Genomic DNA, 57,671 nt, shown 5'->3' on the forward strand with positions numbered 1-57,671 from the left:
TACTGTAAATCTTCCTGGGAATTTTGCTCCATTATTTACTACTGATAAATAATTGCACACTCTTCCCTTTACAAAACAATCTTCACAATTTCCACTTTCAGCACAAGGAGTCTTATGGTTTATTCTTTTTGCATTCATAATAGCTACTCTCTTTATTCTATCCAATGCTTCATCCATATCTTTAACCATTTTATTGGCACCTATTACTACAATAACTTTCTTTGGTCCAAATATCATACCTGCAGCTCTGTTTCCTGAACAATCCATATTTACAAGTTCTCCTGCTTCTGTAACCGCATTTGTACTTGTAATTAAATAATCAGCTACCATTGACTGTCTCATTATTTCTACTATTTCTGAAAATGGTAAATCTTGATACCTATCATAAAAATTATAATTCCCATTTCTTATAGTATTAACCAAATCCATTTCATTTAAAGTTACTGACCCACCTAATGCTATACTTGAACCTTCTTCAACTAATTCTAAAACCTTTTCTTTAGCTTCATTTATGTTATCAACATATACAGCATTATATTTTCTTTCATTTAATATCTCTACAAGTTTTTTAGCATCACATTCAAGCTTCCATTTTTTAACCTTGTCCATAAAAATACCTCTTTTCTTTTACTCAATTATTACTATATATAATCTTAGCACATTTTTATCAATTTAGTAAACCGGTTTTTAAAATTTGATAATTATTCAATTATATTATGGTATAATTTAAATAATTTTGTCTAATGATAATATATATAATTACAATAGGTGAGTTTATGAAAAAATTTTATAAATTTTTAAGTTTAGCATTACTAGTTACTATATTAATTCCATCAAATAATCCCAAAGCTTATATAGATAGCAATTCTATTGAACCTAAATATATTATTTATATTGATGTTAATTCATTTACTCTATCATTGATAAATAATAAAACAAAATTAACAGAAAAAATATATCCTGTTGCAATAGGTAAACCTAATACGCCTTCACCAATAGGTACATGGCAAATAACTAGTAAAGCTCTAATGAAAGATGCATTTGGTGGATATTGGTTAGGATTAAATGTTCCTTGGGATACCTTTGGAATTCATGGAACTAATAGACCCGACTCAATTGGAACTATGGCTTCTGGTGGATGTATTAGAATGTATAATCATAATGTAAAAGAATTGTTTAACTTAGTTGATTACGGTACTTCAGTTGTTATTAGCGGTGGACCTAATTGGAGATTTTCTAATTATAATAGAATTATAAAACCTAATAACAGAGGTACTGATGTGTACCTAGTACAAATGAAACTTAAAGCTCTAGGTTATTTTCCTTATCCTATTACAGGAATTTATGAAAGCACTTTAGAAAAAGCTGTTCTTTCATATAAAGAAGAACATGGTTTCCCAGTAACAAACGAAATAGATTCTAAATTTTTAGATTCTATAGGCTTATGGAAATTTGAATAATAAAAGAGTGCTTTAACGCACTCTTTTATTATTAAGAATTTTCAAATCTTTTCGTTATAAATTTTGCTACTCCATCGTCATTATTGCTACCTATCACTCCTGTTGCCAGCTCTTTTAGTGTTTCTGTAGCATTTTCAGTTGCATAACATTCATCAGAAATTTTAAACATAGGAATATCATTAACATTATCACCAAAAGTTATTAATTTATTTTGATTTACATATCGTGATAAATATTTTATAGCATTTGCTTTAGAAGCTATTGAACTATAAGCATCTAAATAATATCCGTCTCCATAAAGATCTTTATAATAATCTACAGTTATTCCATCAACTTCTTTAATTTTTTCATATATAGGCTTAACTATTTCTAATTTATCAAATATTATAAAGTTAATAATATCTGCTCCATTAATAGTTTTATAATAATCCTCAACTTTAACGAAAGTTTTTAAGGATTTATGGCACCTTTCTTCATAAAAGTTTTTTTCCATTGTACATGTAAAATCTTTATGATATACCCATAAATAATTATCTTTTATTGCATAAACAAAGCAATTTTTCTTATGTTCTTTAAAAATATCTAATACTTCTATAACTGCTGATTCTTTAATTTTTTTAATATCTATATATTTATTTTTATTTATATCATATATTAATACTCCATTCATCATTGCAACTGGTAGTTTAATATTTATTCCTTTTAAAATATCTACTGCAGTTGCTGGTGTTCTTGCTGTAGCTACAGTAAATTGAATCCCTTCATCTATTAATTTATTTAATTGATTTTTAGAAAAATCACTCACTTCTTTATCACTATTTAAAAGTGTACCATCTAAATCTGAAACATATAATTCCATACCTCTTCCTCTTCTCCTATAGTTTTAGTTTATTATATATTTAAATGCTTTTTATTGCTACTATTATTTAATTAAAGATATATTTATCATTAATTGTACTATTTTTTCGAAGTATATCCTTATATAATATAAATAAATTAACAAAATAAAATCTTTATAAAGGAGGATTTCAAATGACTTCTGCTAAATATTATATAGAAAAATTAGGATTAACTCCTCATGTTGAAGGAGGATATTTTAAAGAATCATTTTTATCTAACCAAACTATAAATAAAACTGAAAAGGAAACAAGAAACCTATGGAGTAGCATATATTTTCTTTTAGAAACTGGTGAAGTATCCAATTTCCACAGATTAACTTCAGATGAAATGTGGTACTATCATGCTGGTTCTGCACTAACTATATATATGATTTCACCTGAAGGAGAATTAATAACTAAAGAGCTTGGATTAAATATAGATAAAGGAGAAACTCCTCAAGTTTTAGTTCCTAAAAATTATATTTTTGGTTCTGCTATGAATAGTGAAGGTTTTTCATTAGTTGGCTGTATGGTGTCTCCTGGATTTGAATTTAGCGATTTTGAATTATTTAAGAGACAAGATTTAATTGAAAAATATCCAGAACATAAAGATATAATACTTAAGCTTACCAGATATTAATATTAAACTAAAAAAACTGCTAACAAAAAGTTAGCAGTTCATATTATCATATTTGTATATTCTTTAAAAATTCACTAATTTGTGGTATTTTTTCTTCAACTTTAGCTAAATCATCTTTTGCTTCTGCATATATTGCTTGATAAAATTCTCCAGAATTACTGTTATATAATTGGTGATGACAACAAGGATGATAAGGTTGTACATTATTTGTTTTCCATACTTCACAGCCTTGATAAGGATTAGCTGTTCCAATATATAAATCGTTACATTTATCTACATATAAGATTCTTCCACCATAATTATACCTATTGCAAAGTCCCTTTCTTATTGCTAAATCAAAATTAATTCCATCAGAAGACACATACAAATTAAATCCAAATGGATAATTCTTTTCATTTAGAAGTCTTACTACTAATTTGAATATCTTTATCAATGCTCTAACAGTATCTTCACCTATACGTGCTTCTAATAATGTCCTATTAGCTAAAATTAATTCTAATATAAGCTCAACATTAGTGGCACTATCAAAAGTACTTACTAATAAATTTCCCTTGTACTCTTTTATTTGCCAAGCATATACATTAAATGGGTTATTAAATCCTGATCCTAAACCTGATAGACTTTTTCCTCTATGGCCAATAGGATTTGTTTCAATCAATGCTGGTCCACCTACAACTAATCTCCAATTATCTCTTTTATCTATTCTTATAATGTCACATCCTAAAGGTATAACCCATGATAATGGTAATAGTTTTGATGCACTTACATATAAATATTCATCAAATACACCTATACTTAATGTGAAAGTATTAGCTCCATCTCCAAATCCTTTATCTACTATACAAACCCATTCATCTGCTTTTGGATCTCTGTTTTTTGATCTCCAAACCTGAACTCCATCTTCACTTGACGTAGCAACATAAATTCTATCATTAAAAACTTCCATATTAGTTATTGCACCTTTTGGATTATTAGCACCACTACCTATAACTGATTTCCAAGAATAAAATTCTGGCTCTCTACTAGCATATAATAATGGAGTTTCACCTGAATTAAATTCATCTATTGTTGCCACATAAACCTTTCCTCTATGAATAACCATAGCTCTTGATGAAGTTCCTAATAAATTTGTAGTATTTACATATTCCCAATCTACACCATTAGTAGTTTTTAATATTTTTATTTCACTTCCAAAAGCTGCTGCATATAAACAAGGGTTTCCACCAAAAGGTCTATTAGCTATCATAAATCTAAAGCCTTCAATTCCTGAATTAGCCTCAGCTTTAAATACTCTTTTCCATGGTAAAGAACCATCTTTTTTATATCTCCATATCTCTCCTAAATTATCTTCTGCAATTGGTTTTATTGATATAGGAAAGTTAATTGCTGTAGGATCTACTCCAACTCTTGTAGCCATTGCTTTAATTATGGATACTAACACATTTCTTCCAGTTCCTACATAAATATATTCACCTAGTTCCCCCATAGACCAAGCATAATTATTTTGTCTTGCATTAAGAAGATCTTTAAAGTCAAACCCATTTGTAGGTGTTAATTTTTTATAATCTCCCATAAAATCTACTCCTTTTTCTTTCGTTAAATTAAAATATATCTATATTACTTAATATATGTTTAGTAAGTAATATAGGTTAATAAAAAAACTAGATAATGTTTAATTATCTAGTTTTTTTACTTATATTTCTTTATTATTATTATACTTTTTTACTGCTTTTTCCTTATTAATAAGTTTTTTATTAAATTACTCTTCTCTTGTTCTTGCTTAATATTAATTATACCTTTCATCATAATAGCCAACCCCCAATGTTTTTATAATTATACTATTTTACTTTAGATTATTCTAAGCCTAATTTCATCTAAAATTTGGCTATTTTACTTAATATTACTCAACAAGATAAATAAAATTACTATTTTATATTTAATCTTAAAATCTCATTATTTATCTTATACATCTATGTTAAACTTAGTGTATAAAATAAGGAGGAAATTATATGGAATCTTATTTAGAAAAACTAACTCAAATTCTACGTGAAAGCAACAATATAGTGTTTTTTGGAGGAGCAGGTGTTTCGACAGCTTCTGGTATACCAGACTTTAGAAGCTCTAATGGATTGTTTAATGAGAAACTAAATTTAACCTTCACTCCCGAACAATTAGTTTCTCATTCCTTTTATATACGATATCCAAAAGAATTTTTTAATTTCTATAAGGCTAAACTTATCTATCCTAATGCTAAACCTAATGGAGCTCATATTGCCTTAGCTAAATTAGAAGAAATGGGAAAACTAAAAGCTGTTATAACTCAAAATATAGATGGATTGCATCAAGCTGCTGGTAGTAAAAAAGTTTTTGAATTACATGGATCTGTCCATAGAAATTATTGCGTTAAATGTAACTCATCTTATGATGTAGACTTTATTTTAGAATCAAAAGATGTACCTACTTGTACCAAATGTGGTGGAACCATTAAACCTGATGTGGTTCTTTATGAAGAGGGCTTAGATGATGATACTATTAGAATGTCAATTGATGCTATATCTAAAGCTGATACATTAATTATCGGTGGTACTTCTCTTGTTGTATATCCTGCTGCTGGACTTATTGATTACTTTAGAGGCAAGAATCTTGTTCTTATAAATAAAAGTACAACATCTGCTGATAATAAAGCTAACTTAGTAATTAATGATTCTATAGATAAAGTGCTATCTTCTGCTTTAAAACATCTTAATATATAAAGTAATATAATAAAAGAGTAGGATTTTTCTCCTACTCTTTATATCATATATTTTAAAATTATCTACTATTAGTCTTTTAAAATTGATACTAATCTTAATAAATCTAATAATAAATTCAAGAAACTTATAAATATTGAATATGCAAGGCTTACCACTTCTATTTCGGATAAAACTCCATATCTACATCTAACTTGAACAGATTTCATTATTATTATTGAGTATATTGAATATATACCTATTCCAATAGCTGAAAGTATAATATCAAATGTTCCAAATGAAAAGAAGAATATATTTATAAATTCTAATATTAATAGAACTGTTATTCCTCCAAAAACTATAGGCCCTAATTTAAATAAATTTTCTTCTGTAGACCCTGCTGCTATTATATATGCCATACCAAAAATAAGTATTACACCTAAAACAACAGACATAAATGTAGCTGACCCTAAGGTATTGAAATAATATATATATGTTGATCCGGTTAATATACCTAGAATAAAGGCATACACATACATACTCTTTTTACTTCTAATAAATCCACCCTTCTTTGAAAATAGAGAAAATAATACCACTATAAAAAATGCTATGTTCATAAAATTTCTTATAGATGCTGGTATAAATCTAACTCCTATAAATGATCCTATGCCTAGAAATATCAATGCCATGAAAAATGTACTTAATACAGCTAGGTAATTTTTCTTTGTTATACTTTGATAACTCATAATACGCCTCCTAATAATTTAAATCCTTTATTTATTAGTATACTGTCCATTTTTTCAAATTTATTTAACAATTAGGAAACTTTCTATTAAGTTTTTATATTAAACAATATCATATATATCTGAAAACTCTATAGATATTCTCTCTGCAATTGGCTTAGATACGTTAGAAATCATATCTTTTTCTTCATACTTAGGTGTATCAATAGTTACATTAGGTAGCTTTATTACAAATTCGCTTCCTTTTTCATTATTATCTTCTAAATATACTTTTCCATCATGAAGCTCTACTAAAGATTTAACAAGCGCTAACCCTATTCCACTTCCTTCTGTTCCTCTATTTAAAGATTTATCATTTTGTACAAATCTTTCAAAAATAAATCCCCTTATTTCATACGGAATACCAACTCCATCATCTTTAATGCTTATTTTTACCCATTCTTCATCTGCTGAAATATATACCAATATATTCCCATTATTTTCAGTAAATTTAACAGCATTAGATATTACATTTAATACTACTCTTTCTATCTTATCTGGATCACATTTTATATCTAATTCTTCAAATTCAGTATCAAACATTATATTTATCTTTTTAGATTCTACATAAGGAACTACTGATAGTGTAATGTCTTCTACCAAGTTTACTATATTATAATTATTAAAATTCATTTTCATAAACCCTGAATCTATTTTAGTCATATCTATTAAATTATTTACAAGTCGTAACATTCTAAAACAATTTTGTCTCATTGTAGTTTCATATTTCTCATAATAATTACCTAAAGCTTTATTCCCATTAGATTTTTGTTTATTTAAAAGTTGTAAACAAGAATATATAATATTGATTGGTGTTCTAACTTCATGAGATAGATTTGCAAAAAACTCATTTCGTATTCTTTCGTATTCTTTCGTATTCTTTCATCTCTTTATATTTTATCTTTAAGCTCTCAAGTTCATTTCTATAAGTTAAATCTCTTGCTACAATAATATATCCTGCTGATTCAACGTTATTACTTTCAACTTGACTTATTATAGATTCTACATATATTTCTTTATTATTTTTACATATTAACTTATGTTCTTTATAAGGACTCTCCTTTAAATTTTTTGATATTATATCAATTGAATTTTTCTTTTCTAGTATTAATGAATATTTACTATTTAAAAGCTCTTCTTTTTTATAACCTAATAATTCAATAACAGCATTATTTACATAAGTAATATTTTCATCCATATCTATCATTAATATTAGATCTTTTATATTTTCAGTTATACTTTTAAGCTTACTTTCATTAATTTTCAATTGTTCATTCATTTTATAATCTTTAGTTATATCCCTATAAGTTGCAACAAAAACCTCATCAGCTGTGTTAACTTTAATTTTTTGTACATCTAGTTTCAAAGCATTATTATTTTCACATAGTACAACGCCTTTATAAAAACTATCTTTAGTAACTCTATCATATATTACATTAGATTGTTCTTCTGAAATTTTATTTAAGCTTAAATTTTCTAAACAGCTTAATTTTTTTACATTTTTCGTTGAAAATTTACTACTAGAATATCGTACACGAGCATTAGCATATACTGGTTTCTTTTCTCCATTAAATATAACAACATTATTATGTTGATTGTATTCAGTAAGGTCATAAAAAACTTTAAGTTCTTGTTTTAATAATTCATTTTCTCTTACTTTTCTTATAATTTCTATAAACACTCCTACTAAAAGGATGAAAAACCCTAAGAAAGTTAGTAGTTTACATACTGAACTTATATAACAGTTATGACCATTCCAATGGCCTAAACTATAAATTCTCTTTATTGTAAAAATACTTATACTTGATATTATTATGGTATATATAAATTCTACCTCTTCAATACTTCTTAGTGCTAAAATAGATAAAATAAAAAAATGATATATTATCATAATTACAGACATAAATATAACAAAATTAGAATTTTCCCTTATTGAATTTAAATTAATATAATTTACTTCTGCACTTAACAAACCTATAGTAACTATAGATGTAAGAATAATTGATATCATTTTATTTCTACATAATTTTTCTGTTATCTTGTTACTTTTTAGTATAGTAAATAATATCAAAATACTTCTAAATAAATATGTTGATATTAATACTGGAACTATTCCTAAAAGACTCTCTTTACTTTCACTTAAAAATAAACTTACATAAATATACTCTACTCCAAAACTAATATATATTAACGTAATTATAAAAAATATAGGTTTCTTATGCATATATTAATATAACCAACAACTTAATATAGATATTATGGCTAATGTATCGTTTATAGCCTCTATATTATTTAGAAATGCTATTTTAGGGCCTTCGATACCTTTCGTAAAGAAAAATTTAATGATTAAAGCGATGGTAACTAAGGCTATACTTGCTATTATAGTTATAATTATATGTTTTAGTTCTTTATTTTCTTTTTTTTCCGCTAAACTAAACGTCATTATATCCCTCCACTTCTCCTATGAAATTGTCATTACTCTATTGTCAAAATATCCTCTATTTTACTAACATATAATAAATTACATATTTAATTATACCATTTTTATCAGTTAAAGTAGATTATTGCTATATATTTTTCTGAATATTTTTTTGTTTTTATATTTTTTTCGTGAAATTAAATTTTAATTTAACTTCATAAAAAAAGAGTTATACATCTCTTCCAAAATGTATAACTCTTTATAAAATATTTATTTAAATTTCTTTCACAAGATTTTCAAGGTCTGATATTATTATTTTTACAATATCTAATTTTCCCTGTGCATAATCTTTTTCATCTAATAAACCCATATATTTTTCCATTGCAAATTCTGTCTCTTTATACTCGTCTAATAATCTCATTAATTCATCTTTCATATTTTACACCCCATTAACATATTTTTAGAATTAGTTATTATTCTACTGTTACTGATTTCGCAAGATTTCTTGGCTTATCAACATCACAACCCTTTTGTTTTGCCATGTAATAAGATATTAATTGTAATGGTACTACTGATAATACTGGTGATAATAATGAGTTTGTTTTTGGTATATAGATTACATCTTCTGATACTTGTTCAGCTTCTTTATCTCCTATATTAGCTATTGATAAAACTCTAGCCCCTCTTGTAATAACTTCTCTTATATTACTTATCATTTTTTCTTTTAATTTATCTTCTGCTAATAAAGCAATTACAGGAGTTCCTTTTTCTATTAATGCTATAGGACCATGTTTTAATTCTCCACCAGCATAAGCTTCTGAATGAATATATGATATTTCTTTTAACTTTAATGATCCTTCTAATGCAACTGCATAATCTACTCCTCTTCCTAAGAAAAATAAATCTTTATCCATATAGTTCTTTGAAGCGAACTTTTGTAATTCATCTTTTTGTTTTAATATTTCTTCTACCTTATCTGGTAAGCTTAATAACTCATCTTTTAACTCTTTAGCCATTTCTTCTGATAAAACACCCTTTGTTTCTCCAAAATACATTGCTATTATATACATTGCTATAAGTTGAGTTTCATAAGCTTTTGTAGATGCAACAGCTATTTCAGGACCTGCCCATGTATATAAAACATGATGAGCTTCTCTTGAAACTGAGCTTCCTACTACATTAGTTACAGCTAAAACTTTTGCACCTATTCTCTTAGCATCTCTTAAAACTGCTAATGTATCTGCTGTTTCACCTGATTGACTTATTACTATTAATAGTGACTTTTCTGTTATTAATGGATCTCTATATCTAAATTCTGAAGCTATATCAACCTCAACTGGAATTTTAGCTAATCTTTCAATTGCTACTTTTCCTAATAATCCAGCATGATAAGCAGTTCCACAAGCAACTATAAATACTCTATCAAATGCTTCTAACTCTTCTTTTGTTATTTCTATATTTTCTAATGATACTTTATGATCATGAGATATTCTTGATGAAAGAGTATCTTTTATAGCTTTTGGCTGTTCATGAATTTCTTTAAGCATGAAATCTTCATATCCACCCTTTTCAGCTGCATCAACATCCCAAGTTACATGATAAACTTCTTTTTCAATCTTTTCTCCATCTTCTGTTTTAAGTTCAACACCATCATTAGTTAAAATTACAAATTCTTTATCTTCTAAAAGATAAACATCTCTTGTGTATCCAAGAACTGCTGGAATATCTGAAGCTATGAAGTATTCGCCTTCTCCTATTCCTACTATTAATGGACTATCTTTTCTAACTGCTATAAGCTTATCTGGTTCATTCTTGCAAATAACACCAATTGCATAGCTTCCTTCCATTTTAGCTGTTGCTTTTGTAACAGCTTCAAATAAATCACCATTATAGTAGTAATCAACTAAGTTAGGTATAACTTCTGTATCAGTTTCTGATTGGAATTCATATCCCTTTGATGTTAACCATTCTCTTAATTTAATATAGTTTTCAATTATTCCATTGTGAACTACACTTATTGTCGCATCTCCATTACTATGAGGATGTGAATTTACATCTGATGGTTCTCCATGAGTCGCCCATCTAGTGTGTCCTATTCCTATATGTCCATCTATTGGTTGTTCATTAAGGTTTTCTTCTAAATTTTTAAGACGTCCCTTAAATTTTCTAACCTTTATTTCTTTATTTTCTAAAACCGCAACTCCTGCTGAGTCATATCCTCTATATTCTAGTTTTGATAATCCCTCTACTAATATAGGAGATGCTTCTCTATTTCCTACAAATCCAACTATTCCGCACATAAAAAATCTTCCTTCCTTTTTCCTAAATGTTTTTAATTTATTTTATTACAACAAAGATTAAACCTTTATAATCTTCTGTTGAAGGTTTTTACACCAAGTTAATATTGTGCTATAAATCACTTCATAGTTTTATTAACCGTTAACGGTAGTGCGATACCGTGGGGCACCCGCCGAAGTCTCGATACTCCCCAACCTCGTCAACTTAAGTGAGCTTCCAAATCTATGATTTGGCTAAGCGAACTTACTTAGCCTTCGCTAAGTTTCATCTTAAAATTCCAAATCTATGATTTGGTTAAGCGAACTTACTTAGCTTTAGCTAAGTTTCATTTTAAAATTCAAATCCTTAAGTCCTGGCGCTTTTATTAATTTTATCTATTAATTTTAATACTATATTTTATGCATTTATAATTAAAAGATACACTTATTTTAACACTTTTTTATTCAAAATCAAGTATTTTTCGTTAAATTTCTTTATTTACAATAATTAAATTTAATTTACTTTGTTTTTCTCCTGTTTTCTATTATTAACAACTATACATGTAGATGTCTATACCAATATACCTATGTTTATAGCAAGTTATCCTTTACATAAAAAAAATGCTATCTCTTTAAATTTTAAAAAGATAGCATTTATATTATCTAGCGTAGAAACTACTACATTCAGTTTGTTCTGAAGTACAAGCTGAAACTCCACTTACAGATACTGATTCTGCGTCACATTGACAATTACTATTATGAATACAATTTGTAGCATTACATGCTATTGATAAATTTGTATTTGGACTTTGGATACTATTTGTAAATGATCCATCTGATTCTTGGAAACTTTCACAACAAGTTCCTCCAGAATGTGTTGCATTTTCTCCACCAACATCTATTTGATTTCTACAACAATAATTTTCACTATTATGTGTGCAATTATTAGCACAACAATTTAATTTTGGCATTACTAATTCCTCCTTAATATTATTACATTTATATTATTAAGAGAAGTATTTAAAATTATTCTATTATATAATCTAATTCCCTTCCATTGCTGTTATTAATTCACTCTCATCTGTTATCTTCCACTTCTTATCTTCATTTTCTAAATATATATTTACTTCTGTTTCTTTAATACCAGTAGAAGAATCATTAATCTTATTTATAGTTTCTTTATATAAAACTTCATCTGCTTCATCTCCAGTAGTTTCTATTTTATTCTCCCTAAGTATTTTAGGAGTATTTGTTAATATATATTTTTCTACCTGTTGTAAATCTATAGAGTTAACTTTTACTTTTATTGTAGCCAAATTATCATTTTCTATTGCATCTAATATTTCAATTTTAGATTTTTTAAATAATGTTTCGTACATACCTTTTAACTTTTCATCATTATTTGTCAGTTTATTATATTTAGGATATTTTAAATAAGTATCTGCCATTTTAAAATCTCCTCCATAAAGTGCATCTGTAAATGCTAAGGTCACTTCTTGTGGATTTTTACTTACATCTTGTCCACATCCTACTAAAATTAAAATACATATAGAAATATTAATTAATATCATAAATTTTTTTAATCTCATACTAGCTGATCCCTCCAGACTTATATTTACAATTTTATCCAATTATTATGTAAATTTCAAGTCTTTTCCTTTACCAACTATTTTTTTATTAGCTCTAATTTTTCATTTCTTTTTAGTTTCTTTATTTCATATTCTCTTTTCATAGCACTAATTTTATCTTCATATACTTCATAATATACTAGTTCTACCGGTAATCTACACCTTGTATATTTCGCCCCTTTTCCTGATGAATGAGCTTTTAGCCTCTTTTCTAAATTATTTGTCCATCCAGTATATAAAGTTCCATCTACACATTTTAATATATATACATAGTTCATAGTTATCTCCTAAACTTTAACCTTATAATTACATATATTATATATCTTACTTACTAAAAAATAAAAGAAGACCTAGATTAAATTCCTCTAGGTCTTTTGAAACTTACTTTTTAAGAATTTCTTCAATTTTAGTCTTTATTGATTCGATTCTTTCTTTGTTTATATCTTTTTGTTCTTTAATAGCAGTATCATATTCAGTATATAATTCTTCTAAATGAGTTATTGCTTCGTTTAAATAATTATCTTTTACTACATCTTTAACTTTATTTTTTTCTTCATTAAATTCTTTTGTGAATTCATCCCATTCTTTGCTATTAAAATTATTTTTTTGCTCTTTTAACTCATCCTTTAAATCTTCATATAAATCTTTTATATCATCTTTACTCTTTTCTATTATATTACTATCACTTTGTGGAGTATTTTGTTGTGGTGATCCTTGATCACTTGATTGCGCTTGGTTTTCATTTACTGGTGGTTGCTCTACTTTCTTATTAGTACATCCTACTATACTACTTGTCATTACAATTATTAAGGTTACTAAAGCAAATCTTTTCATTTATTTACCTCCTAATAATGATTGTTAGTGTAAAGTTTTTTACACTACTTTTCTTTTTAAATCTTTATATATCAAGGTTTCGCCAGTTTTTTTGTATAAAAAAATAACGACCCCCTAATTTCATGTTAAAATTGAATCTCTAACCAAACAAAATCACACATGAAAGGATGTCGTTATTATGGATTCAATTATAACTTATTTAATTACTTATAATCAATATTTAATTGCCATTATCGGTCAATTACTTTTATTCATCTCAAAACATATTCCACTTAACCAGATGATATTTGATGATTCTAATAGTCCAGAATACCAAAAATTCAAAGTAGATAAGCTACCCACAATTATTAGATTTGAAAAGGTAGACTATATATTACTTTTAGCTTATTACAAACATAAATATAACAAGACCGTAAAACCCGTCCAAAGACGGAACGGGAAGTCTATCCCTAAAAAAACTAAATGTCCTAAGTGTGGTGCACCACATGAATATATATACGATAACAATGGCAGTAAAGGACAGTTTCAATGTAAAGTTTGTGGTCTTACATTTAAAGAAACTAATCACACAACTAAACCAATAGTATTTATATGTCCTTATTGCGGTGCTACGCTTACGGAACAAAAGCAACGCAAGCACTTTAAAATACATAAATGCAATAATTCTAAATGCTTATACTATCAAAGAAATCTTAAGAATCTTCCAAAGAATATTGATCCTTGTGATAAATACAAGTATAAGCTTCATTACATATATCGTGAATTTAATATTAACTTCTTTAAAATGGATCTATATCCAATATCAAAACATGCTACCGGATTTAGTTTTAAGAAGTTTAGCCCGCATATAATGGAACTATGCTTGACTTATCACGTTAATTGTAAAATGTCTACAAGACAAACAGCTCATGTTTTAAAAGAAGTTCATGGAATAAAAATTTCACATAGAACTGTTGCTAATTATGCTCTAACAGCAGCTGCTGTTATTAAGCCGTTTGTTGATACCTTTGATTACAAACCCTCTAAAATACTTTCTGCCGATGAAACTTATATAAAAGTAAAAGGCATTAAGCATTATGTCTGGATTGTAATGGATGCTTGTAAAAGGTCTATTCTAGGTTATCAAGTATCTGATACAAGAGATACTGGCCCTTGTATACTAGCAATGCGTATGGCTTTTGATAAGTTTAAAGACTTCCCTGGAAAATCTTTAAACTTCGTTGCCGATGGTTACAGTTCATATCCGTTAGCGAAGCAACAATTTGAATTAGAAAAAAATAAAGAATTTAATCTAACTCAAGTTATCGGACTTACTAACGATGATCCAGTATCTGAAGAATTTCGTTGGGTTAAGCAAGTTGTAGAGCGTTTAAACCGTACCTTTAAATCTTCCTACAGGGGTACCTGTGGTTATGGAAGTGATGAAGGTGCTCTTTATGGCTTCTCCCTTTGGGTTGCTTATTACAACTTCTTACGCCCGCATCCTTACAATTACTGGCGTCCTTTAAACGAATTAAAGCAACTAGATGGTATTGACAATATGTCTGCAAAGTGGCAAATTCTTATCAGTCTCGGTCAACAAACCATATTACATATGCAAGAATCACAAACTTCTTGATAAATCATAAAATCAAATATTGATTAAGTTTTTGCCTCCGTTACCGAAGGTCTTTTTAGCATATTCAATTTTAAAATTTTCTTAGATATTATAAAGATATTTTTAACTATTATTCCAAATTAGCCATAAGCTATTTTTTCATACGAAACTTTACACTATCTAATGATTTAATATATTATAAAGTTATTTTACGATATGTTTTATTTTTTATACTAAACTTTTTAAAAAGGGGCTGTCGCATAGCGGGTAAAAAAATCCGCTAGCGATAGCTCCTTTTCTATATTTTTATAAAATTTATTACACATTTTATAATATAAATAAACTCTATTTAAAAATAGACGCACTTTAATAAAGCTAATAAAAAAGACTTAAAAAATTTAACTATAAAGCTTCTTTTAGCTCAAATAAATGCTTACCAGTTCGGTTAGATTGTATTTTGTTATGTAATTTATTAACATTATGAGCCATAGCAATTAGGATGCTTTCTGCTAAAACATTCTTTTGACCACGACACATAAATCTTCTGAAATTCATATCATGTTTTACTTGTGCAAAAGAGCCTTCTGCTTGAATACTTCTATTCATTCTAAGTAAGATGCCTTCATCAGTAATAATTCTTTCTAAATCTTCTTTTCTTTGACGATTAAACTTTTTTGAAGTTTCAAGTTTCTTAGTTCTTTCCCCCAATGGAATTTTAGAATTATTTCCTTTAATACATTTACTCTTAAAGCTACAATTACTACAGTCCTCACATGAATAAATTGTTTTTTCACTTTCATATCCTGTTTTAGATTTCTTGAACTTTATATCATTGACTTTTAGAGTCTTACCATTCTGGCAAATAAATAAATCATTCTCAGCGTCATAATCCATATTTTCTATTCTGCCAATATCATTCTTATACTTTCTTGTCTTTGATATTTCATAATTAGAAGGTTTAATAAATGCTATTTGATTATTATCCTCAATAAATGAGTAATTCTCTTCACTTTCATAGCCAGCATCAGCAACTATTTTTGAATATTTAAAATTTAGATGCCATTCCATACTTTTTAAAAAGGGTATTAATGTAGTAGTATCTGTTGGCTGTGGTCCCACAGTAAGCCACGAAATATATTCTGCATCAACACCGTGTTGTACATTATAAGCAGGTTTAAGTTGACCATTTTTCATAGCATCTTCTTTCATTCTCATAAAAGTAGCGTCATTATCTGTTTTTGAATAACTATTTCTTTCTCCGCAGGTGTATACTTTTTGGTTATATTCTTTGAATTTTGAAAGATACTCTTCAAGCTTCTCTATAGATTTTTGAAGTGGTGATTTTCTTTTACCACATCCGTGGACGAATTCAATAGTTTCAATTTTCTTTAATTCATAAAGCCTTTTCTTTAGCTTTTTTACGTGCCTCATTTGAACTTTATTTTTATAAATCAATTTAATACCATAAAGTTCTTCGCATTCTTTTACAAGGTCGGCTATTTTTGTTAATAATTTAGCCATGTTTTTTGTCACAGCTTTTTTCCAAACGAATGTATATTTATTTGCATAAGCTTCTATTTTAGTACCATCAATAAATATTGATCTGCCTGATATTTCTCCAATCTCATAAAGAAAATTAGACATTTCAGCCAATATCTTTTCAGCACATGGAGCAAAATGTAAACTTCTAAATCTTGCAAATGTTGAGTGATCCGGAGCAGATGCCCCTTCGAGTAAAAACATAAAATTTATATCTCTAAGACATGCTGTTTCTATATCTCGTGAAGAATAGAAACCATTCATATATCCATAAAGCACAATCTTTAACATGTTCGTTGGCGATACTTGATTTTCTCTTATTTTAGAATAAGTAGAATATAGGTCAGTTAAATCCATCTCCTCTACAAACTGACTTAGTAATCTCACCGAATCATTTTCTGAAATTATGCAATCTATATCAAAAGGAAGTTTTAATTGATAAAACTTTCGATTTACAGTATAATTTTGTTGTAAAATATTTTTTAGTTGCATAAAAAACATTTTACCATAAATCCTAAACTATTGAGTTTGGGATTTATTTTTTTTGCATCAAAAAGGAGCTGTGCACTATTATTTAGTGCGACAGCCCCTTTTAATTATCTAATTGCTGTTATTACATCTGTTTTTGCAGCTTTATTGGCTGGAATTATTCCAGCTATAAATCCTATAAATAAACTAAATGTTAATATACCTACAACTAATCCTAAACTTGGTATAGCTATTGCCGGAATAGTTTGTCCCATCATTGATTGTGTTACTGATTTTCCTACATAATTAATTATTAAATCAACTATTACACCCAATATAATAGATATAACTCCACCTGTTAATGATATAGCACAAGCTTCTCCAACGAAAATCTTTCTAACATCATTTAGACTTCCACCAATAACTTTTATTACTCCTATCTCTTTGTTTCTTTCATATATAGCCATATCCATTGTATTTGTTATTCCTAATGCTGCAACTAATAAAGATATTCCAGCTAAAGTTCCAAGAACTAAACTTACTCCTAAAAGCATAGTTCTGCTTTGTTTTTCAAAATCTACAAATGACCTAGTTGAGTAACCCATAGACTTTAATGTTTCTTCATATTCTGCTAATTTACTTTTATCATCAATTTTAACGCCTATTTCTTCATATGTGTTTAATTGTTTGTCAATTTCTTCTTTTGGAAGCTGTTCATTTGATTTTATAATACTATCTACAAATTTTACTGGAGCTTGAACTAAATAGTTATATTCCATCTTACCATTACTTAATACTCCAACAATCTTTGCAGTGAATTTTTTTGAATTTAAGGGATTTCCCTTTTCATCATATCCTGCTTCCACTCCTAATTTCATATTTTTACCTATTAGTTTATTAAATTCATCATCACTTTTAACTTTTTCTTCCCAAGTATAGCCTAAAAGTTCTTTAGCGCTTTCATAGCCTAAAACTATCTCTTTACTTCCGTTTCTAGGATATCTACCAAATAATAAATCCTCTTCTTTATTTGATATAAAATCCGTTGCTAATACTCTTGCATGACCTTCTTTTTTATTCATTTTAGTAGTTACATAAGTATATTTTTTAGGCATTACTTCTAATATAAAATTTTGCTCTTTAAGTTCATTTATACATTTGCTATCTAGTTTAGTTTTTTTATTAGAATCTTCTTTTTCATCACCTTTTTCTCCCCAATAGGGCATCAAAGTTATAACCGATGTATCCATTAAGCTTTCCATCTCATCTGTTAGATACTTTTGGAATCCATTTGTTATGGAACTTATTATAAATACTGCAAGACATCCTATAACTACACCACTCATGGTAAATATAGTTCTGGTACGTCTTTTCCACATGTTTCTCCATATGATTTGAACTAAATCACTAAATTTCATAATTATATCCCAACTCTAAATAACTTCTTTAAAAAGCTCATTATTTTTCCGCTTTTTTTAACTTTATCACTACTTATATCAGTCTCTTCCATAACTATAGGTTTCACCATGCAGTTTCCTTTAGCTGAATATTTATTCCCATTAGCATCTTCATAAGTTACATCTATCTCACCTTGGGTGTCTACATCTACTGGATTGATAGAAATTTCAAATACTCCATCACTTTCAGCATCTATTGTTCCTGCTGAATATTCGTATGTATCATTACCTATCTTTGCTTTAACTTTAACATTTTTAACTTTTACTTTACTATCATTAACTAATGTTCCTGTTAACGTATTTCCTCCTTGATTCTGAAAGGCTTCAACTCCATTTACTGAAATATCTGGTACTGATCTTAACGTAATCCCAGAAATCTTTGAGATTTCTTCCTGCTCTGCTCCAAATTGACTATAAGTAACACTTGTTACGAAATTATACACACCAGTTTTTAATGCTGGATCACTGACTAATTTAATAGTTACTTCTTTTATATCATTATAAGCTATACTTCCTGCATATATTTCATTTGTTGTTCCAACTGCTGTAAACCCATCAAGCCCTGGTTTACCTTCTACCCCAACTAATTTTAATGATAATCCATCAATTCTTCCACCACTTATATTTTCTATTCTATATGTTAGTGAAAATTCTTCTCCTGGTGATATCACTGCTTTACTAGGTGTCACTTGAGTTATTATAACTTTTTTAGGTTGAACATTATTAGTAGGTACTACTGGTGTTTGTATCCCACCTGATCCTCCTGAACTATTTCCAGATCCCGTTTCTTCCCCACCTGATGTATTACTCTCTATTTTTCCTGCTGCAAAAACCTTTTCTACCGTTAATCCACCAGTCATTGTTAGTAAAGTAGTTAATGCTACTACTATTGCTATTTTTTTATTCATTATATTTATCCCCCTCTTTGCATAATAATCCATCTTCCATTTTAATAATTTTATCTGCATAGTTATAAACCACATGAGAGTGTGTTACAACTACAAATGTCATATTATATTTTCTGTTAAGTTCTTTTAATAAATCTAATATTTCAATGCTTGTCTTACTATCTAAATTACCAGTTGGCTCGTCAGCTAGAATTATTTTAGGATTATTAATTAATGCTCTAGCTATAGAAACTCTTTGTTGTTGTCCTCCTGATAACTCACTAGGCTTATGATTAATTCTATCTCCTAAACCAACTCTTTCTAACATTTCCTTTGCTCTTTTAATTCTCTCCTTTTTAGGAACTCCTGAAAAAATAAGTGGCATCTCAACGTTTTCAAGCGCTGATAATTGAGGCATTAAATTATAAGATTGAAATATAAACCCCATGTTATTTCTTCTAAATAAAGCTAATTGATTTTCACCTAATTTATCTACTTGAACGTCCCCAATGAATATGTCTCCTTTATCTGCAGACATTAATCCACCTAATATATTTAAAAATGTAGATTTTCCTGATCCTGACTCACCTACAACTGCAACAAATTCACCTTCATTTATACTTAAAGTTATTCCTTTAAGTATATCAGTTTTTATTGAACCTACTTTAAATGATTTGCTAATATCATTACATTCAACAATTTTACTCACCTGCTCACCCCCTTATTATAAATTAATTTTAACATATCTTATTAAATAGTAGTTACATCCCTTTGCATTTGTAACTATTCTGTAATGTTATAAAAATTTTTATCTCAAAATTATATCTTATTTTTATTAAAGTTTTAATTAAAAATTCCTTATTTTTTTCTTAATTTATTTTTCAAAATAATAACCCATAAGAATTAATCTCATGGGTTATTTATATGTTATATAATTAATCTAAAAATTCTTCTGCTTCTTTTCTAGCTATCTCTTCATTTACTTCATCATATTCTGAATGTTTAAAGAAATAATTTGCCATTTGGAATCTCTTTGCTCTTGAAATATTAAACTCTAAAGCTAATTCATCTAAGAAGTCTACTTCGTCTATTTCATATTCTGCATCTGATAAAGCAACTCTTGTTAATTCAAAAAAAACTATGTTTTTAACTCTTTCTCCAGCATCTTTAATAAGTTTTATTGTTTCTTCCCTCTTAATTTGACTTAAATTTAATTTTTCTAAATTCATCTCTTTTAGGGATCTTTCAATTAACTCTCTTTCTTTTTCTTCCACTTTATCATCTACTAAAGCAAATTCTATAAGTAGGTTTATGTACGCAATTGCTAATTCTTTATTTAACTCATTTAAAAACATTGTTTTAACCTCCTAAATGTTCCATTTAAATATTAAAGTAATTATAGCATATATCTTTATTCTTTAACTAGTTTAATAAAACTATCACTATCTTTCTCAATATTTAATGTATCGTAATATTGGGAAAATCCATCTGATACCCATGCAGCATTTTCTTCTATATTAAAAATATCTTCATTTATTAGATTTCCTCTATCACTTAATCCTCTACTATTTATAATTCTCATATTTCTCTCCTTATTATATTTACTACTAAAAAAGACGTGTTAATCACGCCTTTTAAGTAAATTTTTATATTAAATATATTCTTTAAGTTTGTTTTTTGTATCTAAATCAGCAAAGCATGAATCTATGCTATTATAATATATCTTTTTATAATCTTCATTATTTATTTTGAATTCATTTGACACTATATTAATTTCATTAATCATATTTGTATTTGATACTGTTCTATTATCCGTATTTAACGTTACTTTTATCCCATCTCTATGAAAATTATATATAGGATGTTCATTAAAGCTTCTAACAGCTTTTGTTTGTACATTACTAGTTGGACACATTTCAAGTACAATTTCTTTTTCTTTAACTATCTTATATGCATCTTCGCAATCTTTTATAAAAACTCCATGTCCTATTCTTTCTGCTCCTAAAAGTTCAACTGCATCTAAAACATTTTTGCCAATTCCTGTTTCTCCAGCATGAATAGTCACTCTATATCCATATTCTCTAGCTTTAGCAATAGGCTCTACAAATTTTTCGCAAAATCCTGCTTCCTCTGATGCACATAAATCAACAGCAACAACTCCCTTTCCAAGGAATCTTCTACCTGCTTCTATTACTTCATATACTCTATCTGGTGCCATAGTTCTCATGCAAGATAATATTACACGTCCTTGTATATCATATTTATTTTGTGCATCGTTTATCCCATCAATTACACTCTCTATTATTTCTTCTAAACTCAATCCTTTGTTAATATGTAATAGTGGTGCAAATCTAACTTCAATATATTTTACATTTTCTTTTGCTGCATCTTCAAGAAGCTCAAATGAAATTCTTCTTAAATTTTCTTTTGATTGCATTACTAAGTTAGGAAGTGAAAATCTTTTTAAATATTCATCTAGCGATTCACATTCTAATGGAGCTACAAGTTCTTTTTTTATAGTATCAATATCAAAAGATGGTATCTCTATCCCCTCTTTTTTTGCTATATCAACTATTGTTTCTGGTCTAAGGCTTCCATCTAAATGACAGTGTAATTCTATTTTAGGTAATTTTAATAAATCCATGTTAACCTCCCGCATTTATCTATATTTCGACATTTAAAAATAAAAAAATTCCTGATTACAAAGAAAACACAAAAGTATCTTCTTCGTAATCAGGAATTATCGGTCCCTGGTAGAAACCCCCAAACCATATCATTGGAGTTATACAAAGTCTCTATCAATTAAATTCATTTTTAACGTTTCGAATTTTCGCTATTTTTTTAATAGTATAATAAATTTTATATTCTGTGTCAAGATTATCATTTATATTTAAGAGTATATTTTAATTAGTATTGAAATATATTGTTAAATAAAAAACTGTACTACTTCTTAATGAATAGTACAGTTTTTATCAATTAAATTTTGCTTAAGATTAGATTAGCTAATCCATGTGCCATCTTATCTATTTCTTCTTGATTTTCCCCTTCTAACATAACTCTAACTAAAGGTTCTGTACCTGAAGGTCTTATTAAAACTCTTCCAACTCCGTGTAAATCTTCTTCTATTTTCTTAATAGCTTCGATTATTTCTTTATCTTCTAAGTATATATTTTTCTTATCATTTGGCACTTTAGCGTTAACTAAAACTTGTGGTAATTCTTTCATTATTCCAGCTAATTCGCTTAGAGTTTTTCCACTTTTCTTTTTAATAGCTGCAACTTGAAGTGCAGTAACAAGTCCGTCTCCAGTTGAATTATAATTTAAGAATATAATATGTCCTGATTGTTCTCCACCTAAAACATAGCCGTCTTTTATCATTTCTTCTAGAACATATCTATCTCCAACTTTTGTTTTTATAAGGTTTATTCCTTCTTTATTGCAGGCAATATCTAAACCTAAATTACTCATAACTGTAACAACTAAAGTATCATCTTTTAATTGTCCTAAATCTTTTAAATATTTAGCACATAAAGTTAATATGAAATCTCCATTTATTAGATTTCCCTTTTCATCTACAGCTAAACATCTATCGGCATCTCCATCAAAGGCAAATCCTAAATCACAATTCTTTCTTACTACATAATCCATTAATTCTTCTGGATGTGTTGATCCACATTTTTCATTTATATTTGTTCCATCTGGATTATCATTAATTACATAAACTTCAGCACCTAATTCTCTAAATGATTTAACTGCGGCTTTATAGCAAGCTCCATTAGCACAATCTAAAGCAATCTTTAATCCCTTTAAATCTACAGCTACTGTTGACATTGCATAATCCATATATTCATCAAGGGCACCTACTTCAATTGTTGACTTTCCTAAATCATGCCCTACTGGACTTGGAACACCTTCAAATCCAGTTTCGATTACTCTTTGGATTTCGTCTTCTAATTCATCTTGTAATTTATATCCTTTATTATCGAAAAATTTAATTCCATTATATTCAACAGGGTTATGTGATGCAGAAATCATTATGCCCGCATCAGCTCCATATTTTCTTGTTAAATGTGCTACTGCAGGTGTTGGAACTACTCCTAAAATAACAGCTTCTGCTCCTACTGATAATATACCAGCTACTAAAGCTGCCTCTAACATATCTCCAGATATTCTCGTATCTTTACCAACTAATATTTTTGGTTTGTGAGTACCTTCAGTTAAAACATATGCTCCAGCTCTTCCTAAACTATATGCTAGATCTGCTGTTAATTCTGAATTTGCGATTCCTCTTACTCCATCTGTCCCAAACATTCTACCCATAATTTTTTACCTCACTTTTTCTATGGTTTATTAATTATACTATCTAACATTCCTAGTATACATTTTTTTATTAGAATTGACAACTAATAACAAATTAAGTAACAACGTTTAACTATAATTTGTTTTCTTTTAAGTTAAGTAATATCCCATTATACTAATGTATTTTATTTATCTAATCTATCTAATATTAAGTTATATCCACCAGTTCCATAGTTTAAACATTTATTTACTCGGCTTATTGTTGCAGTACTTGCACCAGTATCCTCTGCTATTTCTGTATAAACCATTTTTTTTCTTAACATATTAGCAACTTGAATTCTTTGAGCTAATGCCTTTAATTCATTTATTGTAGCTACATCTTCAAAAAAATTATAGCATTCTTCTATATTTTCAAGCTTTAATACAGCTTCAAAAAATAAATCTAATTCATCATTTTTCAATTTACTTGCTAATTCACTCATGCAAATCACCTCTTATCTTCCTTTGCAAGATTAATTATAACTATATCTTTATTAATTTACAACTGTATTGAATTAAAGCAAACTTAATATTTTATATGTCTTCATCATGATCTTTTGACACCTTTATTATTCCACTTAATCCTCTTTTATTTAAATCATCATATATGCCTTTTGTTGGAGCCAACCATACTTCTCCAGTTCCTCTATATACATTTAATAGCCCTTCTCCATTTAAAGCTGTTCCTATTAAAGATGTTCCTGATTTTTCTACTGTAAATTCAATATTAGCAGTTCTAAGTAAAGCAAAATTTCCATCTACCTTTAATGTATCTTTATACATTTTACATCTTAAAATTTCTTGCTCTGGAATTGGTATTTCTAATAATACTATTCCACTACCACTTAATTTGGTTTGATATGCTCCCTCATCTCCAAATACCATTGCTGAAATATTTTTTTGCATAGTGGCTTTAACGTCTACAGTTTCCTCACAAGCATAAAATAATCCACCATCTACTATTATTTCCTCATCTTCTAGTTCTATGAGTGCATAATGTCCAAAACTCGGTTCAAGAAAAATTTCTCCTTTTCCTTGAAATATAGGTTTAAATGTAGATTCTCCTGTAACCTTACTTGAGAAAAACTTTTTACCAAAACCTCTAACTCCATTTACCTTATTTATTATTTCTATATCACCTTTCATGTAGCTAAGAGCACCAGCTTCAAGCTTTACAGCACTTTCATCTAGTATAATCCTTACTTGTTTTAGCTTTACACCAGATTTTTTCATAAAATCTAGTTGTATAGATGTACTTAAATTATTTGCCCCTTCTAAATCATCATATTCTAAAACTTGAAATATTGTGTCATTTCTCATTTCTGATATCATTGTTAGTTTATTATTTATGTTTAATGAAGTTCTCATGATCCCCCTCCTTATATTGATAATTTTACCATAGAAGCTTGTTTTTAAACAAAATTAAAGGCATTATATCAAAAGATATAATGCCTAAGTCAATATAACTATGTTTAATAATATAAAATTGACTTTAATTCTATTTTGCCTTTTTAAAATTAAATTTATACATATATTTTATTTATATTCTTTAGCCTCTTCTTTTCCATCTAATACTCTTATTGCTCCTTGAGTTAATGCTAATAATTCATCTTCACCTGGATATGGTACTATCTTGGATATCCACTCTACTCTACTCTTTATATCTGCTATAACTTTTTGTGAGTATGCAATTCCACCAGTAACTAAAATAGCATCAACTTTTCCATATAATACTGTTGACATTTCCCCAATAGCTTTACAAACTTGATATATAAATGCATCATAAATTAGTTTAGCTTCTTTATTTCCTTCTTCTATTGCTTTTAGAACGTCTCTAACGTCATTAGTTCCTAAATAAGCTACGAATCCACCTTTTCCTACCATTCTATTAGCAATTTCTTTTTCTGTATATTTTCCACTATAACACAATTTTATTAAGTCCCCAACTGGTACAGAACCAGCTCTTTCTGGTGAAAATGGGCCATCTCCATCTAAAGCATTATTTACATCTATTACTTTTCCATTTTTATGAGCTCCTACTGAAACTCCTCCTCCTAGATGTACTACTATTAGATTTAAATTTTCGTACCCTTTTCCAGACTCCTCTCCATATCTTTTTGCAACAGCTTTTTGATTTAAAGCATGGAATTTACTTCTTCTTGGAATATCTGGTACTCCTGAAATACGTGCAATATCACTTAATTCATCTACAACTACAGGGTCTACTATAAATGCTGGAACTCCTAATTCTTTTCCGATTTCATTTGAAAGTATTCCACCTAAATTTGAAGCGTGTTGTCCTTGAACTCCATTTTTAAGATCTTCAAGCATAACTTCATTAACTTTATAAGTTCCACCTTCCATTGGTTTTAGCATTCCACCTCTACCAACTACTGCATCTAATGTTTTTATATCAAAATTCTTTTCTTTTAATACATTTAAAATTACTTCTTTTCTAAATTGAAATTGATCGTATATTGTTGGATATTTTGCAATTTCTTCAGCTGAGTGTCTTAAAGTTTCCTCTAAAATTTCTTTCTCACCTTCGTACACTCCAATTTTAGTTGATGTAGATCCTGGATTTATTATTAATAATTTATAAGACATATCCCCATTCCCCCTAATATATTATTATTTATTTTGTTCTGCAACTAATGCAGCAAGAGCAATTGAATTAACTTTAGTTTCAAAACTATCTGCTCTAGAAGTTAATATTACTGGAGCTGAAGTTCCAACTAAAAGTCCTCCATTTTTTGATCTTGATGTATATGTTAAAGTTTTATACATAACATTTGCTGTTTCTATATTAGGAAGTAATATTATATCTGCCTTTCCTGCTACAGGACTAGTTATTCCTTTATGATGGGCAGCTTCTTCTGATATAGCATTATCTAATGCTAATGGGCCATCTACTAAACAACCTTTTATTTGACCTCTATCATTCATCTTTGATAATAATGATGCATCTATTGTTGCTGGCATATCTGGATTAACTACCTCTACAGCACATACTGGTGCAACCTTTGGAAGCTCTATCCCACAAGCATGGGCAACATTTACTGAATTATTTAATATTTGAATTTTAGCTTTTAAATCTGGATAAGTATTAAATGCAGCATCAGTTAAAAATACTAATCTATCTATTCCTTCTATTTCAAATACTGAAACATGAGACATTAATTTTCCTGTTCTTAACCCAACTTCTTTATTTAAGACACTTCTTAAGAAAGTGGCTGTATCAATTAAACCCTTCATTACCATATCTGCTGTTCCACTTGACACAAGTTTAACTGCTAATAAAGTAGCTTTTTTAGGATCAGCTTCATGAATAATTTCAAATTTTGAAATATCCATTCCTATCTTTTTTGAAATTTCTATTATTTCATACTTGTCCCCTACTAATATAGCATCTGCTATTTCTCTTTCTTGAGCAGCTTTCACAGCTTCTAAAACTGGTTCATCTTGAGCTACAGCAACTGCAACTTTCTTCTTTTTACAGTCCTTTAGCTTCAATAATAAGTCATCAAAATTCTTACTCATTTTTTGCACCTCTACATTTTAACTTTGTTTTGACCATTGCGTAATTACGTATAAATTTAAAATATATTCGTTAAATTTATAACAAATTAAATTTTCTGAATTGATTAATTTTTCCCTTTAATTCCATTGTAACAAAAAAATTCTGAAAACTTAATTTTTCAGAATTTTCTTACTTTTATTTCGTATTACCTTTTTCGATACTTTTATATAACTAATTATGTTATACTTTAAATTTATTTATTATTCTCTCTGCTACTTTTAAACCATCTACTGCTGCTGAAATTATGCCTCCGGCAAAACCAGCCCCTTCACCGGTTGGATATAACCCTTCCATAGAGATACTTTCTAAAGTTTCTGTTCTAGTTATTCTAACTGGTGCTGAAGTTCTTGTCTCTATTCCTGTTAAAACAGCATCCTTATTTCCATATCCTTTTATCTTTTTATCAAAATTATTTATTCCTTCTTTTAATGCTTCTATAACATATGGCGGAAGACACTTTCTTAAATCTCTAAATTCGTATCCAGCTGTATAACTTGGAATAACCTTTCCTAATTCAGTGCTAACTCTATCTTCCATAAAGTCTCCTACTAATTGAACAGGTGCTTTGTATTTCCCACCACCTAATTTATAAGCTAAGCTTTCATAATGTCTTTGGAATTCCATTCCTCTAAGTGGTGAATCCCCTTCAAAATCTTCTGGTCCAACAGTTACAACTAATGCTGAATTTGCATTATCTAAATCTCTTGCATGATAACTCATACCATTAGATACTAATCTATCTTTTTCTGATGCTGCTGCAACTACAACTCCACCTGGACACATACAGAAGGAATATACTGCTCTTTTTAATTTTTCACTTTGATACGTTAATCTATATTCTGCTGCTTTTAATCTTGGATGCTCATGCGCTTCCCCATATTGACTTTTATTAATTAATTCTTGAGGATGCTCTATTCTAACTCCAATAGCAAAAGCTTTTGGTTCCATAAACACCCCTTGTTTATTTAACATTTCATATGTATCTCTTGAACTATGTCCTATTGCAAGTACTAAAGCTTCACAAGGTATTTCTTTTCCATTAACTATAATGCTTTTAACCTTATTGTTTTCAGATTTTATATCCTCTAATTTAGAAGAGAATAAAACTTCTCCTCCCAATGATTTAATTTTTTCTCTTATATTTTTAACTACTTCTTTTAATATATCTGTACCAACATGAGGTTTGCCAACATACGTGATTTCTTCTGGTGCACCTGCTTTAACTAATTCTCCTAATACATAATCGCATCTTTTATCTTTTATTCTTGTAGTTAACTTTCCATCTGAAAAAGCTCCTGCTCCACCTTCTCCAAATTGAACATTAGATTCTAAATTTAATTCACCTGTTTTCCAAAATTTATCCACAGTTTCTGTTCTTTTATCAACATCTTCGCCTCGTTCTATCAACAATGGTTTATAACCTTTTTCAGCTAGTAATAATGCTGCAAAAAGTCCTGCTGGACCTAATCCTACAACTACAGGTCTATTTTGTAACTTTTTATCTCCAAATTCTATTTCTGTATCATATTCTTTATCTTCTAATTTAACATCTTTATCTTTTAGTTTATTTACTAACTTTTTCTCATTTGAATGTTCGATATCTACACAATATGTAAATTTAATATCATTTTTCTTTCTTGCATCTAAGCTTTCTTTTATTATTTTTAAGCTTTTTATTTCATTTTCAGATATCCTTAACTTCTTAGCTACTTTTTTCTTTAATAATTCTGTATCTTCATCTATTTTTAAAATAATATTATTTATTCTAATTGCCATATTACCACCCTTACTTTATTTTATTAGTAACTTATTTTAACATATAATTGTGTCTATTAATATTTATTTTTACTTGATAGATATCCAACAATATCCTTATATTTTTATAAAAATAACTCCACAATATGAATTAAATTCTATCGTGGAGTTTATTTATCATTAATATTTCATTTAGTTTTATTGATTAGTTTCCCCTTCTGGCTTTGGAGGCATTTCTTTTACTACTGTAAAACTAACTTTCTCAACGGCTCCTATAGTAAATGTTTTATCTAACCCTACAAGAGTAACTATTGGTGCTTCTGAAAAAGTTCCATCTTCTTTAAAGGCTTCCACATTTAATTCTGCTTTTATTTTATCTATAGTTACATTTTCAATTTCATCTTCATATCCTGAAACTGTTACTTTTACTTTATTTTTAGTTGGAGTTACTTTAACTCCTTCTGATACCCCATTTAGAGCAAACGTAACATCAAAATCCTTACTAACAATTTTACTTACTGATATTTTTACATTTACATATTCTTCTCCTTGAATAACATGTAATCCTTCTGGAATAACTACTGTTAATGTTGTTTCTCCACTTCCATTAAAGGTTGATAAATCTAATGGTGAACTTTGTACTTCTGCAACTTTATCTAATATTTCTTTAGGTCCTAAAAGTTCAACAGTTTTTCTAGTTGCTTCTAAAGATTTTAATTTCATACCTGATGGTAATTGACCTACTGTATTTATTTTTAATGGAACACTTTTTCCTTTACTAATCTTTATAACTACTTCTGCTAACTCTTGTGATAAATTTATCCCTGTAACAGTATTACCTGCACTATCGATAGGCTCTAATTTGTATGAAGCTGAAATATCAGTTGATACATCATGTTCTGTACCTGATACAATAATGCTACTTACTTTGTTTACAAGAGATTCTGCTCCTGATAACTTTACTTCTTTAGGATTAATTTCAGGCTCTCCTGCAAAAAAGCCTTGCTTAGTAGTAACTGATATCTTAGAGCTTATTGGCATTGTCTTTTCAGCTAAATCTTCTAACAGTACATTAACTGTAAGACTATTATCATTTTTTATATTTATATCTGAAGGAGACTTTTCAATTATTACTGGAATTTTATTTTCTCCCTTTTTTAATGCATAATCACTTAAATCTACCTTTATTTTAAAATCACTCTTCTTAGTTTTATATATATCACTTCCATACCCTTCTAGCTTTAAGTTAACATAGAATTCTTGGTTTGGAGTTAAGGCTAATTTAAAATTTGATAATGTTTCTATATTATATATTTGCACTGGAACATCTTCTAACTCATACGTTCTCCTTGGATTTTCAACGTTTGTTACATAAAACCACAATCCAATAGATAGCAAAAGACATATTACTGGAACTATTCCTCTTTTGTTTTTATCCCTTTTATCCATGTTTTCACCTTCTCTCCAGCTGATTTAACTCTCTTACTTTCCCTATTTTCCATTATCTTAGATAAGATTACTCTTAATTTTTCCTTATCATAATTCCTCGTTAATCTACCATTGATAGCTAGTGATATTACACCCGTTTCTTCAGATACTATTATTACTATAGCATCTGATGTTTCTGATAATCCTATAGCTGCTCTGTGTCTTGTTCCTAACTTTTTATTTATATCTATATTATTAGTTAATGGTAAGACACATCCTGATGCTAAAATTTTATCTTTTCTAATTATTGTAGCACCATCATGTAATGGTGTGTTAACTACGAAAATATTTTCTAGTAAATTAGATGTTATATTTGCATCTAATATTGTACCTGAGTTTAAAATTTCACCAAGGCCCGTTCCTTGTTCAATTGCTATTAACGCCCCTGTTTTATCCTCGGCTAAATTTGAAACTGCCGTTACAATTTCATTTATAGCTATATTTCTCTTTTCTTCATCTTGTATATTATGAAATTCTTCAAATGCACTTCTTCCAATATGCTCTAATGCTCTTCTTATTTCTGGTTGGAAGATGATTATTACAGATAAAACTCCTATTGTTAATGTCTTATTTAAAATGAAATAAAGCATATCTAATTTAAAGATATAACTTATTGGTATTAAAACTATTATTAATATAATTCCTTTTAGAAGTTGTTCTGCTCTTGTTTCTTTTATTAACATGTATCCTTTGTAGAATATATAAGCTACAACTAATATATCTAATACAGACCATATTGATATATTTTTAATAGCATTTACTGTTAATGATATAATTTCATTCATCTGGGTCACCCCCTATTTAGTCTATACAATTAATTATACACCAATTCCTAAAGTCTTAACATATTGATATATAAAATCAAAAAATTTATTTGAATTTTATAATATTTTTCAATTAACTATAATATAAATTTATGTAAAGAAATATTTTAGGGGGAGATAGTATATGAATGATAAGCTTAAATCTCTTATTCATGAAAATCATATTTTCATTATTTCATTAATTTCTACTGTTTTATTTAGTACATTATTAGTTGTTCTTATTTTTTCAAATATAGGCATTAACAAGACTACGAAAAATTTTAAATCTATTGCAAAAAGTATAGATAAAATTAATTTATCTCTTGAAGATTGTGTAGATGATTTTACTATAGATACTAAAAAATCTATATCTACACTTACCGAATCCTCTGAATCATTAAAGGAATTAGCAAATAAAATATCTGAAATAGAAATAAAATCTGATAAGGATAAGGAAATTAAATCTCAACTATCAGATGCATTATCTAATACTATAACCTTATATGATTTTTGTTTGCATATAATAAACGATCCTGAAAATATAAAATCTGGAGATGAATTAGAGGAATTTAATACTTATAAAGAAGCATGTTTAACTAGTTATAATGCTTTAAGTAAAAATAATATTAATATAAACTTTTCAGATAAAACTCTATTATTTTTTGATAATACCAATAGTTATGTAAATGCAATAATTAAAGTAAATAGAGATAGTGATATTAAAAATAGTCAAAAGCGTGATTTTATTCTTGCTTTAGATTCTTTTATACCTACCTTAGATAAACTATCTCAAGATTTAATGCCTGCTATAAAGAAGGTAAGAGAAGATAATAGGGATATGAAAGTAATTTTAGATGACTTAATAGAAAAAGAGAAGTTACTTGATGATTTAAAGAATAATGTCCATACTTTATCTATTCCTGATGGGTGTATGGAATTTTATAACTCCTTACAAGAATTTTTAAAAATTTACGATGTATATATTAAATCTATGAAAGAAGCTGTTAGCTTTGAAAAAGATTGTTCTGATTTAGATAAATACAAGAGTGAAATTGATAATAATTATAAAAATGCTACTTCAAAATATCAGGATGTTTTAAATAGTTATCAAAAATATAAAGATTTAAAAATAAATTTTTAGTATTATTTTTCCCTTTTGGTTAATAATAATTATTGGATTGGGTTATATCCAAAAGGAGGTTATTTATGAAATATTTAAAATATCTATTTATTTTCTTTTTAACCCTTTCTTTTTCAGTAAATATATCAAATTCTATATTAGCTTGTGAGGTAACAAATGATCCATCCACCTCTGAAAATATAGCTAATGAGGACTTAAATCAAGACTACAATGATACTTTTATAGATAAAACAACTAATAATGTGGTAGAAGTTTTCAACCATAATAATAATTTAATTTACTTAACTGAAGAAGATTTAAATTTAATGGCACAAATAGTTTATGCTGAAAGTAAGGGTGAACCCTATGAGGGTAAAGTAGCAGTTGCATCGGTAATATTAAATAGAGTTTTAGATCCGAGTTTTCCAAATACAATTGAAGGAGTAATTTTTCAACCCAATGCCTTCTCCTGTGTGGTTAATGGTCAAATCTCTGTCGAACCTAATAAAGAATGTTATGATGCAGTTTATGATGCTATAAAAGGTAATGATCCAACAAATGAAGCATTATTCTTTTATAATCCATCTATATCTACTTGTACTTGGATGCAAAACATCCCTAAAAATGATAGTAGAGCTATAGGTCAACATTTATTCTTTAAAACTAACTAAACAAAAACAAGACTTTAGTTTCCTAAAGTCTTGTTTTTGTTTATTCAAAAGTTCCTTTAACTATAGCTTCTCCATTATCGACCATTACTCTACCTTTAGCAATTACCTTATCTATATTTAAAGTATCCTCTTCTACTAAAACTAAATCTGCATCTTTACCTTCTTCAATAGTTCCTTTATTATGCAATTTTAATACTTTTGCTACATTTGAAGTTATAACCTTTATAGCATCTTCTATTTTTAAATTATATATTTTTATACTTTCTTTAACTTCTCCATATAAGGTTGATACTTTACATATTCCAAGTCCAGCTAAATGTCCATGCTCATCAAAAACTGGCATACTTCCGTTTCCATCAGATGAAAATGTTATATGTTCAATATCTATACCTTTATCTACTAATTCCTTTAGCCCTTCACTAGCTCTTAATTCTTCTGGTTCTAAGAATCTTGGATCAGAACTTGTAGTTAAATCAATAAATCCACCCTTCTTTACATATTCCTCTCCAACTTTAAATAATTTTTTACTTCTATTTATATGAGTTGGCAACAATTGCGTTGGTGGTATTTCTGTTTCTTCAATTAATGAAAATAGGTAATCTAATTTTCTTGCTCCATCTCCTAAGTGAACATTAACTATTCCTGCTTTTCCTGATAACAATCCTCCAACTCTTGCTTGTGCAACTGTGTTTACAAATTCATTAAAAGTTGCTTGTGAACTTCTATTGTCTGATAATGCAACTTCTCCTACACCTATAACTTTATCAACCATCATTAAATCTCCTTTGATGCTTTCAGTTATAGTTTTAACTGGAATTTCATAAGAACCTGTATAACAAAAAGTTGTTATACCTTCTTCTTCTAAAGCTTTTGCTTTAGCAATTAAGCTCCTCATATTTCTGCATACTCCATCAGTTCCAATGCATCCAACTACAGTAGTTATTCCTGCTTTGGTTAGTTCCGTAAGTGGTATTTCTGGTGTTCTTGTTTTAAATCCACCTTCGCCTCCTCCACCTAATATATGAACATGACAATCTATAAATCCTGGAAAAAGAATCTTATTTTTTCCATCTATAATATTTATAGTTATAAAGTTTTCTGGTATTTGTATATTATCAAATACCCCCTCTATTTTGTCTCCACAAATAACTACATCTTTAATTCCTTTATATTCTGGAGAATATACTTTAACTCCTTTTATTATTGTTATCACAAAATCACATCCTATAACTAATTTTTGAGGATAGAATCTATATTAGTATTGTTATATATTGATCCTGGATAATTATAAACAAGCTTATTTGCATACTTTTTACTTTTCTCTTTATCTTTATCTTTATTTAATAATGCTAATTTATAATAAACCTCTTCTGTATAGTTCCCCTTTTCATAGAGACTTATATATTCTTCGAAATTTTTTATAGCATTATCTGTATCACCTAACTTTTCATTAGCTGAAGCTAAGAAAAATAATATATCATCATTTAAATCGCTTTTACTTGAATATTTAACTGCTTTATCTAGTAATTCTTTAGAACCTAAATAATCACCTTGTTTAAATTTTGCTGTAGCATTTCCATAATACTCTTGAACCTCTGCAAGTGTTAATGGTGTTTCTTGTATTTTTTCAGCCTTAGGTTCTTCTTTAATCTCTTCTATCTTATCTTCTTTTTATTTTGTGCTAACTCTTCATTATTTTGTGTTTCTTTTTTCTCTGTATTTTCTTTATCTTGTAATTGTGTATTTTCTGATAAGGTTTCATTATTTTGAGGTTCTTTTCTTATAACTTTTAACCCAATAAAACCTATAAATATTACTACCGCAATACTTATTACTATTGGTACTATATACTTCGGTTTTTTATCTTGATTATATATTTCTAATTCTTTTAAAATACTTGCACTAGTTTTATCATGTCTGTCTATTGAAATAGCTTTATTTAAGTATTCTCTACACTTTTCTATCTCACCTTTTTTTAAATAGCATATAGCTAAAGTATTATTTATTTGTATTGAATTAAAATCACTTTCTAAACATAACATTAATAATTCTATTGCTTTATCTATATATAATGCCTTAATTTGTTTTTGTGCTTCCTTAAATAATTGTACTCTTTCTTCATCCTCTTGTGAGTCTTTTATATATGACTCTGCCATAAAATCTGCATTACAAGCTTTATTTATCTTCCATATAGCTATTGCTTCTTTTAAATTTCCTCTTATGTAAAAAATTAATCCTTTTAGGTTTAATAGATCTGAATTTTTCAAATCCTTTGCTATACCTATTTCACAATATTTTAATGCTTTTTCTAATTCACCATTATTATATGAGGCTAATGCCTTTTCATAATCTTTCCTAATTTCATTTCTCATAACTCTTACCTCGATTATTTATATATAAAATATTAATCCTAATATTGCTGCTAAAACAATAACTAATATTGGATGTACTTTTTTTGAAATTAACACCCCTCCTATTATCGTAGTAATTATCAAGCTCTTTAAATCTAAATAGGATTCTTTTGCTAATCTTAAAAATGCTGATATAATCAACGCTATTAAAACTGGCCTCATTCCTAATAAAGCTGATTTGACTATAATAGAATTTTTAAATGTAGTTAACGCTTTACTAGCTATAGATACTAAAATAAATGATGTTAATACAACTCCTAAAGTAGCTGCTATACTGCCTATTACTCCGGACACTTTATATCCAACAAATGTTGCTGAATTTATAGCTACTGGTCCTGGAGTCATTTGAGATATCCCTATTATATCCATAAATTCATTCATATTAAGCCAATTGTTATTAGTTACTATCTCCCTTTCTATAAAAGGTAACATAGCATATCCTCCACCAAAACTAAAGGCTCCTATTTTTAAGAATGCGAAAAATAACTTAAGTAATAGCATCTATTCCACCTTCTTTCTTAAAAATATTATTCCGTATATTGCTGAAGCTAATATTACTATTATTGGATGTAAATTAAATACTTCTAGTGCTACCAATGCTACAATTATAGTTATTATTGTTCTTTTATTTTTTTCAAGACCTTTACTAAGGCTTATAGCTCCAATTAGAACTAGCATCGGTACTGCTGCCGTGATTCCTTTAAAAGCTGCATTTACATAATAATTATTTCTAAATTGCATAAAAAATGATGCTATTACTAAAATAATCATAAATGATGGTAATACTACTGCTAATAATGCCATTAAAGCTCCTAAAAACCCACCTATTTTATATCCTAAAAATATAGAACAATTTACAGCTAATGCTCCTGGAAAGCTTTGTGCGACTACTAATATATCCATAAACTCTTCCTTGGATAACCAAGCCTTTTTATTAACAACTTCCGCTTCTATAAGTGGAATCATTGCATATCCTCCACCAAATGTAAAGGCACCTATTTTAAAAAATGATATGAACATTTCTATTACTTTTTGCATATTATCACCTCTACTTTATAATTTATCTTATAATATATTAATCTTATCATATTGATAAAAAAAAATCCCTCCGTATTAAAATACAGAGAGATTTATATTTTTAATTATTATTGTTCTAAAATTATTTTCTTAGCTGTTAATATTGATGTTGCACTCATTGAGAACTCATCTAAACCATATTCAACTAATGTTGGAATAGCAGCTTCATCTCCTGCCATTTCTCCACACATTCCTACCCATTTACCATGCTTATGAGCACCATCGATAGTCATTTTTATTAGTCTTAATACAGCTGGGTGCATTGGATTGTAAAGGTATGATACCTTTTCACTCATTCTGTCTGCAGCTAATGTATATTGTATTAAATCATTTGTTCCTATTGAGAAGAAATCTACATGCTTCGCTAATTCATCTGCATAAACTGCGGCAGCTGGAATTTCTACCATTATACCCCATTGGATATTTTCTGAGTATTCTTTTCCTTCTACTTTTAATTCTGCTTTACATTCTTCAACGAATTCTTTAGCTTGCATAAATTCTTCTAATCCTGAAATCATAGGGAACATTACTGCAAGATTTCCATAAACAGAAGCTCTTAATAAAGCTCTTATTTGAACTCTAAATATGTCTTTTCTGTCTAAACATAATCTTATAGCTCTATATCCTAAAAATGGATTCATTTCTTGTGGTAATGGTAAGTAAGGAAGAGTCTTATCTCCACCGATATCTAAAGTTCTTATAACTACTTGTTTACCTTTCATTATTTCTAAAACTTTTTTATATGATTCGAATTGTTCTTCTTCTGTTGGAGCTACATCTCTGTCCATATATAGGAATTCAGTTCTGAATAAACCAACTCCATCTCCACCATTTGCAATTACTGCTTCTGCATCTTCTGGTGAACCTATGTTACCACAAACTTCTACTCTCTTACCTGATTTAGTAACAGTTTTAACATCTATTAATTTTTTTAATTCTTCTTGTTCTGCTAAGAATTTTTCTCTTTTAGCTGTGTATTCATCTATAACTGATTGTTCTGGATTTATTATACATACTCCTTCGATACCATCTACAATAACGAAATCTCCGTTTTTAACTGAAGTTGTTATATCCTTTAATCCAACTATTGCAGGAATTTCTAAAGTTCTAGCCATAATAGCTGAATGTGATGTTCTTCCTCCAATATTAGTTAAAAATCCTGTAACTTTACTTCTATCTAATTGTGCTGTATCTGATGGTGTTAAGTCATGAGCAACAACTATAGTATTTGGTTCTGTAACTGCAAAAGCATCTCCGCCTTTTCCTGCTAAGTTTGCAATTATTCTCTTTGAAACGTCTTTTATATCAGCTGCTCTTTCTCTCATATATTCATTTTCCATAGATTCAAATATCATAACAAATGTATTTGTTACGTTTTCAACAGCCTTTAAAGCATTTATACTATTTGATTCTATTTCAAGTAACATTCCACCTGTAAATTCTGGATCATCTAATAAAGTTAGGTGAGCTTCGAAAACTTGTGCTTCATGCTCTCCTATTTCAGCTAAGGCCTTGTCTCTAATAACTGTTAATTGAGTTTTTGCTTTATCTAAAGCGCTTTGTAAAACTTCTTTTTCTGCAGCTACGTCTGAAACCTTTGCATCTGTTATTACTATTTCTTCATGTTCTTGTAAAAATACTTTTCCTATTGCATAGCCTTTTGAAGCCGCTATACCCTTTTTCATCTCCAAAATTCCTCCTTAAAATAATTACTATATATTATTAACATATAGAAATTTTAACCTACTTTAATTATTCTGACTACTTTTGTATTATACCATATTTTTTTAATATGTTAAGAAATTATCGTCATTTTTTACAGGGTTTTTTAGTAATTTTATCAATTTGGAGTATTTTTTACTCGTTTTTTATCATTTGACAAACGATTTCCATTGAATTTTTTACATTTTCTCTTAATAGCTATCTTATTATATTTTTGTGATATTTTACAAAATTTTATTTTTTCTAGTTTATTCATTTATTTATATTAATTAATATTATATACTAAAGAAAATAAATTATTTATTATGGAGGTACACTATATGCTAATTAAATGTATAAATAATTCTCTTTGTACTACTCTTACTTTAAATAAAGAATATCCTGTTATAGAAGAGGGTCCTAACTATTATGTAATAATCGATGATGTACTTGATGAAATTACAACAAAAAAAGAACGTTTTGTTGTTGTAGAAGATAATGATTTATCTAAGAAAGCTAAAGCTACAATTAATGAATTAAACTACCAGCTAGATAATAACTTCCCTGATATAAAAGATTTTAAAACTAGAAAAAACTCTAAAGGTGAAATTAAAGAAATCGTAATTAAATTTAAATATTAATTTTTACATTTATAAAAAGTATGCCCTAAATATTATTTTAATATTTAAGACATACTTTTCCTTTTTATAAATCATCTATTAATGCCCCTGCTTTTGAGTATGCTGTTGATTTAGCTTCGAAAAAGTCTGTTTTAACTGAATTTGCATCAGCTAAAATATCAACCCACATTGCTGGATTATCATTATATCCTTCGTATATTTCATCTAATCCTATAGCTTTCATTCTTAGATTTCCTAGATACTTTATATAATCATTTATAAGAGTTTTATTTAATCCTTGTATATTATCTCCTATAACATAATATCCCCACGCAATTTCATGTTCTACTCCAGTTTTCATCATTTCTGCCAATTCGCATTTAATACTATCTGTAAATATCTCTGGTTCTTCTTGTTGTAATTCTTTTAATATATTTCTAAATAGCCATAAATGTGTGTTTTCATCTCTATTTATATATCTTATTTCTTGAGCTGATCCAGGCATTCTTCCATTTCTCTCTAAATTATAGAAAAACATAAATCCTGAATAAAAATAAATACCTTCTAAAATGTAATTTGCCATTATTACTTTTAATAAATTTATTTTTGTTGGATTCTCCAAGAAATCATTATATAAATCCCCAATAAATTTATTTCTCTCTAATAAGATTTTATCATCTTTCCATTGATATAAAATTTCATTTCTTTTTTCTGGTGAACATATTGTATCTAGCATATAACTATAACTTTGTGAATGTACAGCTTCTTGGAAAGCTTGTATTGTTAAACAAAGATTAACTTCACTTGCAGTTATATAATTATTTATATTGGATAAATTTGCTGTTTGTATAGAATCTAAAAATATTAAAAATGATAAAATTTTATCATATGCAGTTCGTTCATTTGTTGTAAGCTTATTATAATCTTTTAAATCCTGTGCTAAATTTATTTCTTCTGGTATCCAAAAATTATTCATAGCTTGCCTATACCAATCTGATACCCATGAATATTTCATATTGTTAAAATCATTTAGATTAGTCGTATTACCATTTATTATTCTCTTCTTTGAGACTTCTATATCTCCTAACTCATTAAAAAGAGGTTTTTTATTTATTGACATTTGTCTCCTCCTATTATTTATATCACGGTATTATGCTGAACAACTTTCACAATCACTTACTGATAATGATTTTGAACGAACATAATAGATTGATTTTACTCCTGATTTACAAGCTTCTATATAAAGATTCATTATTTGTCTCATAGTATAATCTGTTGTTATATATAGATTAAAAGACTGACCTTGATCTATATGCCTTTGTCTTACTCCATTTACTTTTACACACCAGTTTTGATCTAAATTATACGCTGAATTATAATACCAATAATTATCTTCATTTAAGTTTGGTGCTGTTTTAGGAATTATACTTCCTTTTTTTTCTTCTAACCAGAATCTAGCCATAACAGGATCAATTCCTTCTGAAGTTCCCGCTATAGTTGCTGTTGATCCATTTGGTGCTACAGCCATAAGATATCCATTTCTAATTCCATATACACTTATTTTTTCTCTTAGCTTTTTCCATTCTAAAGAATCATATCCTCTAAGTAAAAAGTATTCCCCTGTTTGCCAATCCGAATCTTTAAAACAACTATAAGTTCCCTTTTCTTTAGCTATGTTCATACTAGCTTTTATAGCATGATAATTTATTCTTTCATAAACTCTATCTACAAATTCCATATGTTTTTCATCAGTCCAGTGTATAAAATTATTAGCTAGCATATGATGATAACCACTAGTCCCAAGTCCTATAGCTCTATACTTTTTATTTGTTATTTCTGCAAATGGAACTGAGTAATAATTTAAATCTATTACATTATCCATAGCTCTTATTTGAGTTTCTACAACATATCCTAGTTCATCATCATTATTAACATCTACATTACCTAATACTACTGAAGAAAGATTGCATACAACAAAATCTCCTGCTTTAACCTTTTCTATTACTATAGTATCTCCGTTCTCATCTGTTATATTTGATTTTTGAATCTCCATAGGACTCATATTTTGCATTATTTCAGTACATAAATTAGATGAATAAATAATTCCTTGATGTTTATTAGGATTCATTTTATTAACTGTATCTCTATAAAAAGCAAATGGTGTTCCTGTTTCTGCTGCGCTTTTTATTATAAGTCTAACTATATCTTTAACTGACATAACCCTCTTGGGTATTCTTTCATCTTCAACACATTCAAAGTATTTTTGTTCCCACTCTTCACCATAAAAGTCTTCTAATGAATATCCTTTTACTAATCTAATTTCATGTGGACACATCATATACCAATTAGCGTCTATATCTTTCTCTGCAAGTTTCCAAAATAAATCTGGATAACATAGCCCTGGGAAAATATCATGAGCTTTTTTTCTATCATCTCCATTATTAGTTTTCAATTGTAGAAATTCTGGTATATCTTTATGCCATGCATCTAACCATACAGCTACTGACCCATTTCTAACCCCTAACTGATCAACTGCTATAGCTGTATCATTAAATAATTTAATCCATGGAATTACCCCACCTGAAGCCCCTTTAAACCCTCTAATTGGTGAATCCAAAGCTCTAACTTTACCTAAATAGATCCCCATTCCACCACCAAACTTTGAAACTTCTGCAAAGTTATCTAAAGATTTATAAATCCCTTTTAAACTATCATCAACTATATCTATAAAGCATGAACTTAATTGGTAGAAAGGTTTTCTTGCATTTGACATTGTTGGTGTTGCCATCGTTGCCTTTAATGAACTTAGTACATCATAAAATCTTTTTGCCCACTCTACTCTTTTAGTTTTTTCTTCTGGAATTGCTAAATGCATAGCTATTCCCATAAACATTTGTTGTGGTAGCTCTAAAATATTTCTATTAAAATCTTGTATTAGATATCTTTTTGCTAAAAGATTTATTCCACTGTATGTAAAAAGAAAATCTCTTTCAGGTTTAATTTCTTTTTCTAGTTCTAATATATCTTCTTTACTATAATTTTCTAGTATATATTTACCATATAGCCCTTTATGAGTTAATTTAACTATAAAATTATATAAATCATTATAAGGATTTTCATCGTTATTTAAATTCCTATTTTTTTTAACTTCATCATATAGTTTATAAACATATATTTTTGATGCTACATACTGCCACTTAGGCTCCATATCCGTAGTTAATTCTAATGCTACTTGAATTAAAGAATCTCTTATTTCATCTTCACTCATATTAGGTCTAATTATATGTTTTAATGAATCCATTAACTTCTCTTTATTGTAAAGCCCCTCTTTATCATCTATTCCACTTATTGCTAACTCGCAAACTTTTAATAAATAACTCACCAAATCCCCCCGCACTATATATAGTATATATTTTCAGTTCTACCCCTACGTAGCACAATATATAGTCATTATAGTTTCTATTTTTTTCTTTGTAAAATTAGAAAAAGACTTAAAAACAAAGAAAAAAAGGAGTTATTTATATAGAAACTCCTTTTTTCTTAATGTATCAATAGTTTTTATCCTTTGACTTTTAATCTTTTTTAATATTTGTTATTTTATTGCGTTAGTCCAATCTTCTTCTTTAAATCCTACCAATACTTTATTATCATTTATTAGTATAGGTCTTTTAACTAACATACCATCTGATGCTAATATATCTAGAAGCTCATCTTGTTCTAATACTCTAACTTTATCTTTTAATCCCATTTCTCTATATAACTTTCCACTAGTATTAAAGAACTTATTAATTGGTAATCCACTTTTTTCAATCCATAATTTTAATTCTTCTTTTGTTGGATTACTTTCAACAATATCTCTATCTATAAATTCTATATTATTTTCAATTAAAAATTTCTTTGCCTTCTTACATGTTGTACATTTTGGATACTCAATAAATATCATAATAAACCCTCTCTTTCTGTAATTATTATTAATTAATATTTATTATAACATTTATTTTATCTGTTTTCAAAATTAACATATTAAAATTTTATATATTATTATTTTGGTATTATAATATATAATTTAAACATATCTCCTTCTACTTCAATTTTAATATCACCATTATGAAGTTCTACTATACTCTTTGCTATAGCTAAACCTATTCCTGATCCTTCTACTAGAGATGTTCTTGATTTATCCGCTCTTACAAATCTTTCAAAAATTTCTTGTGTACTAAACTCCATTTCATAATTAGATATATTTTTAAATGATATTTCAATATCATCATTATTTTCTAATATATCTATATAAACTCTTGTGTTTTCTAAAGAATATTTTAAAGAATTTATTATTATATTTTCAAAAAGTCTAGACATTAATTTACCATCTAAATTTACTAATATATCTTCTTTATTTGAATTTACTTTAAATGTTATATTTTTTTCTTCGTATAAATTAGAGTATTCTCCAAGACCTTGATGTACTAATGATACAATATTAATAAGTTCTCTATTTATATTCATTTTTCCACTATTAAGTTTAGAAACTTCAAATAAATCTTCTATTAATATTTTTAATTTCATAGATTTTTTTCTAATATTGCTAAATAATCTTTTCTTTCTTCTTCTGTTATATTAGATTCTTTTAATATATTTACATAATTTATTATAGATGTTAATGGTGTTTTTAAATCGTGAGAAACATTCGATATAAGTTCTGTTTTCATCTTCTCATTTTTTACTTTTTCTTCTACTGCTATTCTATATCCATCTTTAATTTGGTTTATGTTATCTACAAGTTCTTTTACTTCTCTTTCTCCGTAACTTTCTAATGTATATTCTAAATTACCATCATTTAATTTTTTTAAACCATCATTTATTACTGATATATCTAAACTCTTTTTTAAGGAGTAAAGTACACATACTAATGGAATTAATACTAATATTAATGTTCCTTTAAAAGGGTATCTTGTTAAAAATGTTACTAAAACATTTTGACTTCTTATACCTGCTACTAAATATAGATATCCTACAATTACTCCAGCTGCACCACATAAAGATATTAAAATTTTATTTCTTGTAGCTTTATATTTGAATCCATACCTTAGTACATAAATTAATCTACTTAAAGCTTTTATTTCTAAATGTATATTTTGTCTATTAAATATTAAGTTTATTAATATTTTTATTACTAATAGTATTGTTAGTATAGTTGCTAAAATCATTACTTGAGCAGTTATTCTTTCTGTCTTTACTATATAACTATAGCTTGTTGGAGATTGATAATATATTTCTGTATATCTACCTAAATCCTTTTTAGATATATTCTCATTAGTATCATTTATATAATAATTAAAGGTATTTTTATTATCTATTATTACTGATGTTAGGTTATGTTTATTAATATACTCAACTAATATGTCTTTGGATATAAATCTACTATGATTTGTTTCTAATATGTAATTATTAAATTCTACATCATTTGTAGTAAATCTACCTGTCTCATTTTCTATAATTACATAATATATTTTTTGATTATATATATAGTTTTCATTTATATAATTATTTTCATTTATTATACTAGACATATCTTTAAGATTATTTGTTACTTCATAAATATGTTTTGATACATCTTCACTCTCATAATATATCATTGATTTTATATAGTTATCTGAATTAACTAATGCATCAAAAGTTCCAGCCCCTATTTTAGCTAATTTCCCATCTAACGCCTTATTATAACCACTAAGTAAAGCAATTATAAGTATTATAGCTATAACTATTTCTGCTCCCCATACCCCTTTAAAATAAAGTTTAAATTTCTCTTTCAATTTTATATCCAACTCCCCAAACAACCTTTATATATTCAGGTTCCTTTGTATTAATTTCTATTTTTTCTCTTATTCTTCTTATATGAACTGTTACTGTATTTTCACTTCTATAAAATGGTTCTTCCCATACTTTTTCATATATTTCTTTAATTGAAAATACTTTTCCTAAACTAGATGCTAATAAATATAGTATTTTAAATTCTGTAGCTGTTACTTTTATATCCTCGCCTCTTAATGTTATAGTTTTTTCCTTGCTATTAATTACTAAGTCCTTTACTTCTATTACATCTTCACTTTCTTCATCCATTTCCAATGGTTTCTGATATCTTCTTAACTGTGACTTAACTCTTGCAACAAGCTCTAAATGATTAAATGGCTTTGCTACATAATCATCAGCTCCTACATTTAATCCTAAAATTTTATCACTATCTTCACCTTTAGCTGATAACATTATTATAGGTAAATTTTTACTTTCCCTTATTTTTAAACATGTTTTTATACCATCTAGCCTTGGCATCATAATATCTAAAACTATTAAATGTATTTTCTCCTCATCTAGTATCTCCAAGGCTTCTATACCATCTTTAGCCTTAAATACTTTCATTCCTTCTCCTCTTAAATATATATCAATTGCATCTCTAATTTCTTTTTCATCATCTACAACTAAAACGTTAAACATATTATCACCTCTCTATTAATATCCTATAATTATCATAACTTATAAAAAAATAATTTTCTAATCTTAAAAATTACTTTTTTATTAAATTCGATTATATATTAACATATACTTGATTTTAATATATAATTTGGAGTGTGATTATATGCAGTATTATTTATATATTGCAAAGAACAAATTAAGGAGTTCATTATGTTATCAAAATTAAAAGAAAACAAAACTATTTTATTGGATTTTTTCCTTATAGTAGTAGGTTGCTTTATAGCTGCCCTAGGAGTTAACTTATTTTTAGTAAATGCTCAGTTGCTAAGTGGTGGTGCTACTGGTGTTGCACTTATTTTACAATATATCGCTGGAGTACCATCTGGTATAACAGTATTTATTATAAATGTACCATTATTCTTTTTAAGTTATAAAATGTTAAGTAAAAGATTTACTCTATATTCTGCTATAGGAATGGTTTCTTTATCATTATCCCTTATCATAACTAAACCATTTTCTCATTTAGTAAAAGTAGATGATATTTTACTTTATTGTATATATGGTGGTGTTATTTGTGGACTTGGTTATGGTATAGTGTTCTTAAGAAATGGTTCTACAGGTGGAACAGATATAGTTGCAATGGTTCTAAGAAAAAAATATTCTAATTTTGAAATAGGTAAATTAGGATTTTCTATAAATTGTATAATAGTTGTTATTGGAGCTATTATATTTGGGCTTCCTAAAGCACTTTATACTTTAATATCAATATTTATACAAGGAATAATCGTAGATAGAGTTATTAATGGTTTTAATAGTAAAAAACTATTACTTGTATTATCTGAAAAAGAGGAAGATATTGTTAATTATGTAATTAAAGACTTACATAGAGGAGCTACATCATTACTTGCACAAGGTGAGTACACTCATGAATTTAAAAAGATGTTATATATAGCTGTAACATCATCTCAACTAATCAGTTTAAAAAATAAGATTTTGAAAATCGATCCAAAGGCATTTATAACTATAATAGATGTTTCAGAAGTTAATGGAAAGGGCTTTCATGGTCTTTAATTATTTCAAAATAAAATTCTCCCTGTCAAGTAAACAGGGAGAATTTTATATTACATATAAGCTGACTTTTTTAGATAATTTCCCAGGAAATTATTTAATTTGACAAATTACTATTTTCTCCTTTAAAGTATTTATCTAAACCATTAGAAATTCCCTCTACAAGAGCATTTTGATGTTCATCTGTTTTAAGTTTTGCTTCTTCATCAGGGTTAGATAAAAACCCACATTCAACTAGTACAGACGCACCCTCATATTTATCTCTTAAAATCAAATAAGATTCTCCTGCTGGTTTAGCTACTCTCTTATTATTATCTTTTACACTTTGTTTTAGTTCCTCTTGAATATTGGTTGCTAAAGTTTTGCTTATATCATTTGATGAATACCATACTTGAGCACCATAACATTTCGCTTGCGGAAACATATTTTGATGAATTGATATAAATGCATCACACTTAGTTTCCTTCTTTAATTCACACCTTTTCTTTAAATCTTCTCTCTTTTTTTCTCTAATAGTTGTACCCTTCTCATTTAATCCATTATCATCAGTTCTAGTCATATAAACTTTATAACCCTTTTTTTCTAGGTTTTCTTTTAATTTTAAGCTTATAGCTATATTAACATCTTTTTCTATTGTTCCACTTTTAGTTTGAGCTCCACCATCAAAGCCTCCATGACCTGGATCTATCAATATAATCTTTTCATTTGTATCTTCAGCTTTTATAGTTATTGGCAAAGAAAATATTAAACAAATAACTATTAATACTGAAACTTTTTTGAATTTCTTCATTTGCTTTCCTCCATACCTTAATTATTAATTTATTTTTCTAAAGTTATTATACCCAGTTATTTATATTCCTTACCTTATAAACAAAAAAAGACTAGAAGAATTAAATTCCTCTAGTCTTAAATGTTTAATTATTTTCGATAACACTTTCTGCTATATTAGTTGAATGGTCACCAATTCTTTCAAGATTACTTAATAAATCTAAGAATATTGTACCTGCGTAAGCATTACATGTTCCATCATATAACCTTTTAATATGAAGTTCTCTATATTTCTTTTGGAACTTATCAATATTAGATTCTACTTCAACTATGCTCTTTGCTTTATTTATATCTCTATTTGCATAACTTTCTATAGCTATTTCTAATGCCTTAATTGCATTATCATATATTTCATGTAATTGTTCACGAGCTTGATTACTATAATCTAGCTTTTTAGCAATCTTTTGAGCTGCTAAATCTGCTATATTTTCAGCATGATCTCCGATTCTTTCTATATCATTTATTACGTGGAATGTTGATGCAACTATTACACTTTCTTTATCTGATAATTCACATTTAGATAACTTTACTAGATAGTTAGTAATAGCTTCATTTAATGTATTAATTACAGTTTCATTTTCATAAACTTTATTTATTATAACTTCATCGTTATTATCAAATGCATCCATTGCTAAATTTAAACTCTTTTTAGCTTTGTTAGCCATTCTAATTGTTTCTTTAATTACTTGTCCTGCTGCAATAACAGGTGTTTCTAATAATCTATCATCAATATATTTTGGACCTGGTTTATCTTCTTCATCATCCCCAGGAATTATTCTATTAACTATTTTAATAAGTGCTCCAGTTAAAGGTAACATTACAAGTGTATTAACTACATTAAATACAGTATGTGAATTTGCTATTTGTCTGCTTACATCATCTGGACTAATTGTTGATACAAGATCTCCTAATAATCCAGTAACTAAGAATGGTATAAATAATATTGTACCACCTAAGTTAAATATTAAGTGTAACATAGCTGCTTTGTGAGCTGTTTTATTAGTTCCTACTGTTGCTATCATAGCTGTTATACATGTTCCAATATTACAACCAAATATTATTGGTAAAGCCATACGTATATCTATTGCTCCTGCTGTAGCTAAAGCAACTAATATTCCTGTTGTAGCTGAAGAACTTTGAAGTACTGCTGTTAATAACGCTCCTGCAATTATTCCTAAGTACCACTTTTCTCCTACAGTAAGAAGTATTTGTTGGAATATTGGTGAAGCTGTTAATGGTTTCATAGCTTCGCTCATAGCACCCATTCCAGTAAACAGAATACCAAAACCTAAAACTATGTTTCCTATATCTTTTCTTTTCTTACCTTTCGCAAACATAACTATAAATGCACCTACAAAAACAAATAAAGGTGCTATAGTATCTAATTTGAATGCTACTAATTGAGCTGTTATGGTTGTCCCTATATTAGCTCCCATAATTATTCCTGCAGCTTGTGCAAGATTCATAAGGCCTGCATTAACAAATCCAACTACCATTACTGTTGTAGCACTACTACTTTGAATAACTGCTGTTACAGCTGCTCCAACAAGTACTGATATTAAAGGATTCTTAGTAACTTTTTCAAGTATAGATTTTAATCCATCTCCTGCTGCATTTTCTAGACCATCACCCATTAACTTCATACCATAGATAAATAGTCCTAATCCACCCATTAATTTTATAATAACCATTAATGATTCCAAAGTATATTCTCCTTTGCTTTGTTATTTTTACAAATTAAGTTTACATCATTTTTTAATCTTTGTTAAGTAATTTGCTTATTTTTTAACCTGAATTTAATATAACATTGTATCTTTACCAATTATTTTAACCTTTTTTGTAGAATTTATTCCAAAAAAAATAGAAGAGAGGTAATCCTCTCTTCCATATAATTCTGCAAACTATCTCTTTGAGAATTGTGGAGCTCTTCTAGCTTTCTTAAGACCGTATTTCTTTCTTTCCTTCATTCTTGGATCTCTTGTTACGAATCCAGCCTTCTTTAATTCTGATTTAAGAGCTTCATCTGATTTAATTAATGCTCTAGTGATTCCGTGTCTTATAGCTCCTGCTTGACCTGTGAATCCACCACCGTGAACGTTAACTAAAACATCAAACTTATCTTTAGTTCCTGTTAAAACTAATGGTTGGTTAACAATCATTCTTAAAGTTTCTAAACCAAAAAAAGTTTCTATTTCTCTATTATTTATAACTACTTTACCGTTTCCTGGTACAAGTCTTACTCTCGCAACTGATTTCTTTCTTCTTCCAGTACCCATGTATTGAACTTTTGCCATTTTTATTCCTCCTCCCGAGTCTGTATTAGTACTTTAACTCAAGTACTTCTGGTTGTTGAGATTCGTGTCCGTGCTCAGCACCTCTGTATACTTTTAACTTCTTAAGCATTTTTCTTCCTAAAACGCCTGTTGGAAGCATTCTTCTAACAGCTTCTTCAAAAGCAAATTCAGGTTTCTTAGCTAATACTTCTCTATATGGAGTTTCCTTTAATCCACCTGGATATAAGCTGTGCTTTCTCATTAATTTTTGATCTAACTTCTTACCAGTTAAAACAACTTGTTCAGCATTAATTATTATTACGTAATCTCCGCAGTCAACATTTGGTGTAAATGTTGGTTTATTTTTTCCTCTTAAAATTGAAGCAACTTGGCTAGCAACTCTTCCTAGTGGCTTTCCAGCAGCATCAACAACATACCATTTTCTTTCAACTTCTTGTGGTTTTGCAATGTATGATTTCATCTTTTTCCCTCCCTGAACTTTTAACATTGTGCCGTATTCTCTCAAATACTGCATTTATGTCAAGACCCGGGGCTAGTGGATCTTATATACATAAATATTCTAACAAACAAACATTATTATAATACACGCTTACGGGCGTGTCAACATTTTTTTGTTTTTATTTTTGGTTTTCGTAAAAAACTTTTTCAAGTACTAGCCCCTTTGCCGGTACACACATTCCCGCTTTATCTCTAAGCTTATCTTCTATTATTCGCTCTATATCTTTTGCTTTTATTTTTCCTCGTCCTACTAATAATAATGTTCCAACTATTATTCTAACCATATTGTATAAAAATCCATCACCAGTAACAAATATTTTTATATAATTATCAAAGTTTTCTATATGAAGATCGCTTATGGTCCTTACCGTAGTTTTTACTGAGCTACCGCTACTTTTAAAAGCAACAAAATCATGCTTTCCTATAAAATAAGTGCAAGCTTTTTTCATTTCTTCTACATCTAGATTGCCCTTAACCTGATAAAAATAATCTTTTCCTATAGCCATAGGTACATCTCTATTTAAAATAGTATATGAATATGTTTTACCTTCTGCATTATATCTAGCATGAAATCCTTCTTCTACTTCTATTGACTTTAAAATTACGATATCATTAGGAAGCTTAACATTTAAAGCTTCTCTAAATCTTTCTGCTGGTATTCTACTATTTGTTTTAAAATTTGCAACAAATCCCTTTGCATGAACTCCTGAATCTGTTCTTGAACTTCCTGTAATATCTATTTCTTCTTTTGTAACTTCTTTTAATGCTTCTTCTATTGTTCCTTGAATAGTAACACCATTATTTTGCTTTTGCCAGCCTAAATAATTTGTTCCATCATACTCAATTACAAGCTTTATATTTCTCATTATTTTCACCTTAGTTATTTTATACTTTTACATAAAGAATCTTATTGATAAACTGCAAATTAGAAGTACTCCAAATACACTAAATGCTATTGTATCTTTAGATGTAAACTTTAATTGTTTCATTCTAGTTCTTCCAGCTCCACCCCTATATGCTCTAGCCTCCATAGCCATTGCAAGTTCATCAGCTCTTCTAAAAGAACTAATAAATAGAGGAACTAAAAGTGGTATTAAGCTTTTTGCTTTTTGTATTAATCCACCTGTCTCAAAATCTGCACCTCTTGCTTTTTGAGCCATCATTATTTTATCCGTCTCATCCATAAGGGTTGGGATAAATCTTAAAGCAATAGTCATCATCATAGCTAACTCATGAGCTAATTCTTTTCCTATTGGTTTTAACAGTTTTTCTATCCCGTCTGTTAACTCTATTGGAGATGTTGTAAGAGTTAAAACAGATGTCCCCATAATTAAGAATATTAATCTTAACGCCATAAATGCTGCTGTTCTAAGTCCTTCTTCATAAACTTTAAGGAATCCTAATTCAAAAATTAAAGTATTTGCTGATCCTTTAATCATAAATACATTTAAAATAGCTGTAAAAGCAATTAAAAAAAATACTGGTTTTAGACCTTTATATAAATATCGTGCTGGAATCTTTGCAACATAAACTGTCAATATTAAAAAACCTACTATAAAAATATATCCAACAAATTTATCTACTATAAACAATGAAACTATAAATAATATAGATAATAGAATTTTAGTTCTTGGATCTAGTTTATGTACAAAAGTTTCACCATGTATATATTGTCCTATAGTTATATCTTTTATCATACCTCTATTACCTTTCTACTCTCTATTAGATTTTAATACTTTAAGAAGTTCTTCTTTAGCTTGGCTTATAGTGAATATTTCATCTGAAACCTTGAAGCCCTTCCTTCGTAATTCTCTCATTAAATAAGTTACCTGTGGCACTGCAAGGCCTATACTTTCTAAAGTATCTATTTCTTTAAACACTTCTGAAGGCTTTCCTTGTAATGCAACTTTACCTTTATTCATAACAATTATTCTTTCCGCAAGCTTTCCTACATCCTCCATACTATGACTTACTAAAACTATTGTCATTTTATATTTATCATGTAATAGCTTTATTTGGCCTAGTATATCATCTCTTCCTTTTGGATCTAACCCTGCTGTTGGTTCATCTAAGATTAAGACTTTTGGTTCCATTGCTATAACTCCTGCAATGGCTACTCTTCTTTTTTGTCCACCACTTAAATCAAATGGAGATTTATCTTTATATATTTCATAATCTAATCCAACCATCTCCATAGATTTTTTTACTCTTTTATTTATTTCCTCTTCATCTAGCTTAAGATTTCTAGGACCAAATTCAATATCTTTACTTATTGTTTCCTCAAATAATTGATATTCTGGATATTGAAATACTAACCCAACTTTCTTTCTTACATCAGATATATTAACCTTTGCTGATGTTATATCCATCCCATCTACAATTATTTTTCCAAAACTAGGCTTAAGTAACCCATTCATATGTTGTATTAAAGTTGATTTTCCTGAACCTGTATGACCTATTAATGCAATAAATTCCCCTTCATTTATCTCTATATTTACATCATTTAATGCCACTTTTTCAAATGGGGATTTAGGCATATATACATGTGTTAATTTCTCTATCTTAATTGACATAACGCATTCACCATCTCATCTACATTTAAAATATTTGTATCTAAATCTATCCCACTATTTTTTAATTCATAACATAATTCTGTTACCTGTGGTACATCTAGTCCTATTTTCTTCATAGTTTCTACTTTTGAAAATACCTCTCTTGGTAATCCTTCTAAAATTATTTTTCCACTATCCATTACTATTACTCTATCAGCTTGTGCTGCTTCATCCATGTAATGAGTAATTAAAACTATTGTAATACCATACTTTTCATTTATTTCTTTTATGTTTTTTATAACTTCTTTTCTCCCTGAAGGGTCTAACATAGCTGTTGGCTCATCAAAAATTATACATTCTGGTTGCATAGCTAAGATACCAGCTATAGCTATCCTTTGTTTTTGACCACCAGATAAAAGATGAGGAGCATGACGTTTATATTCAAGCATTCCTACTTTCGCTAAGCTAGCATCTACTCTTTTTCTTATTTCAATAGGATCAATTCCTAAATTCTCTGGACCAAAAGCAACATCTTCTTCTACTATAGTTGCTACTAATTGGTTGTCTGGATTTTGAAAAACCATCCCTGCTTTAGCTCTAATCTCCCATAAATTATTAACCTCTGATGTATCTAATCCATCAACAATTACAGTTCCACTTGTAGGAATCAAAAGAGCATTCATATGTTTAGCTATAGTAGATTTTCCAGAACCATTATGTCCTAAAACTACTAAGAATTCACCCTTTTTAACATCAAAGTTTACACCATTAACAGCATATCTTTCTTCTCCACCTTCATGTACTGTGTATTTAAAAGACACATTGTCACATTTTATCATTGCCTTATTCATGTCTAAACCCCCTTCTGCAATAATCCTCTAACCTTTTATTTTATATTTTATTAAACCATTATTGTAACTAAACTTCAGATTTATCTAAAGTAATGTATATACACTTTTTTTCTTAAGTTTATTATATTCTATTTTTCTTAAAATACAATGTCCTTAATATTATTTTCACATATATAAACTTAAATTTTAAAACATTTAAATTTAAGTTTATATATGTGAAAATGGGGACTAAGTATAAACTTAATCCCCTAAAAAATTATACTAATTCAAGTATAACAACTTGTGCTCCGTCCCCTCTTCTAGGACCCTTTTTGTACATTCTAGTGTATCCACCGTTTCTTTCTGCGTACTTTGGAGCTACATTATCAAATAGATTTTGAACTACTTCTTCTTCAAGAACATATGCTAAAACTTGTCTTCTAGCGTGAAGATCACCTCTTTTTGCTAAAGTAATCATCTTTTCAGCTATTTTTCTAGTTTCCTTTGCTCTTGTTTCAGTTGTTTCAATTTTACCATGCTTTAAGAAGCTTGTAACTAGACTTCTTAGCATAGCTCTTCTTTGGTCTGTAGCAAGACCTAGCTTACGATAACCTGCCATGTGGATTTACCTCCTTACTCATCGTTTAGTCTTAATCCTAAGCCTAATTCCTTAAGCTTTCTTTCGACTTCCTCTAAAGACTTCTTTCCTAGATTTCTTACTTTCATCATGTCATCCATTGATTTTCCAGCAAGTTCTTGAACTGTATTAATTCCAGCTCTCTTTAAACAGTTATATGATCTAACTGATAAATCCAACTCTTCTACAGTCATTTCTAGTACTTTTTCTTTCTTGTCTTCTTCTTTTTCTATCATAATTTCTACGTCATTAGTGCTATCGCCTAAAGACATAAATAATTTAAAGTGTTCTATAAGGATTTTCGCTGATAAGCTTATTGCTTCATCAATCTTTATAGTTCCATTAGTCCAGATTTCTAAAGTTAACTTGTCATAATCAGTAATTTGACCTACTCTTGTGTTTTCTACTGTAAAGTTAACTCTTTTAACTGGTGTATATATTGAATCAACAGCAATTGCTGATATTGGAAGTTCATCACTCTTATTTTTATTTTGAGTAACATATCCTCTACCTCTGTTAACTGTTAATTCCATATATAATTTTCCATTATCGTCTAATGTTGCAATATGTAGGTCTTTACTTACAACTTCAACGTCTCCATCAGTTTTTATATCTGCACCTGTAACTACTCCAGGTCCTTGTGCATCTATGTAGATAGTCTTAGGACCTTCACCATTCATTGTTAGTGCTAATGATTTAATGTTTAAGATTATTTCTGTAACATCTTCTTTAACACCTTGCACAGTTGAAAATTCATGAAGTACTCCATCGATTTTAACTGATGTAGGAGCAACACCAGGAAGTGATGATAATAATATTCTTCTTAATGCATTACCAAGAGTAATACCATATCCTCTTTCTAGTGGTTCAACTACATACTTACCGTAAGTACCGTCTTCATTTGCTTCTATACATTCTATTATTGGCTTTTCTATTTCTAACATGTACAAACCCTCCTTATAATTTTAAATGGCAACCTTATTCTGAGGGCAACTGATTTCATATTTGCCATTAAGAATATTTCTTAACAGTGCAAATAATAACCTATTACTTGCTGTATAACTCAACAATAAGAGTTTCGTTAACTGGAACATCTATATCTTCTCTTGTTGGTTCAGCAACTACTTTACCTTGGTAGTTTTCAACGTTAGCTTCTAACCACTTAGGTAATGTCTTTGGATTTTCAACAAAAGTCTTGAACTTTTCAGTTCCTCTGCTCTTCTCACAAACTGTGATTTCATCGTTAACAGAAACCTTGAATGAAGGAATATCTACCTTCTTGCCATTTACTAAGAAATGACCGTGATTAACTAGTTGTCTAGCTTCGTTTCTTGAAGCACCATATCCTAGTCTATAAACAACATTGTCTAATCTCATTTCTAATAACATAAGTAGGTTTTCACCTGTGATACCTCTCATGTGATCAGCTTTTTCATAATAAGTTCTGAATTGTCCTTCAAGAACTCCGTATATTCTTCTAGCTTTTTGCTTTTCTCTTAATTGTACTCCATAGTTAGATAATTTCTTCTTAGCTGCTCCATGTTGTCCTGGTGCATAGCTTCTTCTAACAAAAGCACATTTATCTGTATAACATCTATCCCCTTTAAGGAATAACTTCATACCTTCTCTTCTACATAATCTACATGTAGCTCCAGTATATCTTGCCATTAATTACACCTCCTATATGAATACTAGACTCTTCTTCTCTTTGGTGGTCTACATCCGTTGTGTGGAATTGGAGTAACATCTTTTATAAGTGTTACTTCTAATCCTGCTGCTTGTAGGGATCTTATAGCTGCTTCTCTACCAGCACCTGGTCCCTTTACATATACTTCTATACTTTTTAATCCGTGTTCCATAGCTGCTTTAGCTGCTGTTTCAGCTGCCATTTGCGCTGCAAATGGAGTGCTCTTTCTTGATCCTCTAAAACCTAGAGCTCCTGCACTTGACCATGATAAAGCATTTCCTGCCGCATCAGTTAAAGTAACTATTGAGTTATTGAAAGTTGACTTGATGTGTGCAGCACCATGCTCAACATTCTTTCTTTCTTTTCTTCTTCTAGTCTTTTTGACTTTTTGAGCTGCCATCGAATTCCCTCCTCACTACTTCTTCTTATTTGCGATAGTCTTCTTTGGACCTTTTCTTGTTCTTGCGTTAGTTTTAGTCTTTTGACCTCTAACTGGAAGACCTTTTCTATGTCTGATACCTCTGTAGCATCCAATTTCTACTAATCTTTTAATATTTAAAGCAACTTCTCTTCTTAAGTCACCTTCTATAGTTAAAGTTTTTACGTATTCTCTGATTGCTGTTACTTCTTCTTCTGTAAGATCCTTAACTCTAGTGTCTGGATTAACTCCAGTAGAAGCTAGTATCTTATGTGAAGTAGAAAGTCCTATTCCGTATATATATGTTAGACCTATTTCAACTCTTTTTTCTCTTGGTAGGTCTACGCCTGATATTCTTGCCATTAAAACTTACACCTCCTGGTACTTGAAATGCATATAAGTTATTTATATGTTTATATAATAAAACTCTAGGTCGATAGAGGTTTTACCCTACCGTCAGCCGTACCTAAAATTTATTTGCTTAAATTTAAAATGCCTATATAATCATATTTGACTTTTACATAAAAGTCAATAAATTTTATATAGTAAAATAATACTTTTTTTGCCTAATACCTAATTATATTAGCCTTGCTTTTGCTTGTGCTTAGGATTTTCACAGATTACCATTACTCTTCCTTTTCTTCTTATAATCTTGCACTTTTCGCAAATAGGCTTAACTGATGGTCTTACTTTCATCGCTAACCCTCCTTGTAATACTTCATGATAGTAATTTTATACTATCTTTATTTAGCTCTCCATGTAATTCTACCTCTTGTTAAATCATATGGAGAAAGTTCGATAGTAACTTTATCTCCTGGTAAAATTCTTATGAAGTTCATTCTTAATTTACCTGATATATGTGCTAGAATCTTATGTCCGCTTTCTAGTTCAACTTGGAACATTGCATTTGGTAAAGATTCTAATACCGTACCTTGCATTTCTATAACGTCATCTTTTGACATAAGGTAATCAACCCTCCTTAACAATGCCTTTAAGCTTTAGAAATCTCTTGATTTTTAAATCAGTACCTCTATCTTTTGATATTATTGATGCTTTAATCTCATCATTCACATCATCTAAAACAGTTATGTGTTTTAGCTTCTTTTTCTTAGGCATCTGAACTGTTTTAGTACTTCCATTACTCAGAAGCACATAAGCCTCACTTATTTGTTTAATAATCACATATAAATGATTTTTATCTCTTCCTGCTTGTGAAAGAATTACTTTCCC

64 protein-coding genes and 1 riboswitch (2 of these 65 only partly in view) are annotated in these 57,671 nt (G+C 28.4%); of the genes, 8 read left to right on the forward strand and 56 right to left on the reverse strand.

Annotation, left to right across the window (positions count from 1 at the left end; genetic code table 11):
- Nucleotides 1–609 carry the 5' portion of a lactate utilization protein gene (locus tag BTM21_RS10780; protein ID WP_021874685.1) on the reverse strand. It extends 30 nt beyond the left edge of the window, so 609 of the gene's 639 nt are visible here — the first part of the coding sequence; it begins with the start codon at nt 607–609; its stop codon lies off the left edge, out of view.
- 167 nt (nt 610–776) lie between these two features.
- Here BTM21_RS10780 and BTM21_RS10785 point away from each other — a divergent pair, with 167 nt between their 5' ends.
- Nucleotides 777–1,460, forward strand: a complete 684-nt coding sequence (locus tag BTM21_RS10785; RefSeq protein WP_161493114.1) for a L,D-transpeptidase family protein — start codon at nt 777–779, stop codon at nt 1,458–1,460.
- A 31-nt stretch (nt 1,461–1,491) separates the two neighbouring features.
- Here the strand turns inward: BTM21_RS10785 and BTM21_RS10790 are convergent, their stop codons facing one another.
- Entirely contained in the window at nt 1,492–2,319 is an 828-nt protein-coding gene (locus BTM21_RS10790; protein ID WP_021874683.1) for a Cof-type HAD-IIB family hydrolase, read from the reverse strand.
- 173 nt (nt 2,320–2,492) lie between these two features.
- Between BTM21_RS10790 and BTM21_RS10795 the strand changes: the two genes are divergently transcribed.
- Entirely contained in the window at nt 2,493–2,978 is a 486-nt protein-coding gene (locus BTM21_RS10795) for a cupin domain-containing protein (RefSeq protein ID WP_021874682.1), read from the forward strand.
- A gap of 46 nt (nt 2,979–3,024) precedes the next feature.
- On the opposite strand, the gene BTM21_RS10800 is transcribed toward BTM21_RS10795, so the two are convergent.
- Nucleotides 3,025–4,551, reverse strand: coding sequence for a hypothetical protein (locus BTM21_RS10800; protein ID WP_021874681.1), 1,527 nt, complete (start codon nt 4,549–4,551; stop codon nt 3,025–3,027).
- A 436-nt stretch (nt 4,552–4,987) separates the two neighbouring features.
- On the opposite strand from BTM21_RS10800, the gene BTM21_RS10805 reads away from it, so the two are divergent.
- On the forward strand, nt 4,988–5,731 hold the full coding sequence (locus BTM21_RS10805) for an NAD-dependent protein deacylase (protein WP_079481063.1): 744 nt from the start codon (nt 4,988–4,990) through the stop codon (nt 5,729–5,731).
- Between the two features lie 68 nt (nt 5,732–5,799).
- Here BTM21_RS10805 and BTM21_RS10810 read toward each other — a convergent pair whose 3' ends face one another.
- The 10 genes from BTM21_RS10810 to BTM21_RS10850 all read right to left on the reverse strand — a co-directional run bounded on the left by BTM21_RS10810 (nt 5,800) and on the right by BTM21_RS10850 (nt 13,646).
- Nucleotides 5,800–6,453: a Bax inhibitor-1 family protein gene (locus BTM21_RS10810; RefSeq protein WP_021874678.1), complete on the reverse strand. Its 654-nt coding sequence runs from the start codon at nt 6,451–6,453 to the stop codon at nt 5,800–5,802.
- A gap of 99 nt (nt 6,454–6,552) precedes the next feature.
- Nucleotides 6,553–7,347: a sensor histidine kinase gene (locus BTM21_RS10815; protein ID WP_311195404.1), complete on the reverse strand. Its 795-nt coding sequence runs from the start codon at nt 7,345–7,347 to the stop codon at nt 6,553–6,555.
- Nucleotides 7,337–8,713: a PAS domain S-box protein gene (locus BTM21_RS10820; RefSeq protein ID WP_021874676.1), complete on the reverse strand. Its 1,377-nt coding sequence runs from the start codon at nt 8,711–8,713 to the stop codon at nt 7,337–7,339. Before BTM21_RS10820 ends, BTM21_RS10815 begins: the two co-directional genes overlap by 11 nt.
- 3 nt (nt 8,714–8,716) lie before the next feature.
- Nucleotides 8,717–8,932 carry a hypothetical protein gene (locus BTM21_RS10825; RefSeq protein ID WP_021874675.1) on the reverse strand — a complete coding sequence of 72 codons (216 nt, stop codon included), beginning with the start codon at nt 8,930–8,932 and terminating at the stop codon, nt 8,717–8,719.
- Between the two features lie 250 nt (nt 8,933–9,182).
- The gene (locus tag BTM21_RS13800) at nt 9,183–9,344 is read right to left on the reverse strand and encodes a hypothetical protein (RefSeq protein ID WP_021874674.1); all 162 of its coding nucleotides are present in this window, start codon (nt 9,342–9,344) and stop codon (nt 9,183–9,185) included.
- Between the two features lie 37 nt (nt 9,345–9,381).
- Nucleotides 9,382–11,208: a glutamine--fructose-6-phosphate transaminase (isomerizing) gene (gene glmS, locus BTM21_RS10830; protein ID WP_021874673.1), complete on the reverse strand. Its 1,827-nt coding sequence runs from the start codon at nt 11,206–11,208 to the stop codon at nt 9,382–9,384.
- A 635-nt stretch (nt 11,209–11,843) separates the two neighbouring features.
- Nucleotides 11,844–12,155 carry a DUF1540 domain-containing protein gene (locus tag BTM21_RS10835; RefSeq protein WP_021874672.1) on the reverse strand — a complete coding sequence of 104 codons (312 nt, stop codon included), beginning with the start codon at nt 12,153–12,155 and terminating at the stop codon, nt 11,844–11,846.
- A 72-nt stretch (nt 12,156–12,227) separates the two neighbouring features.
- Nucleotides 12,228–12,773 carry a nuclear transport factor 2 family protein gene (locus tag BTM21_RS10840; protein WP_079481062.1) on the reverse strand — a complete coding sequence of 182 codons (546 nt, stop codon included), beginning with the start codon at nt 12,771–12,773 and terminating at the stop codon, nt 12,228–12,230.
- Between the two features lie 77 nt (nt 12,774–12,850).
- Nucleotides 12,851–13,090 (reverse strand): GIY-YIG nuclease family protein, encoded by a 240-nt coding sequence (locus tag BTM21_RS10845; protein ID WP_021874670.1) that lies wholly within the window; start codon nt 13,088–13,090, stop codon nt 12,851–12,853.
- 103 nt (nt 13,091–13,193) lie between these two features.
- Nucleotides 13,194–13,646, reverse strand: coding sequence for a hypothetical protein (locus BTM21_RS10850; protein ID WP_021874669.1), 453 nt, complete (start codon nt 13,644–13,646; stop codon nt 13,194–13,196).
- Nucleotides 13,647–13,824: 178 nt separating this feature from the next.
- Here BTM21_RS10850 and BTM21_RS10855 point away from each other — a divergent pair, with 178 nt between their 5' ends.
- Complete coding sequence (locus BTM21_RS10855; RefSeq protein WP_079481061.1) at nt 13,825–15,264, forward strand: DDE-type integrase/transposase/recombinase; 1,440 nt, start codon at nt 13,825–13,827, stop codon at nt 15,262–15,264.
- A gap of 381 nt (nt 15,265–15,645) precedes the next feature.
- Here BTM21_RS10855 and BTM21_RS10860 read toward each other — a convergent pair whose 3' ends face one another.
- The 15 genes from BTM21_RS10860 to cdaA form a co-directional block, all read right to left on the reverse strand.
- A complete protein-coding gene (locus BTM21_RS10860; protein ID WP_079481768.1) occupies nt 15,646–17,274 on the reverse strand; it encodes an IS1182 family transposase in 1,629 nt (542 codons plus the stop codon).
- Nucleotides 17,275–17,378: 104 nt separating this feature from the next.
- Complete coding sequence (locus BTM21_RS10865) at nt 17,379–18,668, reverse strand: ABC transporter permease (protein ID WP_079481060.1); 1,290 nt, start codon at nt 18,666–18,668, stop codon at nt 17,379–17,381.
- A gap of 2 nt (nt 18,669–18,670) precedes the next feature.
- Nucleotides 18,671–19,615, reverse strand: coding sequence for a COG1361 family protein (locus BTM21_RS10870; RefSeq protein ID WP_079481059.1), 945 nt, complete (start codon nt 19,613–19,615; stop codon nt 18,671–18,673).
- A complete protein-coding gene (locus BTM21_RS10875) occupies nt 19,608–20,303 on the reverse strand; it encodes an ABC transporter ATP-binding protein (RefSeq protein WP_021877001.1) in 696 nt (231 codons plus the stop codon). The genes BTM21_RS10870 and BTM21_RS10875 overlap by 8 nt, the downstream gene beginning before the upstream one ends.
- Before the next feature lie 226 nt (nt 20,304–20,529).
- Nucleotides 20,530–20,949, reverse strand: a complete 420-nt coding sequence (locus BTM21_RS10880) for a tellurite resistance TerB family protein (RefSeq protein WP_021877000.1) — start codon at nt 20,947–20,949, stop codon at nt 20,530–20,532.
- Nucleotides 20,950–21,005: 56 nt separating this feature from the next.
- Entirely contained in the window at nt 21,006–21,176 is a 171-nt protein-coding gene (locus BTM21_RS13725) for a hypothetical protein (RefSeq protein ID WP_021876999.1), read from the reverse strand.
- Between the two features lie 69 nt (nt 21,177–21,245).
- On the reverse strand, nt 21,246–22,238 hold the full coding sequence (gene add, locus BTM21_RS10885) for an adenosine deaminase (RefSeq protein WP_021876998.1): 993 nt from the start codon (nt 22,236–22,238) through the stop codon (nt 21,246–21,248).
- Between the two features lie 66 nt (nt 22,239–22,304).
- Nucleotides 22,305–22,404, reverse strand: a riboswitch (purine riboswitch).
- Between the two features lie 166 nt (nt 22,405–22,570).
- Nucleotides 22,571–23,914, reverse strand: a complete 1,344-nt coding sequence (glmM, locus tag BTM21_RS10890) for a phosphoglucosamine mutase (RefSeq protein WP_021876997.1) — start codon at nt 23,912–23,914, stop codon at nt 22,571–22,573.
- 164 nt (nt 23,915–24,078) lie between these two features.
- Complete coding sequence (locus BTM21_RS10895) at nt 24,079–24,375, reverse strand: YerC/YecD family TrpR-related protein (protein ID WP_021876996.1); 297 nt, start codon at nt 24,373–24,375, stop codon at nt 24,079–24,081.
- 91 nt (nt 24,376–24,466) lie between these two features.
- The gene (locus BTM21_RS10900) at nt 24,467–25,300 is read right to left on the reverse strand and encodes an AIM24 family protein (protein ID WP_021876995.1); all 834 of its coding nucleotides are present in this window, start codon (nt 25,298–25,300) and stop codon (nt 24,467–24,469) included.
- A gap of 168 nt (nt 25,301–25,468) precedes the next feature.
- The gene (gene buk / locus BTM21_RS10905) at nt 25,469–26,539 is read right to left on the reverse strand and encodes a butyrate kinase (RefSeq protein WP_021876994.1); all 1,071 of its coding nucleotides are present in this window, start codon (nt 26,537–26,539) and stop codon (nt 25,469–25,471) included.
- 24 nt (nt 26,540–26,563) lie between these two features.
- Nucleotides 26,564–27,472, reverse strand: a complete 909-nt coding sequence (gene ptb / locus BTM21_RS10910; RefSeq protein WP_079481058.1) for a phosphate butyryltransferase — start codon at nt 27,470–27,472, stop codon at nt 26,564–26,566.
- Between the two features lie 220 nt (nt 27,473–27,692).
- Complete coding sequence (locus tag BTM21_RS10915; RefSeq protein WP_021876992.1) at nt 27,693–29,288, reverse strand: NAD(P)/FAD-dependent oxidoreductase; 1,596 nt, start codon at nt 29,286–29,288, stop codon at nt 27,693–27,695.
- Between the two features lie 177 nt (nt 29,289–29,465).
- Complete coding sequence (locus BTM21_RS10920; RefSeq protein WP_079481057.1) at nt 29,466–30,716, reverse strand: CdaR family protein; 1,251 nt, start codon at nt 30,714–30,716, stop codon at nt 29,466–29,468.
- Nucleotides 30,683–31,540: a diadenylate cyclase CdaA gene (gene cdaA, locus BTM21_RS10925; RefSeq protein WP_021876990.1), complete on the reverse strand. Its 858-nt coding sequence runs from the start codon at nt 31,538–31,540 to the stop codon at nt 30,683–30,685. The genes BTM21_RS10920 and cdaA overlap by 34 nt, the downstream gene beginning before the upstream one ends.
- Before the next feature lie 163 nt (nt 31,541–31,703).
- Between cdaA and BTM21_RS10930 the strand changes: the two genes are divergently transcribed.
- On the forward strand, nt 31,704–32,699 hold the full coding sequence (locus BTM21_RS10930) for a hypothetical protein (protein WP_021876989.1): 996 nt from the start codon (nt 31,704–31,706) through the stop codon (nt 32,697–32,699).
- Between the two features lie 65 nt (nt 32,700–32,764).
- Entirely contained in the window at nt 32,765–33,349 is a 585-nt protein-coding gene (locus BTM21_RS10935; RefSeq protein WP_021876988.1) for a cell wall hydrolase, read from the forward strand.
- 40 nt (nt 33,350–33,389) lie between these two features.
- Here the strand turns inward: BTM21_RS10935 and iadA are convergent, their stop codons facing one another.
- From iadA to ptsP, 6 genes are all read right to left on the reverse strand, one after another.
- Entirely contained in the window at nt 33,390–34,562 is a 1,173-nt protein-coding gene (gene iadA / locus BTM21_RS10940) for a beta-aspartyl-peptidase (protein ID WP_021876987.1), read from the reverse strand.
- Between the two features lie 17 nt (nt 34,563–34,579).
- Nucleotides 34,580–35,008 carry a tetratricopeptide repeat protein gene (locus BTM21_RS14250; protein WP_151901573.1) on the reverse strand — a complete coding sequence of 143 codons (429 nt, stop codon included), beginning with the start codon at nt 35,006–35,008 and terminating at the stop codon, nt 34,580–34,582.
- Entirely contained in the window at nt 35,005–35,721 is a 717-nt protein-coding gene (locus BTM21_RS10950) for a tetratricopeptide repeat protein (protein WP_096145440.1), read from the reverse strand. The genes BTM21_RS14250 and BTM21_RS10950 overlap by 4 nt, the downstream gene beginning before the upstream one ends.
- A gap of 18 nt (nt 35,722–35,739) precedes the next feature.
- Nucleotides 35,740–36,261 carry a chromate transporter gene (locus BTM21_RS10955; protein ID WP_021876985.1) on the reverse strand — a complete coding sequence of 174 codons (522 nt, stop codon included), beginning with the start codon at nt 36,259–36,261 and terminating at the stop codon, nt 35,740–35,742.
- Complete coding sequence (locus BTM21_RS10960) at nt 36,262–36,798, reverse strand: chromate transporter (protein ID WP_021876984.1); 537 nt, start codon at nt 36,796–36,798, stop codon at nt 36,262–36,264.
- A 107-nt stretch (nt 36,799–36,905) separates the two neighbouring features.
- Nucleotides 36,906–38,522 carry a phosphoenolpyruvate--protein phosphotransferase gene (gene ptsP / locus BTM21_RS10965; RefSeq protein WP_021876983.1) on the reverse strand — a complete coding sequence of 539 codons (1,617 nt, stop codon included), beginning with the start codon at nt 38,520–38,522 and terminating at the stop codon, nt 36,906–36,908.
- A gap of 357 nt (nt 38,523–38,879) precedes the next feature.
- Here ptsP and BTM21_RS10970 point away from each other — a divergent pair, with 357 nt between their 5' ends.
- Complete coding sequence (locus BTM21_RS10970) at nt 38,880–39,179, forward strand: hypothetical protein (RefSeq protein WP_021876981.1); 300 nt, start codon at nt 38,880–38,882, stop codon at nt 39,177–39,179.
- A 64-nt stretch (nt 39,180–39,243) separates the two neighbouring features.
- Here the strand turns inward: BTM21_RS10970 and BTM21_RS10975 are convergent, their stop codons facing one another.
- The 6 genes from BTM21_RS10975 to BTM21_RS10995 all read right to left on the reverse strand — a co-directional run bounded on the left by BTM21_RS10975 (nt 39,244) and on the right by BTM21_RS10995 (nt 45,650).
- Nucleotides 39,244–40,278: a ribonucleotide-diphosphate reductase subunit beta gene (locus BTM21_RS10975; protein ID WP_021876980.1), complete on the reverse strand. Its 1,035-nt coding sequence runs from the start codon at nt 40,276–40,278 to the stop codon at nt 39,244–39,246.
- 30 nt (nt 40,279–40,308) lie between these two features.
- Complete coding sequence (locus BTM21_RS10980; protein ID WP_021876979.1) at nt 40,309–42,540, reverse strand: ribonucleoside-diphosphate reductase subunit alpha; 2,232 nt, start codon at nt 42,538–42,540, stop codon at nt 40,309–40,311.
- Between the two features lie 210 nt (nt 42,541–42,750).
- A complete protein-coding gene (locus BTM21_RS10985; RefSeq protein ID WP_021876978.1) occupies nt 42,751–43,101 on the reverse strand; it encodes a Spx/MgsR family RNA polymerase-binding regulatory protein in 351 nt (116 codons plus the stop codon).
- Between the two features lie 98 nt (nt 43,102–43,199).
- On the reverse strand, nt 43,200–43,724 hold the full coding sequence (locus tag BTM21_RS14030; RefSeq protein WP_242969949.1) for a sensor histidine kinase: 525 nt from the start codon (nt 43,722–43,724) through the stop codon (nt 43,200–43,202).
- On the reverse strand, nt 43,721–44,971 hold the full coding sequence (locus tag BTM21_RS10990) for a histidine kinase dimerization/phospho-acceptor domain-containing protein (RefSeq protein WP_242969950.1): 1,251 nt from the start codon (nt 44,969–44,971) through the stop codon (nt 43,721–43,723). The genes BTM21_RS14030 and BTM21_RS10990 overlap by 4 nt, the downstream gene beginning before the upstream one ends.
- Nucleotides 44,955–45,650, reverse strand: coding sequence for a response regulator transcription factor (locus BTM21_RS10995; protein ID WP_021876976.1), 696 nt, complete (start codon nt 45,648–45,650; stop codon nt 44,955–44,957). The genes BTM21_RS10990 and BTM21_RS10995 overlap by 17 nt, the downstream gene beginning before the upstream one ends.
- A 189-nt stretch (nt 45,651–45,839) precedes the next feature.
- Here BTM21_RS10995 and BTM21_RS11000 point away from each other — a divergent pair, with 189 nt between their 5' ends.
- Entirely contained in the window at nt 45,840–46,700 is an 861-nt protein-coding gene (locus tag BTM21_RS11000; protein WP_096145441.1) for a YitT family protein, read from the forward strand.
- A gap of 94 nt (nt 46,701–46,794) precedes the next feature.
- Here the strand turns inward: BTM21_RS11000 and cwlD are convergent, their stop codons facing one another.
- The 16 genes from cwlD to BTM21_RS11080 form a co-directional block, all read right to left on the reverse strand.
- Complete coding sequence (gene cwlD, locus BTM21_RS11005) at nt 46,795–47,487, reverse strand: N-acetylmuramoyl-L-alanine amidase CwlD (protein ID WP_021876974.1); 693 nt, start codon at nt 47,485–47,487, stop codon at nt 46,795–46,797.
- Between the two features lie 124 nt (nt 47,488–47,611).
- Nucleotides 47,612–49,228 (reverse strand): Na/Pi cotransporter family protein, encoded by a 1,617-nt coding sequence (locus tag BTM21_RS11010; protein ID WP_079481056.1) that lies wholly within the window; start codon nt 49,226–49,228, stop codon nt 47,612–47,614.
- A 198-nt stretch (nt 49,229–49,426) separates the two neighbouring features.
- The gene (gene rpsI / locus BTM21_RS11015) at nt 49,427–49,819 is read right to left on the reverse strand and encodes a 30S ribosomal protein S9 (protein ID WP_021876972.1); all 393 of its coding nucleotides are present in this window, start codon (nt 49,817–49,819) and stop codon (nt 49,427–49,429) included.
- A 25-nt stretch (nt 49,820–49,844) separates the two neighbouring features.
- A complete protein-coding gene (gene rplM / locus BTM21_RS11020) occupies nt 49,845–50,279 on the reverse strand; it encodes a 50S ribosomal protein L13 (protein WP_079481055.1) in 435 nt (144 codons plus the stop codon).
- A gap of 157 nt (nt 50,280–50,436) precedes the next feature.
- A complete protein-coding gene (gene truA / locus BTM21_RS11025) occupies nt 50,437–51,183 on the reverse strand; it encodes a tRNA pseudouridine(38-40) synthase TruA (protein ID WP_079481054.1) in 747 nt (248 codons plus the stop codon).
- A gap of 27 nt (nt 51,184–51,210) precedes the next feature.
- Nucleotides 51,211–52,014 (reverse strand): energy-coupling factor transporter transmembrane component T family protein, encoded by an 804-nt coding sequence (locus tag BTM21_RS11030; protein ID WP_021876969.1) that lies wholly within the window; start codon nt 52,012–52,014, stop codon nt 51,211–51,213.
- A gap of 15 nt (nt 52,015–52,029) precedes the next feature.
- Entirely contained in the window at nt 52,030–52,890 is an 861-nt protein-coding gene (locus BTM21_RS11035) for an energy-coupling factor transporter ATPase (RefSeq protein WP_079481053.1), read from the reverse strand.
- Entirely contained in the window at nt 52,875–53,720 is an 846-nt protein-coding gene (locus BTM21_RS11040) for an energy-coupling factor transporter ATPase (protein WP_021876967.1), read from the reverse strand. The genes BTM21_RS11035 and BTM21_RS11040 overlap by 16 nt, the downstream gene beginning before the upstream one ends.
- Before the next feature lie 256 nt (nt 53,721–53,976).
- Nucleotides 53,977–54,318, reverse strand: coding sequence for a 50S ribosomal protein L17 (gene rplQ / locus BTM21_RS11045; RefSeq protein WP_021876966.1), 342 nt, complete (start codon nt 54,316–54,318; stop codon nt 53,977–53,979).
- A 14-nt stretch (nt 54,319–54,332) separates the two neighbouring features.
- Nucleotides 54,333–55,280, reverse strand: a complete 948-nt coding sequence (locus BTM21_RS11050; RefSeq protein WP_021876965.1) for a DNA-directed RNA polymerase subunit alpha — start codon at nt 55,278–55,280, stop codon at nt 54,333–54,335.
- Nucleotides 55,281–55,383: 103 nt separating this feature from the next.
- Nucleotides 55,384–56,004, reverse strand: coding sequence for a 30S ribosomal protein S4 (gene rpsD / locus BTM21_RS11055; protein ID WP_021876964.1), 621 nt, complete (start codon nt 56,002–56,004; stop codon nt 55,384–55,386).
- Between the two features lie 23 nt (nt 56,005–56,027).
- The gene (gene rpsK / locus BTM21_RS11060; RefSeq protein WP_021876963.1) at nt 56,028–56,423 is read right to left on the reverse strand and encodes a 30S ribosomal protein S11; all 396 of its coding nucleotides are present in this window, start codon (nt 56,421–56,423) and stop codon (nt 56,028–56,030) included.
- 15 nt (nt 56,424–56,438) lie between these two features.
- Complete coding sequence (rpsM, locus tag BTM21_RS11065) at nt 56,439–56,804, reverse strand: 30S ribosomal protein S13 (protein ID WP_021876962.1); 366 nt, start codon at nt 56,802–56,804, stop codon at nt 56,439–56,441.
- A gap of 219 nt (nt 56,805–57,023) precedes the next feature.
- A complete protein-coding gene (gene rpmJ, locus BTM21_RS11070; protein ID WP_003448032.1) occupies nt 57,024–57,137 on the reverse strand; it encodes a 50S ribosomal protein L36 in 114 nt (37 codons plus the stop codon).
- A gap of 47 nt (nt 57,138–57,184) precedes the next feature.
- A complete protein-coding gene (gene infA / locus BTM21_RS11075; RefSeq protein ID WP_008681165.1) occupies nt 57,185–57,403 on the reverse strand; it encodes a translation initiation factor IF-1 in 219 nt (72 codons plus the stop codon).
- Nucleotides 57,404–57,410: 7 nt separating this feature from the next.
- On the reverse strand, nt 57,411–57,671 hold the 3' portion of the coding sequence (locus tag BTM21_RS11080) for a KOW domain-containing RNA-binding protein (protein WP_079481052.1). The gene runs 51 nt beyond the window's last position; the window shows 261 of its 312 coding nt (coding positions 52–312); the start codon falls outside the window, past its right edge; its stop codon occupies nt 57,411–57,413.

The sequence above is a fragment of the Clostridium chauvoei genome (genome assembly GCF_002327185.1).
Taxonomy (GTDB): domain Bacteria; phylum Bacillota; class Clostridia; order Clostridiales; family Clostridiaceae; genus Clostridium; species Clostridium chauvoei.

Coding starts and splice junctions, on each gene's coding strand:
- BTM21_RS10785 (WP_161493114.1), top strand. CDS start 777: ATGAAAAAATTTTATAAATTTTTAAGTTTAGCATTACTAGTTACTATA.
- BTM21_RS10790 (WP_021874683.1), bottom strand. CDS start 2,319: ATGGAATTATATGTTTCAGATTTAGATGGTACACTTTTAAATAGTGAT.
- BTM21_RS10795 (WP_021874682.1), top strand. CDS start 2,493: ATGACTTCTGCTAAATATTATATAGAAAAATTAGGATTAACTCCTCAT.
- BTM21_RS10800 (WP_021874681.1), bottom strand. CDS start 4,551: ATGGGAGATTATAAAAAATTAACACCTACAAATGGGTTTGACTTTAAA.
- BTM21_RS10805 (WP_079481063.1), top strand. CDS start 4,988: ATGGAATCTTATTTAGAAAAACTAACTCAAATTCTACGTGAAAGCAAC.
- BTM21_RS10810 (WP_021874678.1), bottom strand. CDS start 6,453: ATGAGTTATCAAAGTATAACAAAGAAAAATTACCTAGCTGTATTAAGT.
- BTM21_RS10820 (WP_021874676.1), bottom strand. CDS start 8,713: ATGCATAAGAAACCTATATTTTTTATAATTACGTTAATATATATTAGT.
- BTM21_RS10825 (WP_021874675.1), bottom strand. CDS start 8,932: ATGACGTTTAGTTTAGCGGAAAAAAAAGAAAATAAAGAACTAAAACAT.
- BTM21_RS13800 (WP_021874674.1), bottom strand. CDS start 9,344: ATGAAAGATGAATTAATGAGATTATTAGACGAGTATAAAGAGACAGAA.
- glmS (WP_021874673.1), bottom strand. CDS start 11,208: ATGTGCGGAATAGTTGGATTTGTAGGAAATAGAGAAGCATCTCCTATA.
- BTM21_RS10835 (WP_021874672.1), bottom strand. CDS start 12,155: ATGCCAAAATTAAATTGTTGTGCTAATAATTGCACACATAATAGTGAA.
- BTM21_RS10840 (WP_079481062.1), bottom strand. CDS start 12,773: ATGAGATTAAAAAAATTTATGATATTAATTAATATTTCTATATGTATT.
- BTM21_RS10845 (WP_021874670.1), bottom strand. CDS start 13,090: ATGAACTATGTATATATATTAAAATGTGTAGATGGAACTTTATATACT.
- BTM21_RS10850 (WP_021874669.1), bottom strand. CDS start 13,646: ATGAAAAGATTTGCTTTAGTAACCTTAATAATTGTAATGACAAGTAGT.
- BTM21_RS10855 (WP_079481061.1), top strand. CDS start 13,825: ATGGATTCAATTATAACTTATTTAATTACTTATAATCAATATTTAATT.
- BTM21_RS10860 (WP_079481768.1), bottom strand. CDS start 17,274: ATGCAACTAAAAAATATTTTACAACAAAATTATACTGTAAATCGAAAG.
- BTM21_RS10865 (WP_079481060.1), bottom strand. CDS start 18,668: ATGAAATTTAGTGATTTAGTTCAAATCATATGGAGAAACATGTGGAAA.
- BTM21_RS10870 (WP_079481059.1), bottom strand. CDS start 19,615: ATGAATAAAAAAATAGCAATAGTAGTAGCATTAACTACTTTACTAACA.
- BTM21_RS10880 (WP_021877000.1), bottom strand. CDS start 20,949: ATGTTTTTAAATGAGTTAAATAAAGAATTAGCAATTGCGTACATAAAC.
- BTM21_RS13725 (WP_021876999.1), bottom strand. CDS start 21,176: ATGAGAATTATAAATAGTAGAGGATTAAGTGATAGAGGAAATCTAATA.
- add (WP_021876998.1), bottom strand. CDS start 22,238: ATGGATTTATTAAAATTACCTAAAATAGAATTACACTGTCATTTAGAT.
- glmM (WP_021876997.1), bottom strand. CDS start 23,914: ATGGGTAGAATGTTTGGGACAGATGGAGTAAGAGGAATCGCAAATTCA.
- BTM21_RS10895 (WP_021876996.1), bottom strand. CDS start 24,375: ATGAGTGAATTAGCAAGTAAATTGAAAAATGATGAATTAGATTTATTT.
- BTM21_RS10900 (WP_021876995.1), bottom strand. CDS start 25,300: ATGAGAACTTCATTAAACATAAATAATAAACTAACAATGATATCAGAA.
- buk (WP_021876994.1), bottom strand. CDS start 26,539: ATGTCTTATAAATTATTAATAATAAATCCAGGATCTACATCAACTAAA.
- ptb (WP_079481058.1), bottom strand. CDS start 27,472: ATGAGTAAGAATTTTGATGACTTATTATTGAAGCTAAAGGACTGTAAA.
- BTM21_RS10915 (WP_021876992.1), bottom strand. CDS start 29,288: ATGGCAATTAGAATAAATAATATTATTTTAAAAATAGATGAAGATACA.
- BTM21_RS10920 (WP_079481057.1), bottom strand. CDS start 30,716: ATGGATAAAAGGGATAAAAACAAAAGAGGAATAGTTCCAGTAATATGT.
- cdaA (WP_021876990.1), bottom strand. CDS start 31,540: ATGAATGAAATTATATCATTAACAGTAAATGCTATTAAAAATATATCA.
- BTM21_RS10930 (WP_021876989.1), top strand. CDS start 31,704: ATGAATGATAAGCTTAAATCTCTTATTCATGAAAATCATATTTTCATT.
- BTM21_RS10935 (WP_021876988.1), top strand. CDS start 32,765: ATGAAATATTTAAAATATCTATTTATTTTCTTTTTAACCCTTTCTTTT.
- BTM21_RS10950 (WP_096145440.1), bottom strand. CDS start 35,721: ATGAGAAATGAAATTAGGAAAGATTATGAAAAGGCATTAGCCTCATAT.
- BTM21_RS10955 (WP_021876985.1), bottom strand. CDS start 36,261: ATGCTATTACTTAAGTTATTTTTCGCATTCTTAAAAATAGGAGCCTTT.
- BTM21_RS10960 (WP_021876984.1), bottom strand. CDS start 36,798: ATGCAAAAAGTAATAGAAATGTTCATATCATTTTTTAAAATAGGTGCC.
- ptsP (WP_021876983.1), bottom strand. CDS start 38,522: ATGAAAAAGGGTATAGCGGCTTCAAAAGGCTATGCAATAGGAAAAGTA.
- BTM21_RS10970 (WP_021876981.1), top strand. CDS start 38,880: ATGCTAATTAAATGTATAAATAATTCTCTTTGTACTACTCTTACTTTA.
- BTM21_RS10975 (WP_021876980.1), bottom strand. CDS start 40,278: ATGTCAATAAATAAAAAACCTCTTTTTAATGAGTTAGGAGATATAGAA.
- BTM21_RS10985 (WP_021876978.1), bottom strand. CDS start 43,101: ATGATATTTATTGAGTATCCAAAATGTACAACATGTAAGAAGGCAAAG.
- BTM21_RS14030 (WP_242969949.1), bottom strand. CDS start 43,724: ATGAAATTAAAAATATTAATAGAAGATTTATTTGAAGTTTCTAAACTT.
- BTM21_RS10995 (WP_021876976.1), bottom strand. CDS start 45,650: ATGTTTAACGTTTTAGTTGTAGATGATGAAAAAGAAATTAGAGATGCA.
- BTM21_RS11000 (WP_096145441.1), top strand. CDS start 45,840: ATGTTATCAAAATTAAAAGAAAACAAAACTATTTTATTGGATTTTTTC.
- cwlD (WP_021876974.1), bottom strand. CDS start 47,487: ATGAAGAAATTCAAAAAAGTTTCAGTATTAATAGTTATTTGTTTAATA.
- rpsI (WP_021876972.1), bottom strand. CDS start 49,819: ATGGCAAAAGTTCAATACATGGGTACTGGAAGAAGAAAGAAATCAGTT.
- rplM (WP_079481055.1), bottom strand. CDS start 50,279: ATGAAATCATACATTGCAAAACCACAAGAAGTTGAAAGAAAATGGTAT.
- truA (WP_079481054.1), bottom strand. CDS start 51,183: ATGAGAAATATAAAGCTTGTAATTGAGTATGATGGAACAAATTATTTA.
- BTM21_RS11030 (WP_021876969.1), bottom strand. CDS start 52,014: ATGATAAAAGATATAACTATAGGACAATATATACATGGTGAAACTTTT.
- BTM21_RS11035 (WP_079481053.1), bottom strand. CDS start 52,890: ATGTCAATTAAGATAGAGAAATTAACACATGTATATATGCCTAAATCC.
- BTM21_RS11040 (WP_021876967.1), bottom strand. CDS start 53,720: ATGAATAAGGCAATGATAAAATGTGACAATGTGTCTTTTAAATACACA.
- rplQ (WP_021876966.1), bottom strand. CDS start 54,318: ATGGCAGGTTATCGTAAGCTAGGTCTTGCTACAGACCAAAGAAGAGCT.
- BTM21_RS11050 (WP_021876965.1), bottom strand. CDS start 55,280: ATGTTAGAAATAGAAAAGCCAATAATAGAATGTATAGAAGCAAATGAA.
- rpsD (WP_021876964.1), bottom strand. CDS start 56,004: ATGGCAAGATATACTGGAGCTACATGTAGATTATGTAGAAGAGAAGGT.
- rpsK (WP_021876963.1), bottom strand. CDS start 56,423: ATGGCAGCTCAAAAAGTCAAAAAGACTAGAAGAAGAAAAGAAAGAAAG.
- rpsM (WP_021876962.1), bottom strand. CDS start 56,804: ATGGCAAGAATATCAGGCGTAGACCTACCAAGAGAAAAAAGAGTTGAA.
- rpmJ (WP_003448032.1), bottom strand. CDS start 57,137: ATGAAAGTAAGACCATCAGTTAAGCCTATTTGCGAAAAGTGCAAGATT.
- infA (WP_008681165.1), bottom strand. CDS start 57,403: ATGTCAAAAGATGACGTTATAGAAATGCAAGGTACGGTATTAGAATCT.